This is a genomic window from Streptomyces sp. NPDC032126 (assembly GCF_055580085.1).
In genome coordinates this window covers 1-57,671 of record NZ_JBVIMA010000007.1, presented here as the reverse complement: position 1 = coordinate 57,671, position 57,671 = coordinate 1, and the positions used below count along the sequence as shown (strand labels likewise).

The following is a 57,671-nucleotide window of genomic DNA, read 5'->3' as shown; positions in this document are numbered from 1 at the left end:
TGCGGCCCGACGCGCTCGGCGCCGCCGCCGGACGCGTGCTCGCCTGCCGGGGCGGCACCCAGGACAGCGACCTGGTCCTCGGTGCCCTGCGCGAGGCCGTGCGCGGCGAGGGCTGCGACGCCCCGACCCTGTGGACCCTGGTCGACGGCGCCGGACGGCTCGGCATCGTCTGCGCGGCCCCCGTCCTGCGGCACATCTACCGCGAGACGGCCTCGTCCCATCTGCGCGGCCGCTGCGCCCACGCCCTCGCCGCCACCGACCCCTCCTTCGCCACCGGGTTCGCCGTCGAGTGCCTCTGGGACTGCGAGGAGGCCACCCGTGAGATCGCCGCACGGCACGCCGAGACGGGGGACGCGCGCGTGGTGGAGCGGCTGCGCCGGCTCGCCGCCGACCCCGCCGAGGAGGCCGAGGTCCAGACGGCCGTCCGCAGCCGGATCGGGCCGGATTCCACCGCCATGTGACTCTTTTTCGATCACCTCGGGCCCACATCCGCTCGAAGGGTGAACACGGGATGACCCGCGGGTCAGGCGGACATGGACACCGTCTGACCTGCTCGGGTGTGCGGTGCAACGCTCATGGGACGTTTGTCGTTCGGAAAGATCCACGTTGACGCGGGCACGTCCAGTACGGCGACAACACCCGTATGCGTGTCGTCATCGTGACCGAATCCTTTCCCCCCGATGTGAACGGCGTGGCCCACTGCGCGCTCCAGACCGCCCGGCACCTCGTAGGTCGCGGTCACCTTCCGCTCGTCGTCGCGCCGGCCACCGCGGCCGGTTCCTGGACCGAGGCCGACGCCCTGGCGCCGTGCCCCGTCGTCCGTGTCCCCTCCCTTCCGCTCCCGGGCTACCCCCAGGTCCGCGTCGCCCTCCCCAGCCGACGCGTCGCCGCGGCCATCACCGCGCACCGGGCCGACCTGGTCCACCTGGCCAGCCCCTTCGTCCTCGGCGTGCGCGGCATGGCCGCCGCCGCCCGGCTCGGCATCCCCGCCGTCGCCGTCTACCAGACCGACCTCGCCGGATACGCCCGCACCTACATGGGCGCCGGCGAGGCGGCCGCCTGGCGGCGGATCCGCTCCGTGCACGCCGCCGCCGACCTCACCCTCGCCCCGTCCAGCGCCGCGCTGCACGACCTGGAGTCCCATGGCGTGCCCCGCGTCAAGCTGTGGCAGCGCGGCGTCGACACCCTCCGGTTCCGCCCCGACCGCCGCGACGAGGCCCTGCGCCGCGAACTCGCCCCGAACGGTGAGCTGATCGTCGGCTACGTCGGTCGGCTCGCCCCCGAGAAGCAGGTCGAGCTGCTCGCCGGCGCCTGCGGGCTGCCCGGCGTGAAGGTCGTGGTGGTCGGCGACGGACCGAGCCGGTCCCACCTGACAGAGGCGCTGCCCGGCGCGGTCTTCCTCGGCCGGCGCACCGGCGACGACCTGGCCAGGATCTTCGCCTCGCTGGACGTCTTCGCGCACACCGGCCCCTTCGAGACGTTCTGCCAGACCGTCCAGGAGGCCATGGCCAGCGGCGTGCCGGTCGTCGCGCCCGCCGCCGGCGGCCCGCTGGACCTGGTCGCCCCCGGGCGCACCGGACTGCTCGTCCCGCCGGGCGACGCGACCGCCGTACGCGAGGCCGTACGGTCCCTGGCCGCCGACCCCGCCCTGCGCACGGCCTACGGCACCGCCGCGCGGGCCACGGTCGAGGGCCGCACCTGGGCCGCCGTGGGCGACCAGCTGATCGGCCACTACGCGGACGTCCTGGCCGCCCGCACACCGGTGGTGGCCGCATGAGGACCGAGGGACTGCGCATCGTGCGCCTGGCGAACTTCGTCGCCCCGGCCTCGGGCGGACTGCGCACCGCCCTGCGCGAGCTGGGCAAGGGCTTCCGGGCCGCAGGTCACGAGCCCGTCCTGATCGTGCCCGGCGAGCGCCACACCGACCGCGACACCGAGCAGGGCCGCGTCATCACCCTGCCCGGCCCGCTGCTGCCCGGCACCGGCGGCTACCGCGTGCTGACCGACCGGCGGCGGGTCGCCCGGCTGCTGGAGGAGCTCGCGCCGGACCGCCTGGAGGTCTCCGACCGCACCACCCTGCGGTGGACCGGCAAGTGGGCGCGACGCGCGCGCGTGCCCGCCGTGATGGTCTCCCACGAGACCGCCGACGGCGTCCTGCGCACCTGGGGCGTCCCGGAGGGGGCCGCCCGGCGGGCCGCCGACGCCCTCAACGTCCGTACGGCGCACACGTACGCGCGCGTGGTGTGCACCACCGAGTTCGCCGAGCGGGAGTTCGTACGCATCGGCGCCCGGAACGTGGTGCGCGCCCCGCTCGGCGTCGACCTCGCCGAACGCCACCCCGCCCTGCGCGACCCGGAGGTGCGGGCCCGGTACGCGCGCCCGGGCGAGCCGCTGCTGGTGACCTGCACCCGGCTGTCGGTCGAGAAGCGGCCCGGCACCGCGCTGGACACCCTGGAGGCCCTGCGGGCCCGGGGCGTGCGGGCGGTGCTGGTCGTCGCCGGCGACGGGCCGCTGCGTCCGCGTCTGGAGCAGCGCGCCGGGGAACGCGGCCTGCCGGTCACCTTCCTGGGGCATGTCTCCGACCGGCGCGCGCTGGGCACGCTGCAGGCGTCCGCCGACGTGTGCCTGGCACCCGGACCCGCGGAGACCTTCGGCCTCGCCGCGCTGGAGGCGATGGCCTGCGGCACACCCGTCGTCGTGAGCGCCTCGTCGGCGCTGCCCGAGGTGATCGGCACCGCGGGCGCCGCCGCGGCCGACCGCGGGGACGCCTTCGCGGACGCCGTGGAGGCCGTCCTGGGTGCCCCCGAGGGCTTGCGGCGCGAGGCCGCACGCGCGCGTGCGGAGTGCTTCGGATGGGAGAGCGCCGTCGACGCGTTCCTGGCCGCCCACGACGCGACGGTACCGACCCGTCCCATCGTCTCCGGGAGCCTCGGATGAGAGCCGTCCGGCCGGTGACCTTCGTCGCGCTCGGCGACTCCCTCACCGAGGGCGTGGGCGATCCCGTCGGCGACGGGTGGCGCGGCTGGGCCGCGCTGCTCGCCGACGGGATCGGCGCGCCGGACTCCGTCGCGTTCACCAACCTCGCCGTCAGCGGGGCGCAGACCCGCGATGTGCTGGAGCGGCAGCTCCCGGCGGCCCTGGAGCTGCGGCCCGACCTCGTCTCCGTCGTGATCGGCGTCAACGCACCCTGCGCTGCACCTTCGACATCCACGCCGTGGCCGAGAGACTGGACCGGGTCTTCGCGGCCCTCGCCGGACAGGGCGCCGTCCTGCTCACGGCGTGCCTCCCCGACCCGGGCTCGATGCTGGGACTGCCGGGTGCGCTGGCCCGTCCTCTGGGGCGGCGGCAGCGGGCCGTCAACACCGTCGTCCACGCCCTGTCCGAGCGGTACGGGGCCGTCCATCTGCACGCCTTCGAGGGCGCCTGGCTCGGCGACCGCGCGATGTGGAGCGCCGACCGGCTCCACCCGGGCGAGCGGGGGCACCGGCAGCTGGCCCTGCGCTTCCACGCGCTCCTCACGGAGGCGGCGCTCGCGACCGGGCCCGCGCCGACGCCCGAGCCCGAGTTCCCGGCGCCGACGCGCTCGCAGAGCCTGTGGTGGCTGGCGACGGCGGGCACCGGATGGGTGGTGCGGCGGTGCACCGACCTGCTGCCCCAGCTGCTCACCCTGGCCGCCGACGAGATGCGCCACCGGGCCCGGGGCACCAGCGCCCGCCTGGACCTGCGGGCCGCGGCGGCCGTGTCGGCGGCACTGGCGGCCCTCTCGGTGGCGGAGCAGGGGGCGGACGTGGCCTGAGCGGTGGGCCGGCCTCGTCGTAGGGCGAGGTGGCCCGCCCCGGCGTGCGGCGAGGTGGCCCGCCTCGCCCTACGGCGACGGGCGGTCACCGCCGTCACAGGGCGATCAGCGCGTCGGCCCGGTCGTACGGCCGTGCGGTCACCGCCGTCGTACGGCCATGAAGCGGACCGGCGTTCCGGGTGTCGCCTGGGCGGCCGCCGGGAGGTCGGTCCCGCGGACGACGCCGATCACCGGGTAGCCCCCGGTGGTGGGGTGGTCGGCGAGGAAGACGACCGGGTGGCCGTCGGGCGGGACCTGGACGGCGCCCAGGACCATGCCCTCGCTGGCGAGTTCGCCGGTGAGGGCCCGTTCCAGCGCGGGCCCTTCGGTACGCAGCCCGATGCGGTTGCTCGCCGGGGCCACGCGGTACGCGCGCGTGGTGAAGGCGCGCACCGCCTCCCGCGTGAACCAGTCGTCGCGCGGTCCCAGCGTGACCCGCAGCACCAGCTCGGCCGGGGGAGTGGGCTGCGGGGCGAGATCCACGCGCGCGGGCGGCGCGGTCGCCCGTCCCAGCGGGAGGACCGCGCCGTCCCGCAGGGGCGCGGGGCCGAGCCCCGACAGCAGGTCTGTGGAGCGGCTGCCGAGAACCGGCTCTACGGCGACTCCGCCGCTGACGGCGACATAACTGCGTACCCCGGCGACGGCCGGGCCCACGTCCAGCACCGCCCCTGCAGGCACCCGTACCGGCGCGCCCCACGCGGCGGGCCGGCCGTCGACCCGCACCGGGCAGGGCGCGCCGCCGACCGCCACCGTCACGGCCGAACGCGGCCGCAGCGCGCAGCCGTTGAGCGTGGTCTCCAGGACGGCCGCCCCGGGCGGGTTGCCCACGAGCCGGTTGACGAGCGCGGCGGCCGGGGCGTCCAGCGCGCCCGAGCGGGGAACGCCGAGGTGGGCGTGGCCGGGGCGGCCCTGATCCTGGACGGTGGTGAGGGCTCCCGCGCGCACGACGGCGAGCGCACGATCGGTCATACGGCGCTCCCCGGCGCCGGGCCGCTCGGGGCGCCCGGTGCGGCCACGAACCGTACGCGCGTGCCCGGGGACAGCAGCGCCGCCGGTACGCGCGCGTGGTCCCACAGCACCGCGTCCGTGGTGCCGATGAGCTGCCAGCCGCCGGGGGAGGAACGGGGGTACACGCCCGTGTACGGCCCGGCCAGCGCGACGGCGCCCGCGGGGACGGCGGTGCGCGGCGTGGCCCGGCGCGGGACGTCGTAGTGGCGCGGCAGCCCGGTGAGGTAGCCGAAGCCGGGCGCGAAGCCGCAGAAGGCGACGCGGAACTCGGTCCTCGCGTGGATGCGGGAGACCTCGGCGGGCGGGACACCCCAGTGGGCCGCGACCTCGGCCAGGTCCGGGCCGTCGTAGCGCACCGGGATCTCCACCACCGCCTCCTCGCGCGCGGGCGCGGGCGGCACGGCGTGCGCGGTCAGTTCGGCGGCCACGCGGGCCGGATCCGTCAGGCCGTCGAGGAGGACCGTGCGGGCCGCCGGGACGAGCTCACGGACCGTCAGCAGCCCGGCCGCGCGGCGGCGCAGCAGCTCGGCGTGCAGGGCCTCGGCCTCCTCGCCCGTGGACACCTCGACGAGCAGGGCGTCGTCGCCCACGGACAGCACGCGCCGGCTCACGCGAACGCCTCGACGCGCACACCGGACTCCTCCAGCCGCCGCCGCACCCGGCGGGCGAGGTCGACCGCGCCGGGCGTGTCGCCGTGCAGGCACAGGGAACGCGCTCGTACCTCGACCGGCGTGCCCGTGTGCGAGGTGACCACGCCGTGCCGGGCCAGTCGCTCCGACCGCTCGACCACGGCGTGCGCGTCCTCGATCACGGCGTCCTCCTCACCGCGCGGCACGAGTGTGCCCCGCGCGGTGTAGGCGCGGTCCGCGAACGCCTCCGGGACGGCGGTCAGGCCGGACTTCCCGGCCAGCTCCAGCAGCCGGGAGCCGGGCAGGCCGAGCACGGGCAGCTCGGCTCCGGCGAGGAGCACGCCGTCCACGACCGCGCCGGCCTGCTCCTCGTCGTGCACGACGCGGTTGTAGAGCGCGCCGTGCGGCTTGACGTACGCCACGCGTGCGCCGGCCGCCCGGGCGAACACCTCCAGGGCGCCGATCTGGTACGCCACCTCGGCGGCCAGTTCGGCGGGCGGCACGTCCATGGCGCGCCGCCCGAACCCGGCGAGGTCCCGGTAGGAGACCTGCGCTCCGATCGTCACACCCCGCTCGGCCGCCAGCTCGCAGACCCGTCGCATGGTGGCCGCGTCCCCGGCGTGGAAGCCGCAGGCCACGTTGGCGCTGGTGACGACGGACAGCAACTGCTCGTCGTCGGTGAGCCGCCAGCGGCCGAAGCCCTCGCCGAGGTCGGCGTTCAGATCGATCGCGGTCATGGTTCCTTCCGGTTCTGTGATGGTTCTCGTCCTGATGTCGGCCAGTCGTGCCGTTCCCCGGTCAGACCACGCGGTACTGCTCGTCGCGGGCGTCGGTGAGGAACATCTGGCCGGGGGCGTGGGTGAGGGCGAAGGGCGGGCGTGAGGCCATCACCGCGGCCTGCGGGGTCACCCCGCAGGCCCAGAACACCGGGATGTCGTCCGGCTCGGCGGCCACCGGGTCGCCGAAGTCGGGCCGGCCGAGGTCGGCGATGCCCAGCCCCGTCGGCTCCCCGCAGTGCACGGGGCTGCCGTGCACCGCCGGAAGCAGACTGCTCTCCCGGATGGCGGCCGCCAGGTGTCTCGGCGGCACCGGGCGCATCGACACCACCATGGGGCCGTGCAGCCGCCCGGCCGGACGGCACTGACGGCTCGTGACGTACATCGGGACGTTGCGGCCCTGCTCGACGTGCCGGATGGGCACGCCGGCCGCCGTCAGCGCCCACTCGAAGGTGAAGCTGCACCCGATCAGGAAGGTCACCAGGTCGTCGCGCCAGTACGCGCGCGCGTCCGTCGGCTCGTCCACCAGCTCGCCGTTCCGCCACACCCGGTAACGCGGCAGATCGGTGGCCAGGTCCGCGCCCTCGGCCAGCACGGTCGTGCGGGAGCCGGCGTCCGTGACGTCGAGCACGGGACAGGGCTTGGGGTTGCGCTGGCAGAACAGGAGCATGTCGTACGCCCAGTCGCGGGGCACCGCGATCAGATTGGCCTGCGTGTGGCCGGCGGCGACCCCGGCCGTGGGGCCCGTGAGGCCCTCCCGGAAGCGGGCCCGGGCGGTGCTCGGGCGCCACGCGTGCGCGTGCTCGTCGACGAGGGTGACCGGGCGGTCGTCGGCGCGGTTCACACCAGCTCCTTCCCGCGCGTCTCCGGCAGGCCGAGGAGCGCCAGGGCGGCGACGCCGTAGCCGATCGCGCCGAAGACCAGCGCGCCGCCCACGCCCCAGCTGTCGGCCAGGAAGCCCACGGCGGTGGGGAAGACGGCGCCCACCGCGCGGCCGGTGTTGTAGGTGAAGCCCTGCCCGGTGCCGCGCACGGCCGTCGGATACAGCTCGCTCAGGAAGGAACCGAAGCCGCTGAAGATCGCCGACATGCAGAAGCCGAGCGGGAATCCGAGGACGAGCAGCACCGTGTCGGCGCCGCTCGGGATGTTCGCGTAGGCCAGGACGCACACCGCCGACAGCAGGGCGAACAGCCAGATGTTGCGCCGGCGGCCCAGGCGGTCGGTGAGGTAGCCGCCGGTCAGATAGCCGAGGAAGGCGCCGGAGATCAGGAACGTGAGATAGCCGCCGGTGCCGACCACCGACAGGCCGCGCTCGGTCTTCAGATAGGTCGGCACCCAGGTCGCCAGCGTGTAGTAGCCGCCCTGGACACCGGTGGAGAGCAGGCCCGCGAAGAGCGTGACGCGCAGCAGGGGGCCCCGGAAGATAGCCGGGAACGAACCCTTGCCGGCGCTCCGCTCGCGGACCGCGGCGGCCTGCGGGGCGTCCTGCACCCGGCGGCGCAGCCACACCACGAGCAGCGCGGGCAGGGCGCCCGTCCAGAACATCACGCGCCACGCCAGATCCTCGTCGGCGAACGAGAAGACCAGCGTGTACACGATCGCCGCGAGGCCCCAGCCGACGGCCCACGAGCTCTGGATCGCGCCGAGGGTGCGGCCCCGGTGCCGGGCGCTCGCGTACTCGGCGACCAGGATCGCGCCGACCGCCCACTCGCCGCCGAAACCGAGGCCCTGCAGCGCGCGGAAGACCAGCAGCGTCTCGTAGCTGGGGGCGAAGCCGCACGCGACGGTGAAGACCGCGTAGGTGATCACCGTGATCATCAGGGCCCGGACCCGGCCGAACCGGTCGGCCACCACGCCCGCCAAGGCGCCGCCGATCGCCGAGACGACCAGGGTGACGGTGGTGAACAGGCCGGTCTGGCCGCTGTCCAGGTCGAAGTACGCCGCCAGTGCGACCATGCTCAGCGGCAGCGTGAAGTAGTCGTAGGAGTCCAGGGCGTAGCCGCCGAAAGCGCCCGCGAAGGCGCGTCGGCCGCGCGGTCCGAGCGCCCTGAGCCAGCCGAACGCGCCGCCGTCGAGGGCGTCGCCGTGGGCTGCCGGGCGGGTGGTGAGGGCTTGGGGTGGAGGGGGCGTGCTCATGGAGGCACCTCGCAGAGGGATGACGGAGGGTGCGGAAGGTGAGCTGTGCCGTGCCGTGCTGGAGCCACGACGCCGCCGTGGGGACGGGGGCGGTGCCGCGCTCCAGCAAGGTAGAGGATCGTTGAACGATCCTTCAATACCCCTGTTGTCTCGTCCTTCCGTCCTGCGGTTGAATTCCGGGCATGGCGGAGCAGCTGGCGGGACTGGCCGACGACCGCGCCCTCCTCGGGCGCACGAGTACGGCCGAGCGGGTCGCGGACATCCTCAGGAGCCGGGTCGCCGAGGGCTTCTTCCCGCCCGGGACACGGCTGTCCGAGGACAGCATCGGCGGGGCGCTCGGCGTGTCCCGCAACACCCTGCGCGAGGCCTTCCGGCTGCTCACCCATGAACGCCTGCTCGTCCACGAGCTCAACCGGGGCGTGTTCGTCCGCGTCCTGACCGTCGAGGACGTGGAGGACATCTACCGCACGCGCGCGTTGGTGGAGTGCGCGGTCGTACGGGGCCTCGGGGAGCCGCCGTACGCGCTGGACGCGCTCGCCCTGGCCGTCGCGGAGGGCCGCGACGCCGTACGTGAAGGTGACTGGAAATCGCTGGGCACGGCCAATATCCACTTCCACCGGGAACTGGTCGCCCTCGCCGGCAGCGAGCGCACCGACGAGCTGATGCGCAGCGTCTTCGCCGAGCTGCGGCTCGCCTTCCACGTCGTCGACGACCCGCGTCGGCTGCACGAGCCGTACCTGGCCCGCAACCAGCAGATCCTGCGGGCTCTGGAGGCCGGCGACCGGGACCGGGCGGAGACGCTGCTCGCCGTGTATCTGCGGGACTCACTGGAGCGGGTGGTGGAGGTGTACCGGCGCCGGGTCGGCTCGGACGGGACCGTCTGACCTGGTGCCTTCCGGCCGTCTCGCGTTTCTGTGACGGCAGGCGCTTCTGGGTCGTTTGGGTCGATGTCAGACCTAGGACCTACGCTGTGCACCGTGACTTCGCCTGCACCGACGGACCGTGTTCCGCCCCAGCTCAGCGCGGGGCCGCGCCCCGCCCAGGGCCCGGCCGCCGACGAGGGGCTGGCGCGGCGGCTGCGTGCGCTCGCCTGCACCGCGCCCATCCACGACCTCGACGCGCGCAAGGCCAACCTCGCCGGTGAGTACTCGGTGTACGGCATGGCGGAGATCGCCCTCGCCGCCATCGACCTGGTCACCCTGAACATGGACTTCGACACCGGCGCCGACCACGACCAGATCGTCGCCCGGCTCGTCCCGCGCATCGCCGCCCAGGCCCCGTCGCGGCCCGCCGCCGAGCACGAGCGCGTGGCCCGCTGGGTCCTGGAGAACCTGATCAACGTCGGCAGCGTGGACCGCGGCTTCCGCGCGGTGTACGGCACCTTCGCACCCGACGGCAGCTATGTCCGCCGGGACTACGACTTCAAGCTGATCGAGGAGGTCCCGGGCTACGGCGGCGCGGTGTACCTCCGCACGACCGACGAAGCGGTCAACGTGCTCGTCGGCGCCCTCGACACCGACGTCACCAGCGCGCAGATCGCCGCCGAGGTCAAGCTGGAGGTGCTCATCCGGCGCGGGCGCCTCGCCGACGCCCAGCTGGCCGCCGAGCAGGCCCGCTACCGCACCGTGCAGTACTCCGAGACCCTGCGGCGGGCCCTGGAGGCCACCCGGCGCAATGTGCGGGCCGTCGACTGGCTCAACGCGGTGCCGGACATGATCGCCGAAGCACTGGACCACGTCGCCGACCGCTACCGGCACGAGAACGCGATCCTCACCAACATCCGCAAGGCGCGGGACGAGATCGAGGACGCGGAGAACAAACGGCGGGCCGCCGAACTCGTCGACATCGTCAAGGACTGCATCCGGCGCCACACCCAGCTCCAGTCGCGCCTCCTGGAGGCCGGGCCGCTCTTCCGCGCGGAGCAGGACCGGCAGGCGTTCGCCACCCCGATGACGTCGTCGGGCATCGACCTGTACGGCCATCTCGTCGCCCCCGTGCTGCCCCTCCCGCTGGAGCGGGCCGTCCGGGTCACCGACGCGTTCTTCGCGCGCGGGACCGGGCTGCGCACCCCGGTGTCCGTGCGGGTGGGCGACCTCGTCGACATACTGCTGACCCCGCCGATGGAGCGCGAGCACCTCGGGGCCGAGATGCCCGAGCCCGACCTCATCGCCACACCGGACGACAGCCGGTTCAGCGAAGAGCAGCTGGCCGCGGCGATGGAACTGCTGGATCTGCCCGCCGACGCCCCCCGGCGGCTGTCGGGGCTGCTGGCCGAGGCACGCCGGCGCGACCCCGAACTGCCCTATCTGGTCGCCCTGCTGGCCGTGCACGCCGCCAGCCCGGCCGTGGGCACCGCCTACCGGCAGGGCGAGGAGAAGCTGCTGTTCGCCGTGGACGACGGGACCGAGCTGGAGGATCCCGAGTTCGGCGGGGCCGACCTGATCGTGGGGACCGCCCTGCTGGACGCCGCCGGGATGGCGGCGGACAGGACGGAAGCAGCGTGAGTGAGCACCACCCGAGCAAGGAGCAGAAACCGTGACCGAGCACGTCGACCGGAGTGAGCCGGAGACCGCCGCAGCGCCGGTGAGTTCCGCCGTCACCCCCGCCGACGCCGCCGACGCGGCTCGGCTCGTCGCCTTCGGGCTGCAGCCCAAACTCCAGCCCGCGCGCGACCAGGAGTACGCCGAACTGCTGCGGCGCCACCGGGAGGACCCGGCGTTCGCCCGGCTCGCCGATGCCGTGGCCGCCGGGCTGGGACTGGTCGTACTGGAGGTGTCCCCGCGCGCGGGGATGGCCGTCACCGCCGCCGAGGACTCGGTGTTCGCGGTCCGCATGGGGGACTACGCGCGCCGTACGTCGGCCGACGGCGGGGACCGCTTCCTGCACGGGCTCGCCCATCTCGCCGTCGCCGCCATGGCCTTCCCGAGGCCCGAGGACCTCGCCGACGACGGCTACATCGGACGGGTCAGCGTCAACGGCGTCGACGCCTTCGTACGGCAGGCCTGCCGTCGGCTGGAGGAGCGGGCCGAGCAGCAGGGCGAGAACACCGACCCGGCCACCGACGCGCCCGGACTGGAGTCCGCCTGGCGGATCTGGGCCAGACGCAGCGCCACCGGCGCCACCAAGGACGCGCGCCGCCTCGCCGGTTCGACCACCGGCATCGTCGGCAAGGCCGTCGCCTTCCTCACCGACTCCGGCTTCCTCCAGCGCACCGGCGACGACAATGGCGGCACGTACCGCACCACCGCCCGCTATCAGCTCCAGGTACGGGACATGGCCGGCAGCGCCGCCATGGCCGAGCTGCTGGACCTGGGTGTCGTCCCGGTCACCGACGGCACGCCGACGCTGCTGCCCGCCGAGCACACCGACGACCTGGAGCTGGTGGCCGACGCCGGGCTGCCCTTCCACTCCTGACACCCCGCACCACCGCACCTTTCACGAAGACTGACGAGAGTCCGCCATGTACGAGCTGTCCCGGGTCCGCCTCTACTCCATCGGGCCCGCCGGTGCGCGCTACGCCGACACCGTGCTTGACCTGCGAGGCGTCGGCGACGTCGTGCCCGAACCCGCGCCCACGCAGGCGGAGCTCTTCGCGGAGGAGCCGGTCGGCCCGCCGCGCCGCCCCGCACCCGCCGGTGTGCTCTTCCTGGAGAACGGCGGCGGCAAGTCCGTCCTGCTCAAGCTGATCTTCTCGGTGATGCTGCCGGGCCACCGCAACACCCTCGGCGGCGCCAGCTCGGGCGTGCTGCGCAAGTTCCTCCTCGCCGACGACTGCGGACACGTCGCGCTGGAGTGGCAGCACGTGCTGACCGGCGAGTGCGTCGTCGTCGGCAAGGCCAGCGAGTGGCGCGGCCGCCAGGTGTCCAACGACCCGCGCAAGTTCGCCGAGGCCTGGTACTCCTTCCGGCCCGGCCCGGGGCTCACCCTGGACAATCTGCCGGTCGCCGAGTCCACCGCCGTACGCCCGCCCGTGGAGGGCGCCTCCGGCGCGCAGGGGCGGCGGCGCACCATGAAGGGCTTCCGGGACGCCATCACCGAGGCGGGCAAGGCGTACCCGCACCTGGAGGTGCACTGGGAGGAGATCCACGACCGCTGGATCGAGCACCTCGGCGACCTCGGTCTCGACCCCGAACTCTTCCGCTATCAGCGCGAGATGAACGCCGACGAGGGCGAGGCCGCCGGCCTCTTCGCGGTCAAGAAGGACTCCGACTTCACCGACCTGCTGCTGCGCGCCGTCACCGACACCCGGGACACGGACGGACTCGCCGACCTCGTCAGCGGTTTCGGCAACAAACTGGGCCGGCGCGCCGAACTCATCGCCGAAAGGGACTTCACCGCCGGGTCCGTGGACCTGCTGGGGCGCATCGTCGAGGCCGCCGAGACCCGCACCCGCGCGCGGGACATCCACGCCGGGGCCGAGCGGCGCACCCGCGCCCTCGCCCGCCGGCTGTCCGCGCGGGCCGCCCAGGAGCGGGCCCGCGCCGCCGACCTCGCCCAGCGGGTCACCGCCGCCGCGTACGCCGTCACCCACTCCGAGGGCGCCCGTGAGCGCAGCGCCCTCATCGCCGCCGAACTCGCCTTCCGGAACGCCTCGTTGGCGCTCGCCGCCGCCGAGAAGACCGCCGCCGCGCAGAAGCGCGAACTCGCCGAAGCGCGCACCCTGCACTCCGCCTGGCAGGCCGCCGAGGCCGTGCTCCGCCACCGCGCCGCCACCGACCGCGTCACCCGTGTGTCCGCCGCGATCCAGGAGGCCGAGCGGGACGCCGCCCCGGCCCTCGCCGCCCGCGCCAAGGCCGCCGTCGAGCTCGTCCGCGCCCTGCACGCGGCCGCCGAGAGCGCCGAGCACCTCGCCAACGAGGAGGAGGAGCGCTCCGCCGCCCTCCAGGAGGTCGGCGAGGCCGCCCACCGCGACTCCACCGCCGCCGCCACCGAAGCCCAGCGCGCCCGCAGCGAGGCCGGGCATCTGCGCCAGCGCCTCACCGAGGTCGAGCAGGAGACCGCCGAGGCCGTGCGCGCCGGCTGGCTCGACGACAGCGCACCCGACGCCGACCCGGCCCGCGCCGCCCTGGCCGCCAGCGACGCCGAGAAGGCCGCCGTCGCCGCCTGGGACACCGCGCGCGAGGCGTCCCGGCGGGCCACCGAGCACGCGCGCGAGGCCGCCTCCGCGGAGTCACGCGCCGAGCTGACCGCCGCCCGCGCGGCGGACGCGGCCACCGCGGCCAGGCGGTCGCACGAGGCCGAGCGCAGGATCGCCGAAGCCCTCGCCGCCGAGGAGCGCCTCGCCGAGCTCCTGGGCCTGACCGGGGGCTCCGGGCACCACGCCGTGCCGCAGCCGCGCCACGCCGGCGACGACACCGCCCTCACCCCCGAGGACCTCGACCGGTACGCCGACGAACTGCGCGAACTCCTCGACGACGCCGTGTCCTCCGCCGAACGGCAGCTCTTCGAGCTGCGCACCGCGGCCGCCGACGACTCCCGCATCCTCGGCGCGCTCGGCGACGGCGGACTGCTGCCGCCCGGACCGGACGTCCTCGCCACCGTCGAGTTCCTCGGCGAGCACGGCATCCCCGCGCTGCCCGGCTGGCGCTACCTCGCGCAGGCCGTCGACCCCGCCGACCACGCGCGCGTGCTGGCCGCCCGGCCCGAACTCGTCGACGGCGTGATCATCACCGACCCCGCCTCGCACGCACGCGCGCGTGAAGCCCTCGGCGACGCGGCCCTGCTGCCCCGCTCGGCCGTCGCCGTCGGCACCGCCGCCGCCCTGCTCGCCCCCACCCCGGCCGCCGACGCGGACAAGGGCGACGTGTTCCTCGTACCGCCGAACCCGGCCATGCACGACGAGCACGCCGCCGACGAGGAGCGGCAGGCGCTGCGCGCGCGGGCCACCGAGCGCGACGAGGAGATCCGGCGGCTCGCCGCCCGCCTCGGCAAGGACCGGGAGCTGGCCGCGCGCCTCGCCTCCTGGCGCACGGGCTGCCCGGCCGGCCGCCTGGCCGAGCTGGCGCAGGCCGCCGAAGAGGCGCGGGCGTTCGCCGAGGAGGCCGAGGCCGAGCTGGCCGAGGCGCGGACCGCGCGGGCCGAGGCCGAGGAGACCGCCACCGAGGCCGCCCAGCTGCGCGACGAGCGGCAGGAGGCCGCCCAGAAGGCCCGGCGCGCCGCCGACGCCCTCGCCGGGCTCGCCTTCCGGCTGCGCGAGCGCGCGGGCTGGCAGGTCAAACTGCGCGAACTCGCCGACGAGGCCGCCGAGTCGGAGGCCCGCGCCCAGGTGTGCCTGGAGCGCGCCCGCGCCGCCGACGAGGACCGCCGCGCCGCCCAGCGTGCCGCCGACGACGCCCGCCGCACCGCGCGTGCGCTGCGCGCCGAGCGCTCCGAGATCGCGGGCGCCCCCGACGACGTACCGGAGACCGAGGGGGACGACACGCCCAAGGCGTCCCTGCCCGCGCTGCGCGAGGCCTACCGGTCCGCCTCCCAGGTGTACGAGAAGGTCGGCGTCGGCGCCGACCTGCGCGCCGAGCAGGCCCGCGCGGAGAGCGACGAGAGCGCCGCCCGCGCCGAGCTGGACCGCCTCAGCAACAAGGTCCGCACGCGCGCGGAGCAACTGTTGCAGTCGCCCGACGGGGCCGACGGGCCCTCCCGGCAGGCCGCCGTCGCGCGCGCGGAGGAGCTTGTCCAGCTCCTGGAGACCCGGATGTCCACCGCGAGCGAGCAGCTCGGCCGGCTGCGCGGCGACGCCGAGCGGCACGCGCCCGAGGACGGCGAGGCCCACACCCGGCTGCCCGAGGAGATGGAGCCGCGCGACGCGGAGCACGCCCAGGCGCTGCTGCGCACCGCCACCGCCGAACTCGCCTCCCGCACCGAGGCGTTGAGTCAGGCGCGGGAGGCCCACAGCGAGCTGCTGGACGCCCACCGCGCCGCCGAGGACGGGGCGGGCGGCTTCGACGAGATCGCCGTGATGCTGCGCGACCTGCTGCGCGAGCACACCCCTGAGGAGGACCAGGAAGAGCCGGAGCCCTACCCCGGCGGCCTGGACGACGCCCGGCAGTCCGCCGCCGAGGCCCGCCGCTCGCTGCGCGGCTGCGCCGCCGACCTGTCCGCCGCCGAGGCCGCCGTGCGCGAGGCGAGCGACGTCCTCGTACGCCACGCCAACTCCACGCGCTACGAGCAGGTACGCACCCCCGCGCGCCAGCAGATCCGCGAACTGCCCGCCGCCGCGCTGCCCGAGCACGCCCAGAAGTGGGCGGACGCCTTCGCGCCCCGCCTGCGGGTCCTGACCGACGAGCTGGCCCAGCTGGAGCGCAACCGGGACTCCATCGTGGACCGGCTGCGGGGACTCGTGGAGTCCGCGCTGGCGACGCTCAGGTCCGCCCAGCGGCTCTCCCGGCTGCCCGAGGGGCTCGGCGAGTGGTCCGGGCAGGAGTTCCTGCGCATCCGCTTCGAGGAGCCCGACCAGGCCACGCTCACCGAGCGGCTCGGCGAGGTCATCGACGAGGCCACGCGCGCGGCCGTGAAGAAGAACTCCGACCTGCGGCGGGACGGCATGTCCCTGCTGCTGCGGGGCGTCGCCGCCGCGCTCCAGCCCAAGGGCGTCGCCGTGGAGATCCTCAAGCCCGACGCGGTGCTGCGCGCCGAGCGGGTGCCCGTCGGGCAGATGGGCGACGTGTTCTCGGGCGGCCAGCTGCTCACCGCCGCCATCGCCCTGTACTGCACCATGGCGGCGCTGCGCTCCAACGACCGGGGCCGCGACAAGCACCGGCACGCGGGCACGCTGTTCCTCGACAACCCGATCGGCCGCGCCAACGCGACGTATCTGCTGGAGCTCCAGCGGGCCGTCTCCGACGCCCTCGGCGTCCAGCTCCTCTACACCACCGGCCTGTTCGACACGACCGCGCTGGCGGAGTTCCCGCTGGTCATCCGCCTGCGCAACGACGCCGACCTGAGGGCGGGCCTGAAGTACATCAGCGTGGAGGAACACCTCCGGCCGGGACTGCCCGAGCAGATCCCGGCCGGAGAGGCGGCGCACAGCGAGATCACGGCGACCCGCATGTTCAAGCGGCCCTAACGGGCGTCCTCCTTCAGCAGGTCCGCGCACTTCTCGCCGATCATCATCGTGGTGATGCACGGGTTGACGGTGATCAGGTCCGGCATGACGGAGCCGTCGGCGACCCGCAGCCCCGCGACCCCCTTGACCCGCAGCCGCGCGTCGAGCGGGGCCATGGGGTCGTCGTCCGCGCCCATCTTCACGGTGCAGGACGGGTGGTAGACGGTGTTGTGCGTCCTGTGGATGTAGTCGAGCAGCTCGTCGTCCGTGCGCACGTCCGGTCCGGGGGCGAGCTCGGCACCCTTCCAGCCGCTCAGCGCGGGCTGCCCGGCGATGCGGCGCGCCAGCCTCAGGCCGTACGTCATCACCCGCACGTCGTGCTCATGGGTGAAGTACCGCGGGTCCACCCTCGGCTTGTCCCGGTAGTCGCGGGTGCGCAGCCGCACGGTGCCGCGCGACCTCGCGCGCGTGACGTTGGGCGTGAGGCAGAACGCGTTCTCCGACGTGGGGTAGCCGTGCCGCGCCGTGTTCATGTCGAACGGCACCGAGCCGTAGTGGAACATCAGGTCCGGCCGGTCCAGGCCGGGCTCGGTGTCGTAGAAGATCCCCGCCTCCCACCACTGGCTGGACGTGGTGGGCATGGGCTGCAGGGCCTCCCACATGATGACGCCCTCGGGGTGGTCCTGGAGGTTCTCGCCGACGCCCGCGGAGTCCACGACCACGTCGACGCCCACCTCCCGCAGATGCGCGGCCGGGCCGATGCCGGACAGCATCAGCAGCTTCGGGGAGTCGATCGCGCCGCACGAGACGATCACCTCGCGCCGGGCCCGTACCGTCCGGGTGTGCACCAGGTCGGGGTCCACATACTCGGCGCCGACGCAGCGCCGCCCCTCCAGGACGAGCTTCTTGGCGCGTACGCCGGTGCGGACCTCCAGGTTGGGCCGCTTGTCCATGACGGGGTGCAGATAGGCCACCGACGACGACTGGCGGATGTTGTTCTCGTCGGAGTTGATCTGGAACCAGTTGGCGCCCCGGACCACGGTCCTGCCCGTGTTGAAGGGCGTGGTCGGTATCCCGGCCTGTGCGCACGCCTCCAGCAGGGCGGTGCCGCACGGGTCCTCGCCCTTGAGCGTGCGCAGCTTCACCGGGCCGGTGCGGCCGTGGTGGTCGCCGGGCGCGTCGTTGGTCTCCAGCCGCCGGTAGAGCGGAAAGACGTCGGCCGCGCCCCAGCCCGTACAGCCCTTCGCCGCCCAGTCGTCGAGGTCCTCGGCGGGGGCCCAGAAGGCGATGCAGGAGTTGTGCGAGGAACAGCCGCCGAGCACCTTCGCGCGCGCGTGCCGCATGAAGCTGTTGCCGCTGGCCTGTGGCTCGACCGGGTAGTCCCAGTCGTAGCCGGACTCCAGCAGGCCCATCCAGCGTTCGAGTCGCAGCACGTCGTCGTCGCCGAGGTCGCTCGGGCCGGCCTCCAGCACGCACACGGTGACCGAGGGGTCCTCGGTCAGCCGGGCCGCGACCACATTGCCCGCCGTGCCGCCGCCGACCACGACATAGTCGAACTCATCCATGGTCATGGGGTGTTGACCTCCTTCAGTCGGCCGCCGGGGCGGCGAGGGGTGCGGTCGGGGCGGAAGGGGTCTGAAGCCGGTGCTCGGCGAGGACGCCGGTGCGGTGGCGCTGGACGAACCAGTAGTAGGCGTAGCCGCCGCCCGCGATGACCGCGACGAACAGCACGGCACCCCACTTCAGGTACCAGTGGAAGGGCGCGGCCGCGTTGTAGACCGACGCGCGGGGCCAGATGAGGTTGACGGTCATCGCCGCGCCCCACAGGACCGCGACGACGTTGACCAGCAGTCCCCAGCGGCCGAGGGAGAACTTGCCGTCGCCCGCGGGCTGCCACCTCCCACGCAGCCGGGCGACCAGCATCGGCACGGTGACGCCCAGATAGGCGAGGTAGATCATGATGATGCCGATGCTGGTGACGACCGTGAAGATCTGCGGCTGGCGGATGTTGACCACGAGGATGGCCAGCGCCAGCACACCGATGATCACGGCCGGCACGACCGGCGTCTGGAAACGCGGACTGACCCGGGCCATCAGCGAGGAAGCGGGCAGGTTGTTGTCCCGGGCCATCGCGAACGCCAGCCGGATCGCCGCCGTGTGCACCGCGAGCGCGCACACCGTGACCGCGATGAGGACGCACCACAGCATCGCCTTGCCGGCCGTCGGACCGAGCACGTCGAGCACGATGTACTGCAGGCCGTCCGTGGACAGCTTGTCGCCCTTGAGGCTGGAGACGCTCATCAGGGCGAGCAGCAGGACCAGTCCGCCCAGCACGAACGACGCCACGATCGCGCGGATGATCGCGCGCGGGGCGTTGCGGGACGGGTCCAGCGACTCCTCGCCGAGCGAGGCCGCGGTGTCGAAGCCGTACATGACGTACGCCGACGCCAGCGACGCCACCAGGAAGGCGCCGAGGTATCCGGTCCCGTAGCCGGTTCCCGTCCCGTTGGTCTCCATGACCACCTGCGGGCCACGTGTGATGTGAACGGCGAACAGGACGATCAATACGACCGTGGCGATCAACTCGATGAACACGCCGGCTGTATTGATCGTGGCCATCAGCTTGACGCCGAAAGCATTGATCACCGTGGTGAAGACGATCAACACCGTCGCGAGGACGACCGCGTTGGTCGCCACGTCGTACTTGCCGGTGCCGTCGCCGACGAACTGGAAGAACGACGAGATCTGCGGCAGCGTCAACTGGTAGGCCAGGGCCACGGCCGAGATGGACACGATCGAGGCGATCAACATCATCCATCCGGCGAGCCAGCCCAGGTGCGGATTGCCGATCTTCTTCGACCAGTTGTAGACCGAGCCCGCGACCGGGTAGCGGGCCGCGAGTTCGGCGAAGCACAGGGCGACCATGAACTGGCCGACGAACACCATCGGCCACGACCACCAGTAGGCGGGGCCGCCGCTGCCGTAGCCGAAGTAGAACAGCTGGAAGGTGCCGGTCAGGATCGAGATGTAGCTGATCCCGGCGGCGAAGGTGTGGAAGTTGCCGAGGGTGCGCTTGAGTTCGGGCTTGTAGCCGAACTCGGCGAGCTCGGCGTCGTCGTGGTGGTGGTGTGGTTCTGGGGATTGCTCGGTGGTGGTCATGAGCGGACTCCTCGTGGGCCTGGGGGAGGGAGGGGAGGGAGCGGCTCGGTGCGGGTGCCGGGTCTGGAGGGGGTGGTGCCGCGGGTCAGGCGAACCAGCCCTGCGGGGAGGGGGCCGTGTTGCGCCAGATGTGCTTCGTCTCGCGGTACTCGGCGAGTCCCGCGGGCCCGAGTTCACGGCCGAAGCCGGACTGCTTGAAGCCGCCCCACTCGGCCTGCGGGACGTAGGGGTGGTAGTCGTTGATCCAGACCGTGCCCAGCCGCAGCCGGCCGGCGACGCGAGCGGCCTTGGCCTCGTCGCTCGTCCAGACGGCGCCGGCGAGGCCGTAGATCGTGTCGTTGGCGAGCCGGACCGCCTCGTCCTCGGTGCGGAAGCGCTCGACGGTGAGCACGGGTCCGAAGGACTCCTCCCGCACCACCGACATGTCACCGGTGCACTCGTCCAGGACCGTGGGCGGGTAGTAGAACCCCTCGTCGAGGCCCGCTCCGGAAGGCCGCGCGCCGCCGCAGCGCAGCACCGCGCCCTCCGCCACGCCCCGCGCGACGTACGCCTCGACCTTGTCGCGGTGGGCGGCGGAGATCAGCGGGCCGGTCTGCGCGCGCTCGTCGAACGGCCCGCCCAGGCGGATGCCGGACGCCCGCCGCACGACCTCGGCCACGAACCGGTCGTGCAGCCCGTCCTCGACCAGCAGCCGCGCCCCCGCCGAGCACACCTGGCCGGAGTGCAGGAACACAGCGGTCAGCGCCATGTCGACGGCGGTGTCGAAGTCGGCGTCCGCGAAGACGATGTTGGGGTTCTTGCCGCCGAGTTCGAGGGCGACCTTCTTCACCGTCCCGGCGGCGGCCGCCATCAGCCGCCGTCCGGTCTCCAGGCCGCCGGTGAAGGACACCAGGTCGACGTCCGGGTGGTCGCCGAGCGGGGCACCCGCCTCGGGGCCCGCGCCGAGCACCAGATTGCCTGCGCCCGGGGGCAGTCCGGCCTCCTCCAGCAGCCGCATCAGATGGATCGCGGTGTGCGGGGTCAGCTCACTCGGCTTCAGCACGAAGGTGTTGCCGGCCGCGAGGGCGGGCGCGACCTTCCAAGCGGTCTGCAGCAGTGGGTAGTTCCATGGCGTGATCAATGCGCAGACCCCGACCGGTTCATGGATGACGCGACTGTCAACGTGGTCCATGCCCGTATCAATGACTCGACCGGCCTCGGTGGCGATCAACCGTCCGAAGTATCGGAAGCAGTTGACGACGTCGTCCACGTCGTAGGCGCTCTCCACCAGCCGCTTGCCGGTGTCCAGCGACTCCGCGCGGGCCAGCGCGTCCTTGTCGCGCACGAGGAGGTCGGCGACCCGCAGCAGCAGGTCACCGCGGTCGGCGGGGGAGGTCCGCGGCCAGGGGCCCTCGTCGAAGGCCCGGCGGGCCGCGGCGATCGCCTCCACCGTGTCCTTGCCGCCCGCCTCGTCGACGACCCCGACCGGTGAGCCGTCGGCGGGGCAGCGGATCTCACGGGTGCGCTCGTCGAGCGCTGATCGCCACGCTCCGCCGATGAAGAGCTCGGGCATGTTGGTCGTTCCTCCTGGTCAGGGCCGGATCGCGGGCTGCGCCGCGGGTGGGCGTCTAACCGGCCGCCCTCGATCCATGCCGAATGTGACGGTCAACACGCGGGGCCGGCCGGATGGCCGAGCCGCTCCGTGACCCACGCGTGGAAGATCGCGATGTGATGCTCGTTGGGTACCAGGACACCGCCTGCGCGGTACGCGCGCGAGGACATCGCGGGCTGTGTGCGCTCGCACGCCTCGAAGTCCTGGACGTTGACCCGGTGGAACAGCTCCACCGACTTCGACACGTCCGCTCCCGACGCCACCACCTCGGGCGCGTACAGCCAGTCGCACTCCACCACCGTGCGGTCCTCGGCCAGCGGGAACATGCGGTGCAGGATGACGTGGTCGGGCACGAGGTTGATGAACACCGTCGGCTTGACGGTAATGGCGTAGTAGCGCCGGTCCTGTTCCTCGGCGACGTCGGGGAGCCGGGCGAAGCCCTCGCTGCCGTCGACCGTGAACCCGCGGATGTCCTCGCCGAACTCGGCTCCGTGTCCGACGTAGTACTGGGCCGCGTAGCCGTCCGCGAACTCCGGTAGCACGTCGGTGAGTTCGGGGTGGATCGTCGCGCAGTGGTAGCACTCCATGAAGTTCTCGACGATCAGCTTCCAGTTGGCCTTCACGTCGTAGGTGATCCGTCGGCCCAGGGCCAGCCCCTCGGTGCCGTAGTGCTCGATCGCGGCCGCGTCCCCGAGGCGCTCCACGGCGGCGTGCAGCACCGTGTCCTCGAACGAGGGCGGTTCGGCGGCCAGACACACCCAGGCGTAGCCGAGCCATTCGCGCAGGGCCACATTGATCAACCCGTACTCGACACGGTCGACGTCCGGCATCTTGATCAAGTTGGGTGCCGCGATCAATCTGCCGTCAAGGTCGTACGTCCATGCGTGGTACGGGCATTGCAGACTGCGCCGTACCTCGCCCGACTCCTCGGTGCACAGGCGCGCCCCGCGATGCCGGCACACATTGAGGAAGGCGCGCAGCTCACCGGTGCGGCCGCGGGTGATGAGGACGTTCTCGCCGCCGACCTGCACGGTGCGGAAGGCACCCGGCTTGTCGAGGTCGGCGCTGCGCACCGCGCAGAACCACAGCGACTCGAAGACGCGCTCCTGTTCCTGCCGGAAGATCTCCGGGTCGGTGTAGTAGTGCCCGGGGAGGGTGGCGATCAGGCTGGGGGAACCGGGGAGGTGGGCGGCGGAGCTCTGGGTCGTCGTCACGGGCATGCTCCTCAGGCGGTCGCGGCGGCGAGGCGGTCGGGGGGCGAGAGGGCCGAGCGGGGGGCGCGGTCGGGTGAGCGGGGGCGCGGTCGGGTCGAGCGGCTCGGGCGGCTCGGGCGGTTTCAGCGGCGGATGCGGGTCATCTTCGGGTCGAACAGCGGCTCTTCCGCGACCGTCGCGGGGACCTTCTCGCCGAAGTAGGCGATGTCGACGCCGTCCCCCGCCTTGAGACGCGCGGGCAGCCAGGCGTACGCGATGCAGCGGCCCAGCGTGTAGCCGTACGACGCGCTGGTCACGTAACCGGCCGGGACACCGTCGACGTGCACGGGCTCCTTGCCGAGGACCACGGCGCCGGGATCGTCGAGCAGCAGGGGCGTGAGCCTGCGCGCGGGGGGCGTGTCGCGGGAGGCGAGCGCCGCCCGGCCCACGAACTCCTTGTCCCGGCGCACCGCGAACCCGAGGCCCGCCTCGAACGGGTCGTGCTCGTCGGTCATGTCGACGCCCCAGGCCCGGTATCCCTTCTCCAGGCGCAGGGAGTTGAAGGCGGACCGGCCCGCGGCGACCACGCCGTGCTCCTGCCCGGCCTCCCACAGCGTGTCCCACAGGCGCAGGCCCAGGTCGGCGGTCGTGTACAGCTCCCAGCCGAGCTCACCGACGTACGACAGGCGCATGGCCGTCACCGGGACGTGCCCGACGTAGGTCTGTTTCGCCCGGAAGTAGCCGAAGCCCTCGTGGGAGAAGTCGTCGTGGGTCAGCGGCTGCACCAGGGCGCGGGCCAGCGGGCCCCAGACGCCGATGCAGCACGTGCCGGAGGTGATGTCCCTGACCTGGACGTCGGCCGGGGCGTGACGCAGCAGCCAGTCCAGGTCGGCGGGGGAGTTGGCGCCGATCTGGAAGCGGTCGGGGGCGAGCCGCGCCACCGTCAGGTCGGAGCGGATGCCACCGGTCTCGTCGAGGAGGAGGGTGTAGGTGACCGCGCCGGGCCTCTTGCGGAGGTTGTTGGTGGTCATGCGGTCGAGGAAGTCGAGGGCGCCGGGGCCGCTGACGTCGAGGCGGCGCAGCGGGGTCATGTCGTACAGGGCGACCCTCTCGCGGGTGGCCCGGGCCTCGGCGGCGGCGATGGGGGACCAGTAGCGGGCCGACCAGGCGTCGCGCTCGGGGAGCCGGAGCCCTTCCGCGAGCGGGGCGTTCGCCTCGTACCAGTGCGGGCGCTCCCAGCCGCCGCCCTCCAGGAAGACCGCGCCGAGCTGCTGCTGGCGGGCGTGGAAAGGGCTGACGCGCAGCGGACGCGGCTGCTCCATCGGCTGGAGCGGATGCAGGACGTCGTACACCTCGACGAACTGCCGCGCACCGCGCTCGCGGACGTACGACGGTGAGCGCTGGGCGTCCTCGAAACGGGTGAGGTCGCACTCGTGCAGATCGAGGGCCGGGCGCCCGTCCACCATCCACTCCGCGACCGCCTTGGCCACACCGGCCGAGTGGGTGACCCAGACGGCCTCGGCCAGCCAGAATCCGCGCAGCTCGCGCGATTCGCCGAGGACCGGCATCCCGTCGGGGGTGAAGGAGAACACGCCGTTGAAACCGGTGTCGATCTCCGTCTCGCGCAACGCGGGGATGAGCCGGCGGCAGTCCTCCCAGCTGGGCGCCCAGTCCTCCGCGGTGAAAGGGTGCGAGGAGGGCATGTCCCTGCCCCGGGCGCGCGCCTCGTCGTAGGCGAGGACCGCGAACGGGTCGACGGGCAGCGGCCGGTGCGCGTAGGAGCCGATGCCGATGCGGTCGGTGTGCTCGCGGAAGTACAGGTCCCGGTCCTGGAAGCGGAGGATGGGCCGCGAGGCCTCGGCCGTGGCGCCGCTCAGCTCGGGCAGCGGCTTCGTCCTGGCGTACTGGTGGGCCAGCGGTTGCAGCGGAACGTCGACTCCGGCCATGCGGCCGATGACCGGGCCCCAGAATCCGGCGGCGGAGACGACGTGGTCGGCCGGGAACGATCCGCGGTCGGTGACGACGCCGGTGACCCGGCCGTCGACGCGTTCGATGCCGGTGACGGTGTGGCGGTCGAGGAAGCGGGCGCCCCGCGCGGTGGCGCGTTCCATCTGGGCGCGGGCCGCGAGCAGCGCGCGGGCCAGGCCGTCGTCGGGTGTTTGGAAGCCGCCGAGGACCGTCGACGCGTCGATCAGCGGCCAGAGCTCCTTGCAGCGTGCGGCGTCGACGACCTCGCCGCGGATGCCCCAGGAGGCCGCGTAACCGGCCCTGCGGTGCAGATCGGCGAGGCGTTCCGCAGTGGTGGCCAGCTCCAGTCCGCCGACCTGTTGGAAGCAGGGAACTCCGTCGACCTCCAGGGAGTTGAACTTTTCGACGGTGTATTTCGCGAACTCCGCGAGGGTCTTGGAGGGGCTGGTCTGGAAGACCAGCCCGGGCGCGTGCGAGGTGGATCCGCCGGGTGCGGGCAGTGGTCCCTGTTCGAGGACGGTGACATCGGTCCAGCCACGGGCGGTCAGCTCGTCGGCGAGCGAGCAGCCGACGATGCCGGCGCCGATGACGACCACGCGGGGGGACGGGGGTGCGGGGGTGCTGGACATGCCCCTCCTTGCCGGGGTGGAGGTGAGCGGGCTCAGGAACGGGGTACGTGCGGCCGCTCGGCGGCGATGGTGGTGTCCGGGCCGTGCCCGGTGTGGACGACCGTGGCACCGGGGAGGGTGAGCAGCCGGTCGCGCAGGGACGTCTCGATGGCGGGGCGGTCGGAGTAGGAGCGCCCGGTGGCGCCCGGGCCGCCGTGGAAGAGGGTGTCGCCGGTGAACACGGCGTTCAGGGAGGGGGCGTAGAGCGAGCAACTGCCCCAGGTGTGGCCGGGATTGTGGATCACATACAGATCGGTCCCGGCGACGGTGACGATCTGGCCGTCGGTCAGCTCGCCGTCCGGCTTGCGGGCCGGGTGCGTGAGCGACCAGAGGTCCAGGTCGTCGGGATGGAGGAGGACGGGCGCCCCGGTCAGGAGGGACAGCTCGGGCGCGGCGGAGACGTGGTCGTCGTGCGCGTGCGTGCAGACGATGGCGCCGACCCGGCGTCCCGCGGCCGCCCGGTGGATCGTACGGGCGTCGTGCGCGGGGTCGATGACCAGGACGTCCTCGTCGTCGCCCACCAGCCAGACGTTGTTGTCGACGTCGAAGGTCTCGCCGTCGAGGCTGAAGGTGCCGGAGGTGACCACGCGCTCGATCCGGCTCCGTCCGCTCACAGGACCACCACCGAGCGCAGCACCTCACCCCGGTCCATCTTGGCGAACGCCTCCTCCACCTGACCCAGGGCGATGGTCTCGGAGACGAACGCGTTGAGGTCGAGCAGCCCGTACAGGTACTGGTCGATCAGGTAGGGGAAGTCCCGGCTCGGCAGACAGTCCCCGTACCAGGACGACTTGATGGCGCCGCCGCGCGAGAACACGTCGATGAGGGGCAGTTCCACCTTCATCTCGGGGGACGGGACGCCGACCTGGACCAGCGTGCCCGCGTGGTCGCGCATGTAGAAGGCCTGGGTGAAGGTCTCCGGCCGTCCCACGGCGTCGATCGCGATGTCGACGCCGAAACCACCGGTGAGTTCCCGTACCGCCTCGACCGGGTCGGTGCCCCGCGAGTTGACCGTGTGCGTGGCGCCGAACTTCTCGGCCTGGTCGAGCTTGCGGTCGTCGACGTCGATCGCGATGACCTTCATCGCGCCGTTGAGACAGGCGCCCGCGATGGCCGCGTTGCCGACACCTCCGCAGCCGATGACGGCGACCGAGTCACCACGGCCCACACGGCCCGTGTTGACCGCCGCGCCGTATCCGGCCATCACACCGCAGCCGATCAGACCCGCGGCCTCCGGGCGCGCCGCCGGGTCGATCCTCACCGCCTGACCGGCCGCGACCAGCGTCTTCTCGGCGAACGCGCCGATGCCCAGGGCGTTGCTCAGCGGTGTGCCGTCGAGCAGGGTCATCGGCTGGGCGGCGTTACGGGAGTCGAAGCAGTACCAGGGCCGACCCCGGCGACAGGAGCGACAGGTGCCACAGGGCGCGCGCCAGGCGAGCACCACATAGTCGCCGGGGCGCAGATCCGTGACGCCCGGGCCGACCGCCTCGATCGTGCCGGCCGCCTCATGGCCCAGCAGGAACGGGAAGTCATCGGTGATCGCGCCCTCCCGGTAGTGCAGATCCGTGTGGCAGACCCCGCAGGCCTGCACGGCCACGAGAACCTCGCCGGGCCCTGGATCCGGGACCACGATCGTCCGCACCTCGACGGGTGCGCCCTTCTCGACAGCGACTACGGCACGGACCTCATGCGGCACGACATGCTCCTCTGCTGTTGCGCATTGAGCGATGGGTTGCGCGATGGGGAACATACTGAGAACGGCGCCAAGGGCCCGTCAAGAGGTGCGAGTTAACCCTTGGCAAAAGGGCGCGGCCGCCCGAAACCCGCCCGACACACAGGGGCGCGGGACCAGGAACTTCCCGGTCCCGCGCCACTGTTCCGCGCCTGTGCTCCCCCTGAGCGGGGCGTCTACGACGGCCGGCCCCGGCCTCCGTCAGAAGCCGTAGCCCATACGGCGGGACAGCTCGGCGCCCGCCGCCACGGTCCGCTTCGCCAACTCCGGCAACCGGTCCGCGTTCAGCCGGTACACCGGCCCCGAGACACTGATCGAGGCGATCACCTTGCCGTCATGGGCCCGGACCGGCGCGGCCACCGCCGCGAGGCCCAGCTCCAGCTCCTCGATCGTGACGCCGTAGCCCTGTTCGATCACGGCCTCCAGCTCGGAGCGCAGCATCGACGCGCCGGTGATCGTGCGGTCCGTGAACCGGGGCAGCGGGCGCGCCAGCAGGCCCTCGCGCAGCGTCGGCGGCATGTGCGCGAGCAGCACCTTGCCGCTGGATGTGGCGTGCAGCGGGGTGCGGCGGCCCAGCCAGTTCTGCGCCGTGACGGAGGCGGTGCCGCGGGCCTGCATGATGTTGACCGCCGCGTCGTCGTCCAGCACCGCGATGTTGACCGTCTCGCCCAGCTCGTCGGCCAGCTCCCGGCAGACCGGCACACCCTCCTGGGAGATGTCCAGGCGTACCGCCGCCGCCCCGGCCAGGCGCAGCACGCCGGCGCCCAGGTAGTACTTGCCGCGATCCTTGGCCTGCGCCACCAGGCCGCGGTTCTCCAGGACGCCCAGCAGCCGGAACGCGGTCGACTTGTGCACGTCCAGCTCGTCAGCGATCTCGGTGACGCCCGCCTCGCCGTGGCGTGCGAGGATCTCCAGCACGCTCACGGCCCGGTCCACCGACTGCACGGCGCTGGCCGCGCCCCTGCCGCCCCGCTTCTCCTGAGCGCCGTCGGTGTCCTCGCCGGTGCCGGACTGCTTCTGCGTGCGGGCCATGGCTCAACTCTCACCACCTGACGGCCCTGTTTGGGCCGCATCTGCGGGAAACCCTTGACGCGACGGTCACCCCGCCCGGATTCTGTTGCGCATAGCGCCCTCTGGTGCGCCATGCGAAACATCATGGTACCGAACTGTCCGATCCCCGGAAGGGGGCGAGCGGCCCGGACCGGCCCGAACGGCTTCGAGTACCCGGATCGACGACGCTCCACCATCCCTGAGAACTCCCAGATCCACCTGGACCGCAAGGCCCGGGGCCGCTGTCCCGGGACCGAGAGGGGGGCCCGTGATTCCCGTCTGCCGCCTCGACGACCTCCCCGAGGGTGAGTCCGTCCGCGTCGACACCACCCCGCCCGTCGCCGTCTTCCGCACCGAGGACGGCGAGCTGTACGCCATCGACGACACCTGCACCCACCAGGATGCCTCGCTCTCCGAGGGCTGGCTGGAGGGCTGCCTGGTCGAATGCCCGCTGCACGCCGCCTCCTTCGACCTGCGCACTGGCGAACCCACCTGCCTCCCGGCCCGCCGCCCCGTCCGCACCCACCGCGTCACCGTCGACGACGGCGTCATCCACGTCCACCTGGCGGCGGAGGAGGGGACGGCGGCGTGAAGGGCGTGAAGGGTGTGGAGACGGGGGACGCCGGTGGGCTGCGGGAGGGTGCTGGTGGGCCGCGAGAGGACGCCTGTGGGCTGCGGTTCGGGGGCGGGCCGCGCGGGTGGGGCGTTCCGGCTATTGCTGGCTTGGGTGGCATGCGCCACGGTGCCGCCGTGAGCGGTCGGGCCCCCTCGCACCGCCGATCCGATACGCACCACCCCGCCGGGAGGAGGCTCCCCGTATGAGGACCGTGACCATCGTCGGCGCCTCCCTCTCCGGCCTGTACGCCGCACGTGAGCTCCGCGCCCAGGGCTACGACGGACGCCTCGTGATCATCGGCGACGAGCCCCACGCACCCTACGACCGACCTCCCCTCTCCAAGGACTTCCTCACCGGCCGCACCGACGACGCACAGCTCGCTCTCACCGACGCCGAGGAGATGAACGGCCTGGACGCCGAATGGCACCTCGGCACCCGCGCCCGAGGCCTCGACCCCCGCGGCCGCACCGTCCTCCTCGACGACGGCCGGACCGTCTCCACCGACGGCGTCGTCATCGCCACCGGCGCCTCCGCCCGCCGCCTGCCGGGCGGCAGCCTCCCCGGGGTCCACACCCTGCGCACCCTCGACGACGCCCTCGCCCTGCGCGCGGACCTCACCCAGGGCCCCCGCCGGGTGGTCGTCATCGGCGGCGGCTTCATCGGAGCCGAGACCGCCTCTTCCTGCGCCGCTCTCGGCCACGCCGTGACCGTCGTCGAGGCCGCCGCGCTGCCGCTCGTGCCCCAGCTCGGCCCCGAGATGGCCGCCGTGTGCGCCGCACTGCACCGCCGAGGCGGAACGGAACTGGTCACCGGCACCGGCGTGGCCGGACTGCTCGGCACGGCCGCCGTCAGCGGCGTCTCGCTCACCGACGGCCGTATCCTCCCGGCCGATGTCGTCATCGTCGGCATCGGTGCCACCCCCAACACCGCCTGGCTAGCGGGTTCGACCCTCGCCCTGCACGACGGCGTCCTGTGCGACGACGGCTGTGTCACGTCCCTGCCCCAGGTGGTCGCCGTCGGCGATGTGGCCCGCGTGGGGGGAAGTCGCGCCGAGCACTGGACCTCCGCGACCGAACAGCCCCGTGTAGCCGTGGCCAACCTGCTCGCCGGCCGCACCACCGCCATCGTGCGTTCAGTGCCGTACTTCTGGTCGGACCAGTACGGCGCCCGCATCCAGTTCGCCGGCCGCCGCAGGGAGGGCGACATCGTCCACATCACGGAGGGCGTAGCGACCGATGGGTTACCGGGGGAGAGCGACGGGGCGCTCGGCGTGGGCGGGTCACCGGCCGACGGCGGCCAGTCCTCGGCCAAGGGCGGCGGGTCACCCGCCCCCGGCGGCGAGTCACCGGCCGACGGCGGTTTCCTCGCCCGCTACGAACGAGACGGCCGAACCACCGCGGTCCTCGCCATCGACCGCCCCCGCCCCTTCATGCGGGCACGCCGCGAACTCGCCCGAGAGGAAGGGAAGGTGGGGTCCGGGATCGCCTGACCGGGGAGAGGGAGCGGAGGCGGCGCGGTGCCGGAAGCCGACGCTGAGGGGGGCGGGGCACGCGGGGGAGCGAGTGGGTGGACGCCCAATCGGGCCCTGCGTCTCCCCGACGCCATCCCCGTCACCTCCGGCGCCTGCGTCACGGATGCGACAGCTGTCCCGCCCCACCCCGCCGCCGTATCCGCTCCTGCGCGCGCTCCGCGGACCGCTCCTGGCGTCGCGCACGGCGCCGCTCGCGCCGCAGGGCCCGGGCGGTGCTGCTCGGGGCCGAGACGACCCCGTACCGCTGGTTCCACACCTGGCGGGTGACCCAGACGTCGAGCACGCCCCAGGTCGCCACCACGGTGCTCACCACACTGCTGATCACCATGGGGAAGGCCAGCCAGGATCCGGCCATCGTGCACAGGAAGGCCACCATCGCCTGAAGCAGCGTCACGGCGATGACGAGCACCGCGCGCACGGCGGACCTCCGCACCGGATCCGGCATCCGCCGACGCCGTGCGGGCTCCTCGATCCACAGTGGTCGATAGGACGGCTGCTCCTGCCGGGCGCCGGCCCGCTCCGCCTGTCGATCGGTCAGATGTCCCTTCGGCCCCACTGGTCGGCCGCCCGTACCCGCGGGAACGCCGTGTTCATCCGCCGTCCCGCGATCGCGTGTCGTCCCGTGTGCCGGAATGTCGCGATCCGGCGCCTCGACGACCCGTGACGCCGCCTCGAACCCTGTCGCCGCGTCCTCGGGCGCCTCGCGCCGCTCCGCCGTGCCCATCAACGTGTCACTCCCCACCGCCAGCAGACCGCTCGCCCGGCTTGTGATCCGGCTCCCCAGTGGCTGCCCGGCTTGCGCTGTTTTACGCCGCCGGGGTGCGGCACGCGGCCCATGTGGCCGATTCCGCCCCCATTCCCAATGAGTAGGACGAACAAGACGCCACGAAGATTCCCAAGGGACGATAAATTCTGGCCAATTCGTCGCCGAAACGCCTCCCATGGGCTCCCGTCGACGCCGCCGGTGACAGGGAGGCAATCTCCCCCAATGCCCGGACAACTCCCCATCTCCCGGCCCGAGTGCGGAAGTTCTGCTTCCGGACGGCTCTTCGAGTTACCTCTGAGGCGGTAGTAGGCTCGCGGCGTTTGTTGACGCACATGTGTACCCCCAGTGACCGGGGGTCCGAGCTGGGGGAGGCCATGCGCTTTCGCGGGAAGTCGATCCGCCGGAAGATCGTGGCGCTGCTTCTCGTGCCGCTGGTGTCCCTGACCGCCATCTGGGGCTTCGCCACGGTCATCACGGGACGCGAGGCGAGCAGGCTGTTCAACGTGTCCTCCCTGACGGAGAAGGTCGGTTACCCGGTCGAGGACACCATTCGCGTCGTCCAGCAGGAACGCCGCCAGGCCCTGGTCTACCTCGCCGATCCCCGGGCCGCCGACGCGCTCGCCGCGCTGCGCCGCACCCGCGCCGCCACGGACAAGGCCGTCGCCGACCTTCGCTCGAACGCCAAGGACCCCGACCTCCGGGACCTCCTGGACCAGGACGACAGCGAGAGCCTGACCGCGCTCCTGGACGCCCTCGACGGTGTCGAGTCCCTGCGCGGCAGCGTCGAGGAGGGGACCGTCACCCGGGCCCAGGCCCTCGACCTCTACAACCGGCTCATCGACCCCGGCTATGAACTCCTCACCCGGCTCGACGCCGTCGACAGCGTGGAGCTGGACAAGCAGTACCGGGCCCTCGTCGACGTCGCCCGCGCCCGCGAACTGCTCTCCCGCGAGGACGCGTTGCTCGGCTCCGCCCTCGTCGTGGGCAGGCTCAGCCGCGACGAGATCCGTCAGGTCTCCGACCTGGAGGCCCAGCGGGAGGCCGTCTACACCATCAGCTCGCCCCGACTGCCCGACGCCGAGGGCGAGCGCTACGAACGCTTCTGGAAGAACGCCACCGTCGCCCCCCTGCACGCCGCCGAGAAGGCCGTCGCCGCCACCGAACCCGGCGGCATGCCCCGCGGCGTCTCCGCCCAGAGCTGGGACACCGCCGCCGGCAACACCCTCGAAGAGCTCGGCAATCTCGACGAGCAGGCGCACGACCGCTACCAGGATCGCGTCCGCCCGGTCGCCATCGAGGTCATCCTCAAGGCCGCCGTAGCCGGCGTCCTCGGTCTGATCGCGGTGTTGTTCTCCCTCTTCTTGTCGGTCCGCATCGGCCGTGGCCTCATCCGTGACCTGCGCCAGCTGCGGCTGGAGGCCCACGAGGCGTCCGGCGTCCGGCTGCCCAGCGTGATGCGCCGCCTCTCCGCCGGCGAACAGGTCGACGTGGAGACCGAGGTGCCGCGCCTTCAGTACGACAAGAACGAGATGGGTGAGGTCGGCCAGGCCCTCAACACCCTGCAACGCGCCGCCGTCGAAGCCGCCGTGAAACAGGCCGAGCTGCGCGCCGGCGTCTCCGAGGTCTTCGTCAACCTCGCCCGCCGCAGCCAGGTCCTCCTGCACAAGCAGCTCACGCTCCTCGACACCATGGAACGCCGCACCGAGGACACCGAGGAACTCGCCGACCTCTTCCGCCTCGACCACCTCACCACCCGCATGCGCCGGCACGCCGAGGGCCTGGTCATCCTCTCCGGCGCCGCCCCCTCCCGGCAGTGGCGCAAGCCCGTCCAGCTCATGGACGTCGTACGGGCGGCCGTGGCCGAGGTCGAGGACTACGAGCGCATCGAGGTGCGCCGTCTGCCGCGCGTCGCCATCACCGGCCCGGCCGTCGCCGACGTCACCCACCTCGTGGCCGAGCTTCTGGAGAACGCCACGGTGTTCTCCCCGCCGCACACCGCCGTCCAGGTCCTCGGCGAGCGGGTCGCCAACGGCTTCACCCTGGAGATCCATGACCGCGGCCTCGGCATGGCGCCCGAAGCCCTCCTGGACGCCAATCTCCGGCTCGCCGAAACGCCCGAGTTCGAGCTGTCCGACACCGACCGGCTCGGCCTCTTCGTGGTCAGCCGCCTCGCCCAGCGCCAGAACGTCCGGGTCTCCCTGCAGCCCTCGCCCTACGGCGGTACGACGGCCGTGGTGTTCATCCCCGACGCGCTGCTGACGGACGACGTGCCCGACACGAACGGCATCGGCTTCCGCCTCGACCGGCCCAGGCCGCCCAAGGAGAACGAGGCCGCCGACGGCCGCAGGGCCGCCCTCTCCCAGGTGCCCGTCCAGCTCCCCGGACTCCCCGGCCCTCTGCTGGACGGCCCCGTCGAACTCGAGGCGCCCGTCGACCTGGACGCGCTCAGCGACTTCCCGGACGCCCTGGACGACGACAGCGAGCGTGGCGGGCTCTTCCGCCCCCGCCACTCCCTCGTCCACCCGCCGGACGAACCCACCGGGGGACGCCCCGAGGAGCCGTTCCTCCGGCCCTCCGACGCGCGCGGCGCGGACGCGCCCTTCGCCGACGGCGAGCCCGGAGCGCCGGTGCCCTTGCCCCACCGGGCACCCAAGCTCGTCAGCTCGCACGGACGCCCCGTCGGCGACCAGCGCCTCCGCCGCGTCGAAGCCGGCGAGGAAACAGCCGCCCGCCGATCGAAGGACGGCTCCCCGGCCCCGCTGCCCACGCGCCGACGCGGTGCGACCCCGCAGATCCCGCGGGCCGGAGCCACGTCCGAGCCGTCCACCGAGGGCGCGCAGGGCCGACTCGGCCGTCCGTCCGACCGACCGGCGGAACCTCCGGCGCTCCCACGGCGCAGCCGGCAGACCACGACCCCATCCGACCACCTCGGCGACCTGGCCGACCGGCCCGGCATCGAGCCGCGGCGTGACTCCGGCGCACTGCCGAGCGGCCGGGACGGCAGGCCCGGGGGTGCCGCGCCTCATGAGCCCGGCTCCGCGCCAGGGGCCCTTCCCCGCCGTGTCCGGCAGGCGAACCTCGCCCCGCAGCTGAGACAGGCCGCCGCCCGGACCACCGAGGAGCGGCCCGACCCGGCCGACCGGGACGCCGACGAAGTCCGCAGCCGTATGGCCTCGCTCCAGCGCGGCTGGCAGCGCGGCCGCGCAGAGAACGCCGCGGGCGACGACGCCCACAGCGGCACAGCACCACAAGGAACGACTAAGGGGGACGGTCGATGACCGCACCAAAGGCGACCGGCCACACGACGACCGAAGGCCGCGAGCTGAACTGGCTCCTCGACGAACTCGTGGATCGCGTCGGCAGCATCCGCAAGGCCGTCGTCCTGTCCAGCGACGGACTGCCCACGGGTGCGTCCAGGGACCTCACCAGGGAGGACAGCGAGCACCTGGCCGCCGTCGCCTCCGGATTCCACAGCCTCGCCAAGGGCGTCGGCCGCCATTTCGACGCGGGCAGTGTCCGGCAGACCGTCGTCGAGCTGGACGAAGCCTTCCTGTTCGTGACGGCCGCCGGCGACGGCTCCTGCCTCGCCGTCCTCGCGGACGCCGACTCCGACGTCGGTCTCGTGGCGTACGAGATGACGCTGCTGGTCAAGCGTGTCGGCGTACATCTGGGCACCGCCGCGCGCACCGATCTGCCCTCGGGCGGGTAGTGGGATGGCATGAGCGCAGACGGTCAGGTGAGAAGTCACTGGTTCGACGACGAGGCGGGACCGGTCGTCCGTCCCTACGCCATGACGCGCGGTCGCACCAGTCACGCCGCCCAGCACCGCCTCGATCTGATCGCGGTGGTCGTCACCGAGCCCCACGCGGACGACCCCGACACCGACCCCTCGCTGTCCCCGGAGCACGTGGACATCGTGGGGCTGTGCCGGAACGCCCCCCAGTCGGTCGCCGAACTCGCCGCCGAACTCGACCTGCCGATCGGAGTGGTCCGGGTCCTCGTCGGAGATCTCGTGGACGCGGGATTCGTCCATGTGAACCGGCCCGTACCCCCTGCCGAACTGCCGGACGAGAGTATTCTGCGCGACGTGATCAACGGCCTCCGAGCGCTGTGAACAGCGCGGAAGCGGGGTGAGGACGTGACAGGCTGGCAGTTCTGGGTGGACCGGGGCGGCACCTTCACCGACATCGTCGCGCGCCGCCCCGACGGCCGGCTGCTCACCCACAAGCTGCTGTCGGAGAACCCCGCCCGCTACTCCGACGCGGCCGTCGCCGGCGTACGCGAACTGCTGGACGGCTCGGCGGAGCCCGTCGAGGCCGTCCGCATGGGCACGACCGTGGCGACCAACGCCCTCCTGGAGCGCAAGGGCGAACGCACCCTCCTCGTCGTCACCCGAGGTTTCCGGGACGCCCTGCGCATCGCCTACCAGAACCGCCCCCGCATCTTCGCCCGCGCCATCGAACTGCCCGAACTGCTCCACGAGCGGGTCCTGGAGGTCGACGAGCGCATCGCCGCCGACGGCACGGTCCTGCGCGCCCCCGATCTGGACGCGCTCGCCGGCCCCCTGCAGGATGCCTACGACGACGGCATCCGGGCCGTGGCCGTGGTCTGCCTGCACAGCCACCTCCACCCCGCCCACGAACAGGCCGTCGGAGCCCTGGCCGCCCGCATCGGCTTCCCGCAGATCTCGCTGTCCAGCGAGGTCAGCCCGCTCATGAAACTCGTCCCGCGCGGGGACACCGCCGTCGTCGACGCCTACCTCTCGCCCGTGCTGCGCCGCTACGTCCAGCACGTCGCCGACGAACTCCACGGCGTGCGCCTGATGTTCATGCAGTCCAATGGGGGACTCGCCGAGGCCGGGCAGTTCCGCGGCAAGGACGCCATCCTGTCGGGGCCCGCGGGCGGCATCGTCGGCATGGCCCGCATGTCCCAGCTCGCCGGCTTCGAGCGCGTCATCGGCTTCGACATGGGCGGCACGTCCACGGACGTCTCCCACTTCGCCGGCGAGTACGAGCGCGTCTTCACCACCCAGATCGCCGGAGTGCGCCTGCGCGCGCCCATGCTGGACATCCACACCGTCGCGGCCGGCGGCGGCTCGGTCCTGCACTTCGACGGCACGCGCTACCGCGTGGGGCCGGACTCGGCCGGCGCGGACCCGGGGCCCGCCTGCTACCGCGGCGGCGGACCGCTCGCCGTCACCGACGCCAACGTCATGCTCGGACGCATCCAACCCGCCCATTTCCCGGCCGTGTTCGGGCCGGAGGGCGACCAGCCCCTCGATGACGCGCTCGTGCACCGACGCTTCACCGACCTCGCGCGCGAGATCAGCGACCGCACCGGCGACGACCGCACCCCCGAACAGGTCGCCGAGGGCTACCTGCAGATCGCCGTCGCCAACATCGCCAACGCAGTGAAGCGGATCTCCGTGCAGAAGGGCCACGACGTCACCCGCTACGCGCTCACCACCTTCGGGGGCGCGGGCGGACAGCACGCGTGCATGGTCGCCGACTCGCTCGGCATCCGCACCGTCCTGGTGCCGCCCATGGCCGGTGTCCTGTCCGCGCTCGGCATCGGCCTCGCCGACACCACCGCCATGCGCGAGCAGTCCGTCGAGGCGCCCCTGGAACCGGCCGCCATGCCCGGCGTCCGCAAGACGGCCGACGACCTGGAGGCGGCGGCCCGCGACGAACTCCTCGCCGAGGGCGTCCCCGAGGAGCACCTCCGCGTCACCCGCCGCGCCCAGCTGCGCTACGACGGCACCGACACCACCCTGACCGTCGAACTCACCGAGCCCGACGCGATGCACCACGCCTTCGCAGAACGTCATCGCGCCACGTACTCCTTCACCCTCGACCGTCCGGTCGTCGTCGAAGCCCTCTCCGTGGAAGCCACCGGCATCACCACACCCCCCGATCTGTCCGCCCTCGCCCCGTACGAAGGCCGCTCCGCCGAACCCGGGACCGTCCGCCTGCACACCGGCGGCACCTGGCGCGACGTACCCCTGCACCGCCGGGAGGCCCTTCCTCCCGGCGAATCCGTCACCGGCCCCGCGATCATCACCGAGACCAGTGCGACGACCGTCGTCGACGACGGCTGGCGGGCCACGGCGACCGACGACGGGCATCTGGTCATGGAACGCGTCGCGATTACGCAGAGTTCCGATCTCGACACACAAGCCGACCCGGTTCTCCTTGAGGTCTTCAACAACCTCTTCATGTCCATCGCCGAACAGATGGGCGCCCGCCTGGAGTCCACGGCCCAGTCCGTCAACATCAAGGAACGCCTGGACTTCTCCTGCGCGCTCTTCGACCCGGACGGAAACCTGGTGGCCAACGCCCCGCACATCCCCGTCCACCTCGGTTCGATGGGCACCAGCGTCAAGGAGGTCATCCGTCGCCAGGACCGGATGCGCCCCGGCGACACATACGCCGTCAACGACCCCTACCACGGCGGCACACACCTGCCCGATGTCACCGTGATCACGCCGGTCTTCGCCACGGACGGTGAGCGGATCCTCTTCTACGTCGCCTCGCGCGGCCACCACGCGGAGATCGGCGGCATCGCTCCCGGCTCCATGCCGGCGAACAGCCGCACCATCGAGGAGGAGGGCATCCTCTTCGACAACTGGCTGCTCGCCGAGAACGGCCGCTTCCGCGAGGAGGCCACGCTCCGCCTGCTCACCGAAGCCCCCTACCCGTCCCGCAACCCCAGGACCAACCTGGCCGACCTGCGCGCCCAGATCGCGGCCAACCAGAAGGGCGTCGACGAAGTCGGCCGGATGATCGAACACTTCGGGCTCGACGTCGTCCAGGCCTATATGCGGCACGTCCAGGACAACGCCGAGGAGGCCGTACGCCGGGTCATCGACGCCCTCGACGACGGCGAGTACTCCTACGAGACCGACGCGGGCGCCGTCATCCGCGTACGCGTGCGCGTGGACCGCGAGAACCGGTCCGCCAGGGTCGACTTCACGGGCACGTCACCCCAGCTGGACACCAACTTCAACGCCCCCTTCGCGGTCGTCAACGCGGCCGTCCTGTACGTCTTCCGGACCCTGGTCGCCGAGGACATCCCGCTCAACGACGGCTGTCTGCGCCCCCTGAACATCGTCGTGCCACCCGGCTCCCTGCTCGCACCGCACCCGCCCGCCGCGGTCGTCGCCGGCAACGTCGAGACCTCCCAGGCGATCACCGGTGCGCTCTACGCGGCCCTCGGCGTACAGGCGGAGGGCTCCGGCACCATGAACAACGTCACCTTCGGCAACTCCCGCCACCAGTACTACGAGACCGTCGCCTCGGGATCCGGTGCCGGTGACGGCTTCCCCGGCGCGAGTGTCGTACAGACCCACATGACCAACTCCCGCCTCACCGACCCCGAGGTCCTGGAGTGGCGCCTGCCGGTCCGCCTGGAGGAGTTCTCGATCCGGCGGGGCAGCGGCGGCGCCGGACGGTGGAACGGTGGGGACGGCGCGGTCCGCCGCATCCGCTTCCTCGAACCCATGACCGTCTCGACCCTGTCCCAGCACCGCAGGGTCCCGCCGTACGGCATGGCGGGCGGCGAGGCCGGCGCACTGGGCGCCAACCGTGTGGAACGCGCCGACGGCACGGTCGTGGAACTGGCCGGCAGCGATGCCGTCGACGTCGGCCCCGGCGACGTACTGGTGATCGAAACCCCCGGCGGCGGAGGCTACGGGCCCCCGCCCATCACCCCCATCGAGCAGGAGAAGTGATCGATGATCTTCGGGCGTTCTGAGCGTGGCAAGCCGCCGGTCGAGCCCGTCACGCTCAAGATCCTCGTGGCCGGCGGCTTCGGCGTGGGCAAGACGACCCTCGTCGGCGCCGTCAGCGAGATCCGGCCGCTGCGCACCGAGGAGTTCCTGACCGAGGCCGGCCGGCCGGTCGACGACACCACGGGCGTGGAGGGCAAGCACACCACCACCGTCGCCATGGACTTCGGGCGCATCACCCTGCGCGAAGACCTGGTGCTGTATCTGTTCGGCACCCCGGGCCAGGAGCGGTTCTGGTTCATGTGGGACGAGCTGTCCGAAGGCGCCCTCGGTGCCGTCGTCCTCGCCGACACCCGCCGCCTGGAGGACTGCTTCGCCGCCGTCGACTACTTCGAGCGCCGCTCCATACCCTTCATCGTCGGGGTCAACTGCTTCGAGGGATCGGCGCGCTATCCGGTTCAGGACGTGCGCCAGGCCCTCGATCTCGATGACGACGTGCCCGTGCTGCTGTGCGACGCCCGGGACCGTCAGTCGGTCAAGGACGTCCTCGTGGGCGTGGTCCAGCACGCCATGGAGTACGGCGCCGAACGCCGCCAGACCGTCACCACCTGAGGCCCGCCAGGCCGGGACACGGCCCGTACCCCCGCCGACCGGGGTACGGGCCGTGAGTCACCGCGAGGCACCACGCGTGCGTGCGCCTACTCCGCGCCGTCCTCCACCCAGCCGAAGCTCTTCTCCACGGCCTTGCGCCAGTTGTGGAACTCGCGCTCCCGCACCGACGCCTCCATGGCCGGCGTCCATTCCGCGTCCTTCTGCCAGTGCGCCTTCAGCTCGTCCAGGTCGTTCCACACCCCGGTGGCCAGCCCGGCCGCGTAGGCCGCGCCCAGGCACGTGGTCTCGGAGACCTTCGGCCGGATCACCGGGACACCGAGCACATCCGCCTGGTGCTGCATGAGCAGGTTGTTCTTCGTCATGCCGCCGTCCACCTTCAGGGTGGTGATGTGCACCCCGGAGTCCTGGTACATGGCGTCCACGACCTCGAGGGTCTGCCAGCTCGTCGCCTCCAGCACCGCACGCGCGAGGTGCGCCTTCGTGACGTAGCGGGTGAGGCCCGTGACGACACCGCGCGCGTCGGAGCGCCAGTAGGGCGCGAACAGACCGGAGAACGCGGGCACGATGTACGCGCCGCCGTTGTCCTCGACGCTCGCCGCCAGTGTCTCGATCTCGTCAGCCGTACGGATGATCCCGAGCTGGTCACGGAACCACTGCACGAGCGCACCCGTTATGGCGATCGCACCCTCCAGACAGTAGACCGGCGCCTCCTCACCGATCTTGTAGCCCATCGTCGTCAGCAGCCCGTTCTTCGACGGCACCGGCCGGTTGCCGGTGTTGAGCAGCAGGAAGCTGCCCGTGCCGTACGTGTTCTTGGCCGTGCCCACGTCGTAGCAGGCCTGGCCGAACACCGCGGCCTGCTGGTCGCCCAGCGCCGACGCGACCGGCACGCCGGCGAGCTGGCCCACCGCCGTGCCGTAGACCTCGGCGGAGGACCGGATCTCCGGCAGCACCGCCTCGGGCACGTTCATCGCCGACAGGATGGACGTGTCCCACTGGAGGGTGTCCAGATTCATCAGCATGGTGCGCCCGGCGTTCGTCACGTCGGTGACGTGCCGGCCACCGTCGGTTCCACCGGTCAGGTTCCAGATGAGCCAGGAGTCGATGGTGCCGAAGGCGATCTCGCCCCGCTCGGCGCGGCCGCGCAGCCCCGGCACGTTGTCCAGGAGCCAGGCGGCCTTGGGTCCGGAGAAGTAGCTGGCCAGTGGCAGCCCCGTCTGCTCGCGGAAGCGGTCCTGTCCGTCGGTGCCGCCCAGTTCGTTGCAGAGCGCGGCCGTCCGCGTGTCCTGCCAGACGATCGCGTTGTGCACGGGCTTGCCCGTGGCGCGATCCCACAGCACCGTCGTCTCGCGCTGGTTGGTGATGCCGAGCGCGCTGATCTGGTCGGCCCGCAGGCCCGCCTTGGCGATCGCTCCGGCGACCACGGCCTGCACCTTGGACCAGATCTCGGTGGCGTCGTGCTCCACCCAGCCGGGCTTGGGGAAGATCTGGCGGTGCTCGCGCTGGTCGACGGCGACGATCGCACCGTTCTGGTCGAAGATGATGCAGCGGCTCGAGGTGGTGCCCTGGTCGATTGCGGCGACGTACTTCGCGTCGTTGTCCGTCATGGCTCCCCTTGGGCTGGGTTCAGAAGGCTGCGTTGTAGATGAGGCCCGCGAGCGCCCCGCCGATGAGCGGGCCGACGACCGGGATCCACGCGTAGCCCCAGTCGGAGGTGCCCTTGTTCGGGATCGGCAGGAAGGTGTGGACGATGCGCGGTCCCAGGTCGCGCGCCGGATTGATGGCGTAGCCCGTGGGGCCGCCGAGGGAGAGGCCGATACCGACGACGAGCAGGGAGACGATCAGCACGGTCGTGCCCGACTCGCCGAGTCCCTTGGTCAGACCGAAGGCGAGGATCGGCAGGACGAGTCCGATCGTCGCGATGATCTCGGTGATCAGGTTGGCGATCGGATTCCGGATCTCCGGGATGGTGGAGAAGATGCCGAGCGTGGGTGTCGGCTCCTCGGCCGGGCCCTCGGCGGAGTCGTCCCGACGGACGTTCGCCTGGAACTGCGCCAGATACACCAGGTAGGCGAGGACCGCGCCCAGCATCGCCCCGACGATCTGCCCGAGCAGATACACCCAGACCTTGCCCCACTTGCCCGTGTCGATGGCGATGCCCAGGGTGACGGCCGGGTTGAGATGACCGCCCGAGAGGGGAGCGGCCGTGTACGCGCCCGCCAGCACGCCGAACCCCCACCCGAACGCGATCACCACCCATCCCGAGGCACGCGCCTTGGAGTGCTTGAGGGTGACGGCGGCGCAGACGCCCGCGCCGAAAAGGAGCAGGATCGCGGTGCCGATGACTTCGCCGACGAAAATGTCTCCGTTGCTCATGGCGGCTCCTAGGCCCGGCCCGGGGTGATCGACCCCGGTACTTAGTGCAGGGTGCGGTTCCCGTGGCTTCTATGGCCAGGGCAGGGTGTCCCGCGCCCCGCCCGGCGTCCGTGACGAGCGTGCCGTCGTGGCCGAATCGCCTGGGGTGAACGGGCCCTGAAACGAGCAGCCCGCGCGGAGCATGCCTGGATCCGCCGAAAATGTACGGCGATGTCGGCTACACCGGGAAGTGTTCACCGGTGCACAGGGGGCGTCAAGGGTCCGACCGCAATGGTTGTTCACCATGGCGGGGGACCCGGCCCGACCGCTCGGCGCCGGACTGGGCCGAGGCGCCCAGCCACCGGCCCCGGGCCGCTTCCGCCCCGCCCGGGGTGTCACAAGGTCCGTGCAGGCTGCACCGATTCAGCCATCCCCACACATCACCGCACCCCCACAGATCACCTGAGCCACTCCAGCACCGCCACCTTCGAAACACCCCACCGATCACCTGAGCCCCTACGGCACCGAGCACCTCAACCCACCCCCGGCTCCACCCCCACCCGCTGCGCCCCACCCCTCGGCATCGCCCCCGACCCGCGCCGGATCTCATGCCCGGGCATCCCCGCGCGGCCCAGCACCCAGCTCGGCCCGGACAACGACTTCGCCGCCTTCTTCAGCGGCGCCAGACAGGCCGCGGCCTGCCGGTGGTCCATCACGCTGCCCGGCGGACACACGACCGTGGCCAGCGACAAGGTGACCGACCGCCCACCCGCGGACCACGGCACGTCCAGCACCGAGGAAGCCACCGCGTCCAGCCCTTCCGGATCCGCCAGGACCAGGAAGTCGTCCCCGCCGATGTGCCCCACGCGCGTGCCGCCGAACTGTTCCTCCGCGGCCGCGAACTGCAGCGCCCGTCCCACCGACCGGATGAGGTCGTCGCCCGCGGCGAACCCGGCCCCGTCATTGACCTGCTTGAAGTGGTCGATGTCCAGCCAACTCAGCGCGAACGTCCGCCCGCCCGTGATCCTCCGGTCCACCTCGTCGCCGATCACGTCGGAGCCGGGCAGCCGCGTCAGCGGATTCAGCCCGGCCGCCTCCTCGACCCGCGTCTCCGCCAGCGCCCGTACGAGATCGGCGAGCCGTACGACGCCCACGCACCGCCCCTGCCCGTCGACGACGGCGACGTCGTCCGAGGTACGGTCCCGGTCGCCGACCGCGACCACGTCCAGCACCTCCCAGGCCGTGGCGTCGATGCCGACCGTGCGCGGCGGATCGCCCAGCTTGGTCGCCGGCCGGTCGGCGTAGAGCGCGTGCCCGTACCGCCCCGACATGGACAGCAGGAAGCGCGAGCGGTGCAGCGAGCGCACCGGCACCCCCGCCCGGTCCACGAGCAGTACCCCGGACACATTGGGCGACCCGGTGAGCAGGGCCCGCACCTGACCCGCCGACGCGACGGCCGGCAGCAGCGCGGCGGGCCGTACGAACTCCCGCACGAACGGCCCCGACCGCGGCATCGCGGCGCCACCCTGGGCGCGGGGCGGAACGTATACGTCCGCGGCCGGCAGTCGGGCCGGCGGGGCGAACAGCTCGCCCTGGGCCAGCTGGGCCCCGGCCGCCCGGGCGACCTCGCACTGCCGCTCGGTCTCCACCCCCTCGACGGCCAGCAGCGCGCCCAGCTCGTCGCACAGCGTCCGCATCGCGCGCACCGCGGCGGGCAGCGCCAGCAGGGACGCGTCCAGCTTCACCAGGTCCGGCCCGAGGTCCGTCAGCAGGCGCAGCGGTACGTCACCGTCGCCCACCCCGTCCGCACTGATCCGGAAGCCCTGCGCACGCAGCGTGCCGACCGCCTCCAGCAGGGCCTGCTGCGGCACATGCGTGTACGGCGGGACGACGTCGAGCGTCACCTCCCAGGGCAGTCGCCCGGCCTCGCGGACGGCGTCGTGCAGGGACGGGAGTCCGCCCAGGTCGGCCAGGGTGCCCGCGAACACGTTCACGTGCAGCGGAAGCAGCGTCTCCTTGCGGGCGGCCGAGCGTACCGCCAGCACGGCCAGCCTTCCGTCGAGTTCGGGATCGCGACGGGCCTGCGCGAGGACGTCGCCGGTCTCCGGGCGGGCAAGGATCTCCAACCCGGCGACTCCTCCGGTGGTCAGGTTGACCACCGGCTGGAAGGCGAAACGGACAGTATCCGTCCAGGAGTGCACGGCAGCATGATGGCGCTCCTGGCGTACGCCCAGGCGCAGTTCATAAGACGTTCACGCAGGATTCCGGGGCGGTCACGGAGCGTGCGAAGGAGGCCAGACCGCATTGTCCTCAGCGCACCGCGATCACCGCCGATCCATGACCGAACAACCCCTGGTTCGCCGTGATCCCCACCCGGGCCCCCGGTATCTGACGGGCACCGGCCCGCCCTCGCAGCTGCCAGGTGAGCTCGCACACCTGGGCGATCGCCTGGGCCGGCACCGCCTCCCCGAACGACGCCAGACCGCCGCTCGCGTTCACGGGTATGCGCCCGCCCACCGCGGTCGCGCCCTCCCTGAGCAGCTTCGCGCCCTCGCCCGCACCGCACAGCCCCAGATCCTCGTACCACTGCAACTCCAGAGCGGTCGACAGGTCGTAGACCTCCGCCAGCGACAGATCCTCCGGGCCCACCCCCGCCTCCTCGTACGCCGCCCGGGCGATCGACGTCCGGAAGGGCTCGGCGTCCGGCTCCACCGCCACCGCCGAGTCGGTCGCGATGTCCGGGAGATCCAGCACCGTGGTCGGATAGCGAGGCGTCACCGTCGACACCGCGCGGATCCGCACCGGGTCGGCCACCCCGTGCCGACGTGCGAACTCCATGCCGGACAGCACCAGCGCGGCCCCGCCGTCCGAGGTGGCGCAGATGTCGAGCAGTCGCAGCGGATCAGCCACTACGGCGGAGGCGGCCACCTCCTCGGCGGTGACCCGTGCGCGATAGCGCGCGTTCGGATTCAGGGCGCCCATGGACGAGTTCTTCACCTTGACCCGGGCGAAGTCCTCCGGCGTGTCTCCGTGCACGGCCATCCGCCGCCGCGCGTACAGGCCGAAGTACGCCGGATTGGTGGCGCCGAGCACCCGGAAGCGCAGCCAGTCCGGGTCGTCCGGCCGGTCCCCGCCCGCCGGCCGGAAGAAACCCTTGGGCGCGGCGTCGGCACCCACCACGAGCACCACGTCCGCGAGCCCCGAGAGGATCTGCGCCCGTGCCGCGTTGACCGCCTGGGCACCCGACGCGCACGCCGCGTACACACTCGTGACGCGGGCACCCTGCCAGCCCAGCGCCCTGGCGAAGGTCGCTCCCGCCACATAACCGGGATATCCGCCACGCACCGTGTCCGCGCCGACGATCGAGTCGACCTCCCGCCACTCCAGCCCGGCGTCGGCCAGTGCCGCCCGGGCCGCCACCACTCCGTACTCGACGAAGCCGCGTCCCCACTTGCCCCACGGGTGCATCCCCGCGCCGAGCACCGCCACCTCTGCCGTCATGCCCTCACCCCCGTCGGCCGCCAGTGCCAGGTCGTCCAGGTCGTCTCCGCGTCCTGATGGAGCACGCCCGGCACCGCCTCCACCTCCATGCCCACCGTCAGATCGGCGACGGTGACCCCGGGAGCCGCCTGTCCGAGCACCACGATCCGCTCCACGGCCAGCTCCACAGCGATCAACGCGTACGGCTCCCACGGAAGTTCCGGGTTCGTCACATAGGGTGACGGCGGCCGGTACCGGGCATCGGTGTACGACCAGACGCGTCCGCGCCGCGACAGGGGAACCTCCCGCAGCTCACCGCCCTCGCAGCCCGGATTGCGGCAGTGCGTGTCCTCGCGGGGGAAGAAGACCGAACCGCATGCCGAACAGCGTGTTCCGAGCAAGGTGAAATCCGCGCCGTCCCCGGTGAACCAACCGGCGACCACGGGTCTGGATGCGCGCGACAAAGGCCCTCCCCCACGAGATCTGACGGGACGTCAGGAGTCTGGCACGCGTACTGGAAAAAGGGCAGACGGCCCTGAAAGATGCAGGGGCATGACTCGACTCTCCAGCGCAGTACGCGGCGCCGTCACCGCGCTCGCCGCCCTGCTGGCCGTCACCGCGGCACCCGCCGGCGCCCGCGCCCACAGCGACCCCAAGGCGCCCGCCGACTTCGTCGCCCTCAGATCCGTGGATCCGACGATCATCGAGGAGATGCGCTACTTCACCCCGCACAACTTCGTGGGGGAGCGCATCGACGGCTACCGGCAGCCCCTGTGCATCCTCACCCGCCCGGCCGCCGAAGCCCTCCACCAGGCGCAGACGAAGCTCCTGCGCCAGGGCTACACGCTCAAGGTCTACGACTGCTACCGGCCGCAACGCGCCGTCGACCACTTCGTCCGCTGGGCCGAGGACCTCGACGACGAGGCCATGAAGCAGGAGTTCTACCCGGACGTCGACAAGACCCGCCTGTTCGAGGACGGGTACATCGCCGCGAAGTCCGGGCACAGCCGGGGCTCGACGACGGACCTGACGATCGTGAGGCTCCCGGCGAGGCCCACCCGCCCCTACCACCGGGGACAGGCGCTGGTGCCGTGCTACGCGCCCCAGAAGGACCGCTTCCCGGACAACTCCGTCGACATGGGCACCGGATTCGACTGCTTCGACACCCTCTCCCACACCCTCGACCCACGCGTCCAGGGCGTACAGCGCGCCAACCGGTTGCTGCTGAAGAACACCCTGGAGGGCGTCGGGTTCGTGAACCTCGCCGAGGAGTGGTGGCACTACACCTTCAAGCCCGAGCCGCACCCGGACACCTACTTCGACTTCCCGGTCTCGGCGGCGTCCCTCACCAGGGGAGGCTGAACCGTCCCGGAGAGACGGCCTCCCCGTGATCGGATACAGTCCGCCGCGTGTCCGAACTTCAGCACACCACTTCGAACCCCGCACGTGACTCGCATTGTTCGAGCTGCGGAGCGCCCTACGGGGAGGGCGTCACCGGCTGGCCCCGCACCTGCCCCGCCTGCTCCGCGGTGGCCTACCGCAACCCGCTGCCGGTCGCGGTCGCGCTCCAGCCCGTCTACGACACCCGGGGCACCGCCCTCGTCGTCATCACCCGGACCGTCGCACCCGCGCGCGGGGGCATCGCCCTGCCCGGCGGCTACATCGACGACCGCGAGGACTGGCGCCAGGCCGTCGTGCGCGAGCTCAAGGAGGAGACCGGCATCGACGCTGCGAGCCGCGACGTACGGCTCGCCGACGCGATGAGCTCGCCCGACGGACACCTGCTGCTGTTCGGGCTGCTCCCGGAGCGCCCCGCCGACCGCCTGCCCGCCCGGGCCGCCACGGACGAGACGGAGGGCTGGCATCTCCTGCGCAGGCCCGAGGAGCTCGCCTTCCCGCTCCACACGCTCGCTGTCCGGGCGTTCTTCGAGGGCCGCTACGTCTGAGCCCCGAGCCCCCCGAGTCCACGTATGAGGACCGGGTGGGACGGCTCGCGCACGCCGTCGTCGCCCTCGCGTTCGACGACCACCTCCCGGCCCTCCCAGCGGGCGACGTACCGCTCGATCTCCGGCTCGTCCCAGCCGTCGCCCGCGTCCAGCACCACCAGACCGCCGCCCGTCCGACCCCGGGCGGGCGCCCACACCTCCAGCGCCGGCCGGCCGTCCTCCCCACGGACCGGCAGCACCGCGCCCGCGCGCGCGAGCACCGGGATCCTCGACAGGGGCGCCTCGATCAGCACCTGCCCCGGACCCTCGTACGACCGCCCCGTCGCCGTGTCGTACCAGAGCCCCCTCGGCAGCGGCACCGCCCGCCGGTCCGCGCCCGGATCCAGCACCGGCGCCACCAGCAGACAGTCGCCCAGCAGGAACGCGTCCTCACACGCGCGCAGCGCGCGGTCCTCCGGCGCACCCCACCACACCGGACGCACATAGGGCGCCCCGGTGCGCCGCGCCAGGTGCGCCAGCGTCACGAAGTACGGCAGCAGCCGCCGGCGCTCCAACAGCGCCACGCGCGCGTGCTCCAGCACCTGCGCACCGAACTCCCACGGCTCCCTGCGCCCGGCCCGCAGACTCGCGTGGGTACGGAACAGCGGCAGATACGCGCCCAGCTGGAACCAGCGCAGGTACAGCTCCGGCGACGGGCTGCCGTCGAACCCGCCGACATCGGGGCCCGAGTACGGCACGCCGCACAGCCCCAGCCCCAGGACCAGCGACAGCGACGCCCGCAGCCCCGGCCAGCCCGTGGCGACATCGCCGGACCACGTGCCGCCGTAGCGCTGCAGACCGGCCCAGCCGGACCGGGAGAAGACGAACGGCCGCTGCTCCGGAGCCAGCGCGCGCAGCCCCTCGTAGCCCGCCCGGGCCATGCACAGGCCGTACACGTTGTGCCCCTCGCGATGGTCACCGCCACGCCCCTCCAGCGCGTGCCGGGCCGAACGCGGCAGCGTCGTCTCCCCGAAGGCTGCGAAGGACGTGGGCTCGTTCATGTCGTGCCAGAAGCCGGCGAAGCCCTGCGCGAGCCGCTCCTCGTAGAGCCGACCCCACCACGCGCGCACACGCGCGTGCGTGAAGTCAGGGAAGACCGCCTCGCCGGGCCACACCACACCCCTCACCGGCCGCCCCGAGGCGGCCTCGCGTACGAACGCGTCCTCGGCCGCCCCACTGTCGTACACCTCGTTGCCGGGCGCCGCCTTGACCGCAGGGTCCACGATCGACACCAGCCGGATCCCGTCCCGCCGCAGGTCCTCGGCGAGCCCGGGCAGCTTGGGGAAGCGGTCCTGGTCGACGGTGAACACCTGGTGGTCGTCGTAGTGGTCGATGTCCAGGTGGACGGCGTCGAGCGGCAGATCGTGCTCCTGGTATCCGGCGACGATCCGCCGCACCTCCTGCTCGCTGCCGAAGCCCCAGCGCGCGTGGTGGTGGCCCAGCGCCCACGCGGGAGGCACCGCCGGCGGACCGGTCAGCGAGGCCCAGGCGAGCAGCACGCGCGCGGGGGTGCCCACCATCACCCAGCAGCGCAGCGGGCCACCCGTCATGCGCAGCTCGCACGTCCCGGCCCGGTCGTGCCCGGAGCCGGCGCCCTCCTCGCCCTCCCGCAGCGTCACGGTGCCGTCCCACGTGTTGTCGTGGAACGCCAGATGCGTGCCCGCGTCGGAGACCACCATCTGGACCGGCATCGTGATGTAGAGCGGATCGTCCTCGGGGTCGAAGGGGGTCCCCGGGTCGGTGTTCCACAGGCGGTACGTTCCGTCGCGCAGGCGCGGCCCCGACGCCCGGCCGCCCAGCCCGAAGAACCGGGCGTCCGCTCCCACCTCCGAGCGCTGCATCCAGCGCGCCGGACCGCCGTCCTCCGGCTCCCACCAGCGCGGCGGCTGATCACGGCGCAGCGACACACCGCCCGGCGTGAGAACCTCGACCGCGCCGTGCCGTGAGACCACCACCGTGACCCGCTCGGCCACGACCCGCCAGCCGCCGTCCTTGTCCGGCTCCAGCACGGCCCGTGGATCGGGCTCCGGACAGCGGCCGGCCAGCGCGTACGACGGCTCGGGCCCGGCCCCGTCCCAGCCCCAGAACACCGCCCCGTTCACGGCGACGACGATCCGCAGCTCCGAGCGGCTGAACCGGACCGTGCCGCCGCCCGGCCCGGGCTCCACCTCCCGCACCACACCGGGCACCCGCGCGCGTTCCGCGCCGCGCGGCGGCAGCGCGGCGGCGTCCGCACGCCTGCGCCGCCACGCGGCCCGTACGGTCCGCAATCCCTGGGCCGTGCCCGCGGAACCCACCGACTTCATCGAACGCACCAGGTCACGACCGTCCATGCTGTTCACCCTGCCATTCGGCCGCCCACGCGCGCGTGTCGTTCAACTGCCGTTCACCCGTGCTGGGACCACATCTTTGCGACACGGACTATGTGGGGCGCACCCTGGTGTAGAAGTCGATCACATGGCATCGTCCGTGTCAGCCGCGTCACGCGCACACCCCAGCACGTGCGCGGTCGACGCACACGACGCGCACAGTCCCGGGAGCCGCCCCATGTCGACCGAGAACCCCCAGCCGCTCTGGCAGCCAGATCCCCAGCGCATCGCGCGAGCACAGGTCACCAAGTTCCAGGCCTGGGCCGCCGAACGGCACGGAGCCCCCTCCCAGGGCGGTTACCCGGCCCTGCACCGCTGGTCCGTCGACGAGCTGGAGACCTTCTGGAAAGCCGTCACGGAGTGGTTCGACGTACGGTTCTCGAGCCCCTACGCGCGCGTGCTCGGCGACCGCTCGATGCCGGGCGCCGAGTGGTTCCCCGGGGCGACCCTCAACTACGCCGAGCACGCCCTGCGCGCGGCGGAGACCCGAGCGGACGAGCCGGCTCTCCTGTATGTCGACGAGACCCACGACGCGCGCCCCGTGACCTGGGCCGCGCTGCGCCGACAGGTCGGGTCCCTGGCCGCCGAGCTGCGCGCCCTGGGGGTGCGTCCCGGCGACCGCGTCAGCGGCTACCTCCCGAACATCCCTGAAGCCGTCGTGGCCCTGCTCGCCACGGCCGCCGTGGGCGCCGTGTGGACCTCCTGCGCCCCCGACTTCGGCGCTCGCAGCGTCCTCGACCGCTTCCAGCAGGTCGAACCCGTCGTCCTGTTCACCGTGGACGGGTACCGCTACGGCGGCAAGGAGCACGACCGCCGCGACATCGTCGCCGAACTGCGCCGCGAGCTGCCCACCCTGCGCGCCGTCGTCCACATCCCGCTGCTCGGCACCGAAGCGCCCGAAGGGGCCCTGGACTGGGCGGCCCTGACGGCCGCCGACACGGAGCCCGTCTTCGAACAGGTGCCCTTCGCGCACCCCCTGTGGGTGCTGTACTCCTCCGGCACGACCGGCCTGCCCAAGGCCATCGTCCAGTCCCAGGGCGGCATCCTGGTCGAACACCTCAAACAGCTCGGCCTGCACTGCGACCTGGGCCCCGAGGATCGTTTCTTCTGGTACACGTCGACCGGCTGGATGATGTGGAACTTCCTCGTCTCCGGCCTTCTCACGGGCACCACGATCGTCCTGTACGACGGCAGCCCCGGCTATCCCGACACCGGCGCCCAGTGGCGCGTCGCCGAACGCACCGGCGCCACCCTCTACGGCACCTCGGCGGCCTACGTCATGGCCTGCCGCAAGGCCGATGTGCACCCGGCGCGGGACTTCGACCTCACCAAGATCCAGTGCGTCGCCACCACGGGCTCCCCGCTCCCGCCCGACGGCTTCCGCTGGCTGCACGACGAGGTCCGCGACGACCTGTGGATCGCCTCCGTCAGCGGCGGCACGGACGTGTGCTCCTGCTTCGCGGGAGCCGTCCCGACCCTCCCCGTCCACACCGGGGAGCTCCAGGCCCCCGGCCTCGGCACCGACCTGCAGTCCTGGGACCCGGACGGGCACCCCGTGATCGACCAGGTCGGCGAACTCGTCGTCACCAACCCCATGCCGTCCATGCCGGTCCACTTCTGGAACGACCCCGACGGCAGCCGCTACCACGACAGCTACTTCGACACCTACCCCGGCGTGTGGCGCCACGGCGACTGGATCACCATCACCTCGCGCGGCTCCGTCGTCATCCACGGCCGCTCCGACTCCACGCTCAACCGCCAGGGCGTCCGCATGGGCTCGGCCGACATCTACGAGGTCGTCGAGCGCCTCCCCGAGATCAAGGAATCCCTCGTCATCGGCATCGAGCAGGCCGACGGCGGCTACTGGATGCCCCTGTTCGTGCATCTGGCACCGGGAGCCGTCCTCGACGAGGCCCTCCTGGACCGCGTCAAGCAGACCATCCGGGAACAGCTCTCCCCGCGCCACGTCCCCGACGAGATCATCGAGGTACCCGGCGTCCCGCACACCCTGACGGGCAAGCGCATCGAGGTCCCGGTCAAGCGCCTCCTCCAGGGCACCCCGCTGGAGAAGGCGGTCAACCCGGGATCCATCGACAACCTCGACCTGCTGCACTTCTACGAGGACCTCGCCCGCAAGCGGGCCTGACCGGCATCAGCCCCCGTAGGTGGCCTCGGACTCGCCCAGCACGACGGCGAAGTCCGAGGCCAGCCGCACCGCGTCGGCCGGCTCGAGCTCGGCGACCGAGATCCGCACCCCCGTCCCCGCCGCCAGCCGGAACCGCGCCCCGGCCGCGACCCACCAGCCGTACGAGCGCAGCCCGTTCGCCACGGCCGACTCGTCCCGCACCGGCGCCCACACGTTCATCCCGCTCGCCCCGTGCGCCGGGATCCCGCGCGCGGCCAGCTCCCGCAGCAGCACCGCCCTGCGCAGCGCGTACGTCTCCTTCGCGTTCTGCACCAACGCGCGCGTGCCGTCGTCCGTGAGAAGCCCGTACACGGTCTCCTGCAGCAGATGACTGACCCAGCCGGACGTGAGCAGCAGTCGCCCGTCGTGCCGGGCGAGCGTGGTCGCGTCACAGGCCGCCGCAGCCCAGCGCAGGTCGGTGCCCAGGAACTTGCTGACCGTCCGCACATGCACCCAGCGCTCAAGGCCGCCCGAGGCGAGCGTGAACAGCGGCGCGCCGGCGATCACGGAGGCGTGGTCGTTCTCCACGACCAGCACGTCCGGAGCGTCCCGCAGAACTTCCACGAGCGCGTCCCGCCGCTCCGGCGAGAAGCAGCCGCCGTACGGGTTCTGCGCGCGTGGGCTGCACACCACGGCACGCACGCCCGCGCGCACGGCCTCCCGCAGCGCGTCGGGACGAACGCCCTCGTCGTCGACGGCCACCGCAACGGTACGCAGGCCCAGCGCCGCCACCAGGTCGAGCAGATGGTGGTATCCGGGGTCCTCCATGGCGACGGCGTCCCCCGGGCGCAACTCCACCGACAGCAGCCGCCCGATCAGATCCAGCGCACCGTGCGCGAACGTCACGTGGTCCGTCGGAACGCCGTCGGGACGCAGCCACGCGCGCACCTCGTCCTCCAGCCGCGTCAGCCGAGGCGTGGACCGGTGCGAGCGCGCGCCCGGTGACAGCCGGGACGGCGGTACCAGCCCGGGCAGCAGCGCCGGGTCGGGATGACCGCCGGCCAGATCCCGAAGCCCTTCGGGCACCTTGGGGGGCCTACGGGACGCCACGGCCGGAACGGACGCCACCACGGTGCCCCCGCGTCCCCGGGTCACCACGATGCCCCGCGCGCGCAGCTCCTTGTACGCCGTGGCGACCGTCCCCGGGCTCACCCCGAGCTCGTCCGCCAGCCTCCGTACGGGGGGCAGGGCGACCCCTGGACCCAACGCGCCTTCGGACACGCCCCGTTCGACGGACGCGGCAATTGCCTTGGCCGTCGCCCCTGCGATCTCATATTGTGTTGCCACGTTGAAAAGTATGTATCAATACAAACTGCCGGTCAAGGCAAAGGGGGAGCCAGTGCCACCGATCCACCGCGCATTCACCTGGACGCAGCGCCTACCCGGAGGACGCGACGGACGCAGAATGCTGACGATCGCCTTCGTCGACCGCATCGGCAGCGGCCTCTGGGCGTCCGTCTCCGTCCTGTACTTCACCTACGTCTCCGATCTTTCCCTGGGCCAGGTCGGCACCCTCGTCGCCGCGGCCGGAGCCGTGGGCATCGCCGGCGCACCCCTCGGCGGCCGGCTCGCCGACCGGTTCCCGCTCGTCCGCATCCTGATCACCGTTCAACTCCTGCGCGCCCTGGCCTCCTTCGCCCTGCTGACCACGGACCACTACGCGCTCCTGCTGGCCTTCTCCGCCGTCGGCAGCCTCGGTGACCGGGCGGCCAACGTCCTCACCAAACTCTTCGCCGCCCGCGTCGCCGGCCCCGACCGCGTCCGCTACCAGGCCGTCCAGCGCACCGCCGCCAACGCCGGCTGGGCCCTCGGCGGCCTCGCCGCGGCCGCCGCCCTCGCCATCGGCAGCACCGCCGCCTACCAGTGGCTCCTCGCCGGCGACGCCCTGTCCTTCCTCGCCTGCGCACTCCTCACGCTCCGCTGCGGCGAACCGCGCACCGCCACCCGCACCGTGACCACCTCGAGGGACCCCGCACCCGCCCCCGCGACGGCCAACCCCTGGCGCGACCGCACTTACCTCGCCTACGTCGCGACCGAGACCGTCCTCTCCCTCCACGACGCGGTGTTCAAGATCGGCCTGCCCCTCTGGATCGCCCACGTCGGCGACGCCCCCCAGGGACTCGCCCCCCTGCTCATGGTCCTCAACAACGTCATGGTGGTCGCGCTCCAGGTCCCCCTCGCCAAGTTCGGCGCCACCACCCCGGCCGCCCGCGCCCTGCTCATCCCCCTCGCCGCCGCCTTCGCTCTCGGCGGGACGTCCATGGCCCTCGCCACCACCGGCGGCACCATCGCGACCACCACGCTCCTCACCGCCGCGGCCATGCTCTTCACCCTGGCCGAGATGCTCCACGCCACCGTCTCCTGGGAACTCTCCATCGCCCTGGCCCCCGACACCGCACAGGGCGCCTACCTCGGCGTCCACGGACTGGCCCAGTCCGCCCAACGCAGCATCGGACCACTCGCCGTCACCGCCGCCATCGCCACCGGCCCCCTCGGCTGGACCGCATTCGGCACCACCATCGCCCTGACCTGCGTCATCCAGCACCGCACCGTGCGCGACCGGCTTACACGAGGGCCGTTGTCAGTGCCGCCGGTTACTGTGAGTGAGCATTGATCGACTGCGCTCAGGGGGAAACATGGCGTACACCGACGACCAGACCATGCGACGCGTGCTGCGCCGCGAGATCGCCGGCACCATCGGCCTGCTCACGGACGAGCACGACTTCCGCGCCATGCGGCGCTACCGCACCTTCACCTTCGACGACCACACCACCTACCTCGAACAGGTCGAGGCACTCCTCAAGACCCGAGCCCTGCAGGGCAACCACACCACCCTGGCCCTCTTCGACCCCGTCGAGTACGCCGAATACTGCACCGACCACGGCCTCGACCCGGACGTCCCGGCGAACCGCTCACGCTTCACCGCCGAACTCGCCACCACCGGCCCCACCGTCCCCTACGAGGGCCAACCCCTCGCCGACCTCGTCCCCGCCCTCGTCGACGAAGCAGTCCGACAGGCCACCTGGGAGTACGCCGCCACCCTCCTCGCCCGCCTCGGCGCCTGCGCCTCCTGCGGCGAGGACATCGGCCGCGCGGCCTTCACCCGGGCCTCACACCTCCTCGTCCGGATCATCGACACCTCCCCACCCGGCAACCGGCACCTCGTCTGCAGCGTCACCGGAACCCCGGAAACACTCGTAGCAGTCCTCCACGCCGACCGGACCCCGGACGGGACGACCCAGCTCGACGAGGCGGAAGCCCTGGAATTCACCACCGTTCTCGCCCTCGGCCTCGCCACCAAGAGTCCAGGCGGCCTCGTCATGCGCACCAGCGCCCCCGGCGGCCCCGACCGGGTCTACGGCTGGCGGATCCGCGAGGACACCCTGGAAGCCCTCACCGCCGGCGAGGTCTTCGACGCCTACTGCACCGACATCGAATCCGGCGACCTCATCTCGCCCGAGTCCGACGTCGACTACTGCGAACCACCCGACCTCGGAGAGGAAGAGGCACCCGACCACCACCACTGAAGCGACCGGGGCGACACAGCAGAGGCGACACAGCAGAGGGGCGCCCCACCCAAGGCGGGACGCCCCTCAATACCACCACCGGCCGTCGCCGGGCCGAGTGCCGGCTACTCGCCCGACAGCACCGCCTGCGCCGCGACCCGCGCCTCCTCGGCGCTGTCGGCCGCACGCGCGGCCGCCGCGGCGCGCTCACACTGCGCCAGCGTGTACTTCGCCAGCGTCGCCCGCACATACGGAATGGACGCCGACCCCATGGACAGGGAGGTCACACCCAGACCCGTCAGCACACAGGCGAGCAGCGGGTCGGACGCCGCCTCACCGCAGACACCGCAGCTCTTGCCCTCCGCCCTCGCCGCCTCCGCCGACAGCGCGACGAGGTCGAGCAGAGCGGGCTGCCACGGGTCCTGCAACCGGGACACCGCACCCACCTGCCGGTCCGCGGCGAAGGTGTACTGCGCCAGGTCGTTCGTGCCCAGCGACAGGAACTCCACCTCCTGCAGGATCGACCGCGCACGCAGCGCCGCCGACGGAATCTCGACCATCGCGCCGAACTTCGCCCGCAGCCCCGCCGCACGGCACGCGTCCGCGAAAGCCCGCGCATCGACCCGGTCCGCCACCATCGGGGCCATGACCTCAAGGTAGACGGGCAGCCCCTCCGCGGCCTTCGCCAGCGCGGTCAGCTGCGTACGCAGGACCTCCGGGTGATCCAGCAGCGTCCGCAGACCGCGCACGCCCAGCGCGGGGTTCGGCTCGTCGGCCGGAGTCAGGAAGTCGAGCGGCTTGTCGGCACCCGCGTCCAGCACCCGCACGACGACACGGCCCTCGGGGAACGCCTCCAGCACCTGCCGGTAGGCCTCGACCTGCTTCTCCTCGGACGGCGCGTTCTTGCTGTCGTCCAGGAAGAGGAACTCCGTACGGAACAGACCGACACCCTCGGCACCTGCCTCGACGGCCGCCGGTACGTCCGCGGGACCGCCGACATTGGCCAGCAGCGGCACCTTGTGGCCGTCGGCCGTGGCGCCCGGCCCGGTCGAGGCGGACAGCGCGGCCTTGCGCTCGGCGGCCGCGGCCTCCAGCTGCGCCTTCTTCTCGTCGGTCGGGTTCACGAAGATCTCGCCCGTGCTGCCGTCGACCGCGATCACCGTGCCCTCGGCGAGTTCACCGGCGCCCGGCAGAGCCACGACGGCGGGCACGCCCAGCGCACGAGCCAGGATCGCGCTGTGACTGGTCGGCCCACCCTCCTCGGTGACGAAGCCCAGCACCAGGGTCGGGTCGAGCAGCGCCGTGTCGGCCGGCGCGAGATCCCGCGCGACCAGGACGTACGGCTCGTCGCTGTCCGGGACACCCGGCATCGGAACCCCGAGCAGTCGGGCGACGATACGATTCCGCACGTCATCGAGGTCGGCCACCCGGCCGGCCAGGTACTCGCCGGCACTCGCGAGCAGCTCGCGGTAAGCGGCGAACGCGTCGTACACAGCACGCTCCGCCGTGCTGCCGACCGCGATCCGCCGATCCACATCGGCCATCAGCTCGGGGTCCTGGGCCATCATGGCCTGTGCTTCGAGCACCGCCTGGGCCTCGCCCCCCGCCAGATTGCCGCGCGCCATCAGGTCGGCCGCCACCGCGTCCACGGCCTGGCGGGCACGCCCCTGTTCGCGCTCCGCCTCCTCGGCCGGGATCTGCTTGGCCGGCGGCTCCAGGACCGCCGTACCCATGTGCCGAACCTCGCCGATCGCCACACCGTGACTCACGCCGACGCCTCGCAGCGTTGTCTCCATCTCACCCGTCTCCGATAGTGCGGCGGGTCCCGCCGCCGCGGTGGTTGTCCTACCTGCCGTCAGGCGACGGCACCGGCATCGCTGCCCGGAAGAAAAGCGTCACTGCCAGGAAAAGAGAACGTCGTCGGCCTTCACGTCGCCGGAGTCACGGAGCTCGCCGAGCGAGTCGGCCGTGGCTTCCAGCGCCACGACGGGGCACACCGGAGACTTGCCGGCGGCCTCGACGGCGGCCGGGTCCCAGCGCACGACAGCCTGACCGCGGGTCACGGTGTCGCCCTTGTTCACAAGGAGCTCGAAGCCCTCGCCGTTCAGCTGAACGGTGTCGATGCCGAGGTGGGTGAGCACACCGTGCCCCTCGGCGTCGACCACGACGAAGGCGTGCGGGTGGAGGGAGACGATGACTCCGTCCACGGGGGCGACAGCCTCGGAGGGCTCACGTACCGGGTCGATCGCGGTGCCCGGGCCGACCATGGCCCCGGAGAAGACCGGATCCGGCACTGCGGCCAGTCCGATGGCGCGTCCTGCCAGCGGGGACGTCACGGTGGTCATGGGAAGCCTCCCAGGGGTGGAGTTGTGCATGGGCCGTCACTGCCTGTCCCGGACGGCGCACTGTGCAGCAGGGTATGTCATATGAAGTACCGGTTCCGCATGAGAGTACCGTCCGTGGTCTAGACCACTACCCTAATCGATTTGCACGCCCTGCGGGACCGCGTGTACAGTCGTACTCCTGCTTGAGGTTGAGCGTCACGGTTCCGTGCGCTGATCAGGCAGCACCCAAACTTGTCAGATCCTATCTCGGGGTCATCTTCTGCATGCCTGCAGGACGGTGGTCAGAGGGACGGAAAAACACTGATAGAGTTTGGAACACCGAAGGGAAGCGCCCGGAGGAAAGCCCGAGAGGGTGAGTACAAAGGAAGCGACCGTTCCTTGAGAACTCAACAGCGTGCCAAAAATCAACGCC

41 protein-coding genes and 2 pseudogenes (1 of these 43 running past the window's edge) are annotated in these 57,671 nt (G+C 72.5%); 20 read left to right on the top strand and 23 right to left on the bottom strand.

Annotated features, from left to right (window positions below; all coding sequences use genetic code 11):
• The 4 genes and pseudogenes from ACZ5NW_RS25435 to ACZ5NW_RS25420 form a co-directional block, all read left to right on the top strand.
• On the top strand, positions 1-461 hold the 3' end of the coding sequence (locus tag ACZ5NW_RS25435; protein ID WP_468746227.1) for a HEAT repeat domain-containing protein. The gene continues 958 nt to the left of window position 1, outside the view; 461 of the gene's 1,419 nt are visible here — the last part of the coding sequence; its start codon lies beyond the left edge, outside the window; the stop codon is at positions 459-461.
• A gap of 182 nt (positions 462-643) precedes the next feature.
• Positions 644-1,777 carry a glycosyltransferase family 4 protein gene (locus tag ACZ5NW_RS25430; RefSeq protein WP_468746226.1) on the top strand — a complete coding sequence of 378 codons (1,134 nt, stop codon included), beginning with the start codon at positions 644-646 and terminating at the stop codon, positions 1,775-1,777.
• A complete protein-coding gene (locus tag ACZ5NW_RS25425; RefSeq protein ID WP_468746225.1) occupies positions 1,774-2,937 on the top strand; it encodes a glycosyltransferase in 1,164 nt (387 codons plus the stop codon). The genes ACZ5NW_RS25430 and ACZ5NW_RS25425 overlap by 4 nt, the downstream gene beginning before the upstream one ends.
• Positions 2,934-3,796: pseudogene (locus ACZ5NW_RS25420) on the top strand (SGNH/GDSL hydrolase family protein). The gene ACZ5NW_RS25425 and the pseudogene ACZ5NW_RS25420 overlap by 4 nt, the downstream one beginning before the upstream one ends.
• Before the next feature lie 138 nt (positions 3,797-3,934).
• On the opposite strand, the gene ACZ5NW_RS25415 reads toward ACZ5NW_RS25420, so the two are convergent.
• The 5 genes from ACZ5NW_RS25415 to ACZ5NW_RS25395 all read right to left on the bottom strand — a co-directional run bounded on the left by ACZ5NW_RS25415 (position 3,935) and on the right by ACZ5NW_RS25395 (position 8,384).
• Complete coding sequence (locus ACZ5NW_RS25415) at positions 3,935-4,804, bottom strand: 5-oxoprolinase subunit C family protein (RefSeq protein ID WP_468746224.1); 870 nt, start codon at positions 4,802-4,804, stop codon at positions 3,935-3,937.
• Positions 4,801-5,454, bottom strand: a complete 654-nt coding sequence (locus tag ACZ5NW_RS25410; RefSeq protein ID WP_468746223.1) for a 5-oxoprolinase subunit B family protein — start codon at positions 5,452-5,454, stop codon at positions 4,801-4,803. Before ACZ5NW_RS25410 ends, ACZ5NW_RS25415 begins: the two co-directional genes overlap by 4 nt.
• Complete coding sequence (locus ACZ5NW_RS25405) at positions 5,451-6,209, bottom strand: LamB/YcsF family protein (protein WP_468746222.1); 759 nt, start codon at positions 6,207-6,209, stop codon at positions 5,451-5,453. The genes ACZ5NW_RS25410 and ACZ5NW_RS25405 overlap by 4 nt, the downstream gene beginning before the upstream one ends.
• Positions 6,210-6,270: 61 nt before the next feature.
• The gene (locus tag ACZ5NW_RS25400) at positions 6,271-7,092 is read right to left on the bottom strand and encodes a putative hydro-lyase (protein ID WP_468746221.1); all 822 of its coding nucleotides are present in this window, start codon (positions 7,090-7,092) and stop codon (positions 6,271-6,273) included.
• Positions 7,089-8,384, bottom strand: a complete 1,296-nt coding sequence (locus ACZ5NW_RS25395) for an MFS transporter (protein WP_468746220.1) — start codon at positions 8,382-8,384, stop codon at positions 7,089-7,091. The genes ACZ5NW_RS25400 and ACZ5NW_RS25395 overlap by 4 nt, the downstream gene beginning before the upstream one ends.
• A gap of 182 nt (positions 8,385-8,566) precedes the next feature.
• Between ACZ5NW_RS25395 and ACZ5NW_RS25390 the strand changes: the two genes are divergently transcribed.
• From ACZ5NW_RS25390 to ACZ5NW_RS25375, 4 genes are all read left to right on the top strand, one after another.
• Entirely contained in the window at positions 8,567-9,268 is a 702-nt protein-coding gene (locus ACZ5NW_RS25390; protein WP_468746219.1) for a GntR family transcriptional regulator, read from the top strand.
• Positions 9,269-9,361: 93 nt separating this feature from the next.
• Positions 9,362-10,888: a hypothetical protein gene (locus tag ACZ5NW_RS25385; protein ID WP_468746218.1), complete on the top strand. Its 1,527-nt coding sequence runs from the start codon at positions 9,362-9,364 to the stop codon at positions 10,886-10,888.
• A gap of 31 nt (positions 10,889-10,919) precedes the next feature.
• A complete protein-coding gene (locus tag ACZ5NW_RS25380; RefSeq protein WP_468746217.1) occupies positions 10,920-11,798 on the top strand; it encodes a hypothetical protein in 879 nt (292 codons plus the stop codon).
• Positions 11,799-11,844: 46 nt separating this feature from the next.
• Positions 11,845-16,443, top strand: a complete 4,599-nt coding sequence (locus ACZ5NW_RS25375) for a hypothetical protein (RefSeq protein WP_468746216.1) — start codon at positions 11,845-11,847, stop codon at positions 16,441-16,443.
• Here ACZ5NW_RS25375 and ACZ5NW_RS25370 read toward each other — a convergent pair.
• From ACZ5NW_RS25370 to ACZ5NW_RS25335, 8 genes are all read right to left on the bottom strand, one after another.
• On the bottom strand, positions 16,440-17,993 hold the full coding sequence (locus ACZ5NW_RS25370; RefSeq protein WP_468746215.1) for a GMC family oxidoreductase: 1,554 nt from the start codon (positions 17,991-17,993) through the stop codon (positions 16,440-16,442). The genes ACZ5NW_RS25375 and ACZ5NW_RS25370 overlap by 4 nt on opposite strands.
• Positions 17,994-18,009: 16 nt before the next feature.
• Complete coding sequence (locus ACZ5NW_RS25365) at positions 18,010-19,581, bottom strand: APC family permease (protein WP_468746214.1); 1,572 nt, start codon at positions 19,579-19,581, stop codon at positions 18,010-18,012.
• Between the two features lie 85 nt (positions 19,582-19,666).
• Positions 19,667-21,133: an aldehyde dehydrogenase family protein gene (locus ACZ5NW_RS25360; RefSeq protein ID WP_468746213.1), complete on the bottom strand. Its 1,467-nt coding sequence runs from the start codon at positions 21,131-21,133 to the stop codon at positions 19,667-19,669.
• A 92-nt stretch (positions 21,134-21,225) separates the two neighbouring features.
• A complete protein-coding gene (locus ACZ5NW_RS25355) occupies positions 21,226-22,392 on the bottom strand; it encodes an aromatic ring-hydroxylating oxygenase subunit alpha (protein ID WP_468746212.1) in 1,167 nt (388 codons plus the stop codon).
• 116 nt (positions 22,393-22,508) lie between these two features.
• Positions 22,509-24,962: a GcvT family protein gene (locus ACZ5NW_RS25350; protein WP_468746211.1), complete on the bottom strand. Its 2,454-nt coding sequence runs from the start codon at positions 24,960-24,962 to the stop codon at positions 22,509-22,511.
• 32 nt (positions 24,963-24,994) lie between these two features.
• Complete coding sequence (locus ACZ5NW_RS25345) at positions 24,995-25,615, bottom strand: MBL fold metallo-hydrolase (RefSeq protein ID WP_468746210.1); 621 nt, start codon at positions 25,613-25,615, stop codon at positions 24,995-24,997.
• Positions 25,612-26,697, bottom strand: a complete 1,086-nt coding sequence (locus ACZ5NW_RS25340) for an S-(hydroxymethyl)mycothiol dehydrogenase (protein ID WP_468746209.1) — start codon at positions 26,695-26,697, stop codon at positions 25,612-25,614. The genes ACZ5NW_RS25345 and ACZ5NW_RS25340 overlap by 4 nt, the downstream gene beginning before the upstream one ends.
• Before the next feature lie 237 nt (positions 26,698-26,934).
• Positions 26,935-27,765, bottom strand: a complete 831-nt coding sequence (locus tag ACZ5NW_RS25335; RefSeq protein WP_468746208.1) for an IclR family transcriptional regulator — start codon at positions 27,763-27,765, stop codon at positions 26,935-26,937.
• Between the two features lie 286 nt (positions 27,766-28,051).
• Between ACZ5NW_RS25335 and ACZ5NW_RS25330 the strand changes: the two genes are divergently transcribed.
• Positions 28,052-28,375 (top strand): bifunctional 3-phenylpropionate/cinnamic acid dioxygenase ferredoxin subunit, encoded by a 324-nt coding sequence (locus tag ACZ5NW_RS25330; protein WP_468746207.1) that lies wholly within the window; start codon positions 28,052-28,054, stop codon positions 28,373-28,375.
• A gap of 226 nt (positions 28,376-28,601) precedes the next feature.
• The gene (locus ACZ5NW_RS25325) at positions 28,602-29,888 is read left to right on the top strand and encodes an FAD-dependent oxidoreductase (protein WP_468746206.1); all 1,287 of its coding nucleotides are present in this window, start codon (positions 28,602-28,604) and stop codon (positions 29,886-29,888) included.
• Positions 29,889-30,027: 139 nt separating this feature from the next.
• Here the strand turns inward: ACZ5NW_RS25325 and ACZ5NW_RS25320 are convergent, their stop codons facing one another.
• The gene (locus tag ACZ5NW_RS25320; protein ID WP_468746205.1) at positions 30,028-30,654 is read right to left on the bottom strand and encodes a hypothetical protein; all 627 of its coding nucleotides are present in this window, start codon (positions 30,652-30,654) and stop codon (positions 30,028-30,030) included.
• 416 nt (positions 30,655-31,070) lie between these two features.
• On the opposite strand from ACZ5NW_RS25320, the gene ACZ5NW_RS25315 reads away from it, so the two are divergent.
• The 5 genes and pseudogenes from ACZ5NW_RS25315 (at position 31,071) to ACZ5NW_RS25295 (ending at position 39,034) form a co-directional block, all read left to right on the top strand.
• The gene (locus ACZ5NW_RS25315) at positions 31,071-33,974 is read left to right on the top strand and encodes a nitrate- and nitrite sensing domain-containing protein (RefSeq protein WP_468746204.1); all 2,904 of its coding nucleotides are present in this window, start codon (positions 31,071-31,073) and stop codon (positions 33,972-33,974) included.
• Positions 33,971-34,405, top strand: coding sequence for a roadblock/LC7 domain-containing protein (locus ACZ5NW_RS25310; protein ID WP_468746203.1), 435 nt, complete (start codon positions 33,971-33,973; stop codon positions 34,403-34,405). Before ACZ5NW_RS25315 ends, ACZ5NW_RS25310 begins: the two co-directional genes overlap by 4 nt.
• A 9-nt stretch (positions 34,406-34,414) precedes the next feature.
• Positions 34,415-34,810 (top strand): DUF742 domain-containing protein, encoded by a 396-nt coding sequence (locus ACZ5NW_RS25305; protein WP_468746202.1) that lies wholly within the window; start codon positions 34,415-34,417, stop codon positions 34,808-34,810.
• A 24-nt stretch (positions 34,811-34,834) separates the two neighbouring features.
• Positions 34,835-38,448 (top strand): annotated as a pseudogene (locus ACZ5NW_RS25300) (hydantoinase B/oxoprolinase family protein).
• Positions 38,429-39,034 (top strand): GTP-binding protein, encoded by a 606-nt coding sequence (locus ACZ5NW_RS25295; protein ID WP_468746201.1) that lies wholly within the window; start codon positions 38,429-38,431, stop codon positions 39,032-39,034. The pseudogene ACZ5NW_RS25300 and the gene ACZ5NW_RS25295 overlap by 20 nt, the downstream one beginning before the upstream one ends.
• Before the next feature lie 86 nt (positions 39,035-39,120).
• Here the strand turns inward: ACZ5NW_RS25295 and glpK are convergent, their stop codons facing one another.
• The 5 genes from glpK to ACZ5NW_RS25270 all read right to left on the bottom strand — a co-directional run bounded on the left by glpK (position 39,121) and on the right by ACZ5NW_RS25270 (position 45,312).
• Positions 39,121-40,641 carry a glycerol kinase GlpK gene (glpK, locus tag ACZ5NW_RS25290; RefSeq protein ID WP_468746200.1) on the bottom strand — a complete coding sequence of 507 codons (1,521 nt, stop codon included), beginning with the start codon at positions 40,639-40,641 and terminating at the stop codon, positions 39,121-39,123.
• Between the two features lie 19 nt (positions 40,642-40,660).
• The gene (locus tag ACZ5NW_RS25285; RefSeq protein WP_468746199.1) at positions 40,661-41,410 is read right to left on the bottom strand and encodes an MIP/aquaporin family protein; all 750 of its coding nucleotides are present in this window, start codon (positions 41,408-41,410) and stop codon (positions 40,661-40,663) included.
• 512 nt (positions 41,411-41,922) lie between these two features.
• Positions 41,923-43,590 (bottom strand): EAL domain-containing protein, encoded by a 1,668-nt coding sequence (locus ACZ5NW_RS25280; protein WP_468746198.1) that lies wholly within the window; start codon positions 43,588-43,590, stop codon positions 41,923-41,925.
• A 109-nt stretch (positions 43,591-43,699) separates the two neighbouring features.
• On the bottom strand, positions 43,700-44,890 hold the full coding sequence (locus ACZ5NW_RS25275; RefSeq protein ID WP_468746197.1) for a lipid-transfer protein: 1,191 nt from the start codon (positions 44,888-44,890) through the stop codon (positions 43,700-43,702).
• Positions 44,887-45,312 (bottom strand): Zn-ribbon domain-containing OB-fold protein, encoded by a 426-nt coding sequence (locus ACZ5NW_RS25270; protein WP_468746597.1) that lies wholly within the window; start codon positions 45,310-45,312, stop codon positions 44,887-44,889. The genes ACZ5NW_RS25275 and ACZ5NW_RS25270 overlap by 4 nt, the downstream gene beginning before the upstream one ends.
• A 109-nt stretch (positions 45,313-45,421) precedes the next feature.
• Here ACZ5NW_RS25270 and ACZ5NW_RS25265 point away from each other — a divergent pair, with 109 nt between their 5' ends.
• Together ACZ5NW_RS25265 and ACZ5NW_RS25260 are read left to right on the top strand one after the other, a co-directional pair.
• Complete coding sequence (locus ACZ5NW_RS25265) at positions 45,422-46,231, top strand: M15 family metallopeptidase (RefSeq protein WP_468746196.1); 810 nt, start codon at positions 45,422-45,424, stop codon at positions 46,229-46,231.
• Between the two features lie 47 nt (positions 46,232-46,278).
• Positions 46,279-46,815 carry an NUDIX domain-containing protein gene (locus tag ACZ5NW_RS25260; protein ID WP_468746195.1) on the top strand — a complete coding sequence of 179 codons (537 nt, stop codon included), beginning with the start codon at positions 46,279-46,281 and terminating at the stop codon, positions 46,813-46,815.
• On the opposite strand, the gene ACZ5NW_RS25255 is transcribed toward ACZ5NW_RS25260, so the two are convergent.
• On the bottom strand, positions 46,806-49,187 hold the full coding sequence (locus ACZ5NW_RS25255; protein ID WP_468746194.1) for a glycoside hydrolase family 31 protein: 2,382 nt from the start codon (positions 49,185-49,187) through the stop codon (positions 46,806-46,808). The genes ACZ5NW_RS25260 and ACZ5NW_RS25255 overlap by 10 nt on opposite strands.
• Positions 49,188-49,401: 214 nt before the next feature.
• On the opposite strand from ACZ5NW_RS25255, the gene ACZ5NW_RS25250 reads away from it, so the two are divergent.
• A complete protein-coding gene (locus ACZ5NW_RS25250; RefSeq protein WP_468746193.1) occupies positions 49,402-51,369 on the top strand; it encodes an acetoacetate--CoA ligase in 1,968 nt (655 codons plus the stop codon).
• 6 nt (positions 51,370-51,375) lie between these two features.
• Here the strand turns inward: ACZ5NW_RS25250 and ACZ5NW_RS25245 are convergent, their stop codons facing one another.
• The gene (locus tag ACZ5NW_RS25245) at positions 51,376-52,695 is read right to left on the bottom strand and encodes an aminotransferase class I/II-fold pyridoxal phosphate-dependent enzyme (protein ID WP_468746192.1); all 1,320 of its coding nucleotides are present in this window, start codon (positions 52,693-52,695) and stop codon (positions 51,376-51,378) included.
• Between the two features lie 118 nt (positions 52,696-52,813).
• Here ACZ5NW_RS25245 and ACZ5NW_RS25240 point away from each other — a divergent pair, with 118 nt between their 5' ends.
• Positions 52,814-54,022: an MFS transporter gene (locus ACZ5NW_RS25240; protein ID WP_468746191.1), complete on the top strand. Its 1,209-nt coding sequence runs from the start codon at positions 52,814-52,816 to the stop codon at positions 54,020-54,022.
• A gap of 22 nt (positions 54,023-54,044) precedes the next feature.
• The gene (locus ACZ5NW_RS25235; protein WP_468746190.1) at positions 54,045-54,935 is read left to right on the top strand and encodes a hypothetical protein; all 891 of its coding nucleotides are present in this window, start codon (positions 54,045-54,047) and stop codon (positions 54,933-54,935) included.
• Positions 54,936-55,039: 104 nt separating this feature from the next.
• On the opposite strand, the gene ptsP is transcribed toward ACZ5NW_RS25235, so the two are convergent.
• Together ptsP and ACZ5NW_RS25225 are read right to left on the bottom strand one after the other, a co-directional pair.
• On the bottom strand, positions 55,040-56,710 hold the full coding sequence (gene ptsP / locus ACZ5NW_RS25230; RefSeq protein WP_468746189.1) for a phosphoenolpyruvate--protein phosphotransferase: 1,671 nt from the start codon (positions 56,708-56,710) through the stop codon (positions 55,040-55,042).
• Between the two features lie 99 nt (positions 56,711-56,809).
• On the bottom strand, positions 56,810-57,259 hold the full coding sequence (locus ACZ5NW_RS25225) for a PTS sugar transporter subunit IIA (RefSeq protein WP_468746188.1): 450 nt from the start codon (positions 57,257-57,259) through the stop codon (positions 56,810-56,812).
• Between the last annotated feature and the right edge of the window lie 412 nt (positions 57,260-57,671).

Excerpts from the sequence above, each read along its gene's own strand:
- ACZ5NW_RS25350 (WP_468746211.1), bottom strand. The coding sequence starts at position 24,962 with ATGTCCAGCACCCCCGCACCCCCGTCCCCCCGCGTGGTCGTCATCGGC.
- ACZ5NW_RS25240 (WP_468746191.1), top strand. The coding sequence starts at position 52,814 with ATGCTGACGATCGCCTTCGTCGACCGCATCGGCAGCGGCCTCTGGGCG.
- ACZ5NW_RS25360 (WP_468746213.1), bottom strand. The coding sequence starts at position 21,133 with ATGCCCGAGCTCTTCATCGGCGGAGCGTGGCGATCAGCGCTCGACGAG.
- ACZ5NW_RS25250 (WP_468746193.1), top strand. The coding sequence starts at position 49,402 with ATGTCGACCGAGAACCCCCAGCCGCTCTGGCAGCCAGATCCCCAGCGC.
- ACZ5NW_RS25295 (WP_468746201.1), top strand. The coding sequence starts at position 38,429 with ATGATCTTCGGGCGTTCTGAGCGTGGCAAGCCGCCGGTCGAGCCCGTC.
- ACZ5NW_RS25310 (WP_468746203.1), top strand. The coding sequence starts at position 33,971 with ATGACCGCACCAAAGGCGACCGGCCACACGACGACCGAAGGCCGCGAG.
- ACZ5NW_RS25305 (WP_468746202.1), top strand. The coding sequence starts at position 34,415 with ATGAGCGCAGACGGTCAGGTGAGAAGTCACTGGTTCGACGACGAGGCG.
- ACZ5NW_RS25355 (WP_468746212.1), bottom strand. The coding sequence starts at position 22,392 with ATGCCCGTGACGACGACCCAGAGCTCCGCCGCCCACCTCCCCGGTTCC.
- ACZ5NW_RS25335 (WP_468746208.1), bottom strand. The coding sequence starts at position 27,765 with ATGGCCCGCACGCAGAAGCAGTCCGGCACCGGCGAGGACACCGACGGC.
- ACZ5NW_RS25425 (WP_468746225.1), top strand. The coding sequence starts at position 1,774 with ATGAGGACCGAGGGACTGCGCATCGTGCGCCTGGCGAACTTCGTCGCC.
- ACZ5NW_RS25320 (WP_468746205.1), bottom strand. The coding sequence starts at position 30,654 with ATGGGCACGGCGGAGCGGCGCGAGGCGCCCGAGGACGCGGCGACAGGG.
- ACZ5NW_RS25430 (WP_468746226.1), top strand. The coding sequence starts at position 644 with ATGCGTGTCGTCATCGTGACCGAATCCTTTCCCCCCGATGTGAACGGC.
- ACZ5NW_RS25365 (WP_468746214.1), bottom strand. The coding sequence starts at position 19,581 with ATGACCACCACCGAGCAATCCCCAGAACCACACCACCACCACGACGAC.
- ACZ5NW_RS25405 (WP_468746222.1), bottom strand. The coding sequence starts at position 6,209 with ATGACCGCGATCGATCTGAACGCCGACCTCGGCGAGGGCTTCGGCCGC.
- ACZ5NW_RS25325 (WP_468746206.1), top strand. The coding sequence starts at position 28,602 with ATGAGGACCGTGACCATCGTCGGCGCCTCCCTCTCCGGCCTGTACGCC.
- ACZ5NW_RS25315 (WP_468746204.1), top strand. The coding sequence starts at position 31,071 with ATGCGCTTTCGCGGGAAGTCGATCCGCCGGAAGATCGTGGCGCTGCTT.
- ACZ5NW_RS25265 (WP_468746196.1), top strand. The coding sequence starts at position 45,422 with ATGACTCGACTCTCCAGCGCAGTACGCGGCGCCGTCACCGCGCTCGCC.
- ptsP (WP_468746189.1), bottom strand. The coding sequence starts at position 56,710 with ATGGAGACAACGCTGCGAGGCGTCGGCGTGAGTCACGGTGTGGCGATC.
- glpK (WP_468746200.1), bottom strand. The coding sequence starts at position 40,641 with ATGACGGACAACGACGCGAAGTACGTCGCCGCAATCGACCAGGGCACC.
- ACZ5NW_RS25225 (WP_468746188.1), bottom strand. The coding sequence starts at position 57,259 with ATGACCACCGTGACGTCCCCGCTGGCAGGACGCGCCATCGGACTGGCC.
- ACZ5NW_RS25370 (WP_468746215.1), bottom strand. The coding sequence starts at position 17,993 with ATGACCATGGATGAGTTCGACTATGTCGTGGTCGGCGGCGGCACGGCG.
- ACZ5NW_RS25395 (WP_468746220.1), bottom strand. The coding sequence starts at position 8,384 with ATGAGCACGCCCCCTCCACCCCAAGCCCTCACCACCCGCCCGGCAGCC.
- ACZ5NW_RS25375 (WP_468746216.1), top strand. The coding sequence starts at position 11,845 with ATGTACGAGCTGTCCCGGGTCCGCCTCTACTCCATCGGGCCCGCCGGT.
- ACZ5NW_RS25255 (WP_468746194.1), bottom strand. The coding sequence starts at position 49,187 with ATGGACGGTCGTGACCTGGTGCGTTCGATGAAGTCGGTGGGTTCCGCG.
- ACZ5NW_RS25235 (WP_468746190.1), top strand. The coding sequence starts at position 54,045 with ATGGCGTACACCGACGACCAGACCATGCGACGCGTGCTGCGCCGCGAG.
- ACZ5NW_RS25275 (WP_468746197.1), bottom strand. The coding sequence starts at position 44,890 with ATGACGGCAGAGGTGGCGGTGCTCGGCGCGGGGATGCACCCGTGGGGC.
- ACZ5NW_RS25415 (WP_468746224.1), bottom strand. The coding sequence starts at position 4,804 with ATGACCGATCGTGCGCTCGCCGTCGTGCGCGCGGGAGCCCTCACCACC.
- ACZ5NW_RS25390 (WP_468746219.1), top strand. The coding sequence starts at position 8,567 with ATGGCGGAGCAGCTGGCGGGACTGGCCGACGACCGCGCCCTCCTCGGG.
- ACZ5NW_RS25285 (WP_468746199.1), bottom strand. The coding sequence starts at position 41,410 with ATGAGCAACGGAGACATTTTCGTCGGCGAAGTCATCGGCACCGCGATC.